The organism is Algoriphagus confluentis, from assembly GCF_036245625.1.
Classification (GTDB): Bacteria; Bacteroidota; Bacteroidia; order Cytophagales; family Cyclobacteriaceae; genus Algoriphagus; species Algoriphagus confluentis.
This window is the reverse complement of the sequence record NZ_BTPD01000001.1, coordinates 57,672-109,213: the sequence shown is the minus strand read 5'-3', so window position 1 is coordinate 109,213 and position 51,542 is coordinate 57,672. Positions and strand designations below refer to the sequence as shown.

Annotated in this window: 47 protein-coding genes (1 of these 47 only partly in view); 25 read left to right on the top strand and 22 right to left on the bottom strand. The window is 44.6% G+C overall.

The window, feature by feature from the left end:
* Positions 1-711 precede the first annotated feature (711 nt).
* Together smc and AAA943_RS00490 are read right to left on the bottom strand one after the other, a co-directional pair.
* Positions 712-4,251, bottom strand: a complete 3,540-nt coding sequence (gene smc, locus AAA943_RS00495) for a chromosome segregation protein SMC (protein ID WP_338222278.1) — start codon at positions 4,249-4,251, stop codon at positions 712-714.
* Between the two features lie 771 nt (positions 4,252-5,022).
* A complete protein-coding gene (locus tag AAA943_RS00490) occupies positions 5,023-7,755 on the bottom strand; it encodes a M16 family metallopeptidase (protein ID WP_338222277.1) in 2,733 nt (910 codons plus the stop codon).
* A 988-nt stretch (positions 7,756-8,743) separates the two neighbouring features.
* Between AAA943_RS00490 and AAA943_RS00485 the strand changes: the two genes are divergently transcribed.
* The 4 genes from AAA943_RS00485 to AAA943_RS00470 all read left to right on the top strand — a co-directional run bounded on the left by AAA943_RS00485 (position 8,744) and on the right by AAA943_RS00470 (position 11,263).
* A complete protein-coding gene (locus tag AAA943_RS00485; RefSeq protein ID WP_338222276.1) occupies positions 8,744-9,280 on the top strand; it encodes a hypothetical protein in 537 nt (178 codons plus the stop codon).
* A gap of 74 nt (positions 9,281-9,354) precedes the next feature.
* Positions 9,355-9,852, top strand: a complete 498-nt coding sequence (locus tag AAA943_RS00480) for a QcrA and Rieske domain-containing protein (protein ID WP_338222275.1) — start codon at positions 9,355-9,357, stop codon at positions 9,850-9,852.
* Complete coding sequence (locus tag AAA943_RS00475; protein WP_338222274.1) at positions 9,849-10,391, top strand: YceI family protein; 543 nt, start codon at positions 9,849-9,851, stop codon at positions 10,389-10,391. Before AAA943_RS00480 ends, AAA943_RS00475 begins: the two co-directional genes overlap by 4 nt.
* On the top strand, positions 10,388-11,263 hold the full coding sequence (locus AAA943_RS00470; protein ID WP_338222273.1) for a DUF5777 family beta-barrel protein: 876 nt from the start codon (positions 10,388-10,390) through the stop codon (positions 11,261-11,263). The genes AAA943_RS00475 and AAA943_RS00470 overlap by 4 nt, the downstream gene beginning before the upstream one ends.
* Here AAA943_RS00470 and AAA943_RS00465 read toward each other — a convergent pair whose 3' ends face one another.
* Complete coding sequence (locus tag AAA943_RS00465; RefSeq protein WP_338222272.1) at positions 11,264-12,841, bottom strand: ArnT family glycosyltransferase; 1,578 nt, start codon at positions 12,839-12,841, stop codon at positions 11,264-11,266.
* An 807-nt stretch (positions 12,842-13,648) separates the two neighbouring features.
* On the opposite strand from AAA943_RS00465, the gene AAA943_RS00460 reads away from it, so the two are divergent.
* Together AAA943_RS00460 and AAA943_RS00455 are read left to right on the top strand one after the other, a co-directional pair.
* The gene (locus AAA943_RS00460) at positions 13,649-14,206 is read left to right on the top strand and encodes an REP-associated tyrosine transposase (RefSeq protein ID WP_338222271.1); all 558 of its coding nucleotides are present in this window, start codon (positions 13,649-13,651) and stop codon (positions 14,204-14,206) included.
* 159 nt (positions 14,207-14,365) lie between these two features.
* Positions 14,366-15,280: a helix-turn-helix transcriptional regulator gene (locus tag AAA943_RS00455; protein WP_338222270.1), complete on the top strand. Its 915-nt coding sequence runs from the start codon at positions 14,366-14,368 to the stop codon at positions 15,278-15,280.
* 88 nt (positions 15,281-15,368) lie between these two features.
* Here the strand turns inward: AAA943_RS00455 and AAA943_RS00450 are convergent, their stop codons facing one another.
* The 4 genes from AAA943_RS00450 to AAA943_RS00435 form a co-directional block, all read right to left on the bottom strand.
* Entirely contained in the window at positions 15,369-16,883 is a 1,515-nt protein-coding gene (locus AAA943_RS00450) for a DUF4301 family protein (RefSeq protein WP_338222269.1), read from the bottom strand.
* A gap of 100 nt (positions 16,884-16,983) precedes the next feature.
* On the bottom strand, positions 16,984-17,739 hold the full coding sequence (locus AAA943_RS00445; RefSeq protein ID WP_338222268.1) for a LytR/AlgR family response regulator transcription factor: 756 nt from the start codon (positions 17,737-17,739) through the stop codon (positions 16,984-16,986).
* Complete coding sequence (locus tag AAA943_RS00440) at positions 17,736-19,568, bottom strand: sensor histidine kinase (protein WP_338222267.1); 1,833 nt, start codon at positions 19,566-19,568, stop codon at positions 17,736-17,738. Before AAA943_RS00440 ends, AAA943_RS00445 begins: the two co-directional genes overlap by 4 nt.
* On the bottom strand, positions 19,561-20,757 hold the full coding sequence (locus tag AAA943_RS00435) for a histidine kinase (RefSeq protein WP_338222266.1): 1,197 nt from the start codon (positions 20,755-20,757) through the stop codon (positions 19,561-19,563). Before AAA943_RS00435 ends, AAA943_RS00440 begins: the two co-directional genes overlap by 8 nt.
* A 339-nt stretch (positions 20,758-21,096) precedes the next feature.
* Between AAA943_RS00435 and AAA943_RS00430 the strand changes: the two genes are divergently transcribed.
* Positions 21,097-22,155, top strand: coding sequence for a hypothetical protein (locus tag AAA943_RS00430; RefSeq protein WP_338222265.1), 1,059 nt, complete (start codon positions 21,097-21,099; stop codon positions 22,153-22,155).
* Between the two features lie 11 nt (positions 22,156-22,166).
* Here the strand turns inward: AAA943_RS00430 and AAA943_RS00425 are convergent, their stop codons facing one another.
* The 3 genes from AAA943_RS00425 to AAA943_RS00415 are packed head-to-tail and all read right to left on the bottom strand — an operon-like array spanning position 22,167 to position 24,444.
* A complete protein-coding gene (locus AAA943_RS00425; protein ID WP_338222264.1) occupies positions 22,167-23,036 on the bottom strand; it encodes a 5-oxoprolinase subunit C family protein in 870 nt (289 codons plus the stop codon).
* A complete protein-coding gene (locus tag AAA943_RS00420) occupies positions 23,033-23,707 on the bottom strand; it encodes a 5-oxoprolinase subunit B family protein (protein ID WP_338222263.1) in 675 nt (224 codons plus the stop codon). Before AAA943_RS00420 ends, AAA943_RS00425 begins: the two co-directional genes overlap by 4 nt.
* A gap of 11 nt (positions 23,708-23,718) precedes the next feature.
* Complete coding sequence (locus AAA943_RS00415; RefSeq protein WP_338222262.1) at positions 23,719-24,444, bottom strand: LamB/YcsF family protein; 726 nt, start codon at positions 24,442-24,444, stop codon at positions 23,719-23,721.
* A 99-nt stretch (positions 24,445-24,543) separates the two neighbouring features.
* Between AAA943_RS00415 and AAA943_RS00410 the strand changes: the two genes are divergently transcribed.
* Entirely contained in the window at positions 24,544-24,672 is a 129-nt protein-coding gene (locus AAA943_RS00410; RefSeq protein ID WP_338222261.1) for a 30S ribosomal protein THX, read from the top strand.
* A gap of 34 nt (positions 24,673-24,706) precedes the next feature.
* On the opposite strand, the gene AAA943_RS00405 is transcribed toward AAA943_RS00410, so the two are convergent.
* Together AAA943_RS00405 and AAA943_RS00400 are read right to left on the bottom strand one after the other, a co-directional pair.
* Positions 24,707-25,006, bottom strand: coding sequence for a hypothetical protein (locus tag AAA943_RS00405; protein WP_338222260.1), 300 nt, complete (start codon positions 25,004-25,006; stop codon positions 24,707-24,709).
* 180 nt (positions 25,007-25,186) lie between these two features.
* Entirely contained in the window at positions 25,187-25,693 is a 507-nt protein-coding gene (locus AAA943_RS00400; protein ID WP_338222259.1) for a YdeI/OmpD-associated family protein, read from the bottom strand.
* Positions 25,694-25,806: 113 nt separating this feature from the next.
* Between AAA943_RS00400 and AAA943_RS00395 the strand changes: the two genes are divergently transcribed.
* Positions 25,807-26,958 carry a methionine aminotransferase gene (locus tag AAA943_RS00395; protein WP_338222258.1) on the top strand — a complete coding sequence of 384 codons (1,152 nt, stop codon included), beginning with the start codon at positions 25,807-25,809 and terminating at the stop codon, positions 26,956-26,958.
* A 5-nt stretch (positions 26,959-26,963) separates the two neighbouring features.
* Positions 26,964-27,821, top strand: coding sequence for a DUF1684 domain-containing protein (locus tag AAA943_RS00390; protein WP_338222257.1), 858 nt, complete (start codon positions 26,964-26,966; stop codon positions 27,819-27,821).
* 49 nt (positions 27,822-27,870) lie between these two features.
* On the opposite strand, the gene AAA943_RS00385 is transcribed toward AAA943_RS00390, so the two are convergent.
* The gene (locus AAA943_RS00385) at positions 27,871-28,899 is read right to left on the bottom strand and encodes a TIM barrel protein (protein WP_338222256.1); all 1,029 of its coding nucleotides are present in this window, start codon (positions 28,897-28,899) and stop codon (positions 27,871-27,873) included.
* A gap of 232 nt (positions 28,900-29,131) precedes the next feature.
* Here AAA943_RS00385 and AAA943_RS00380 point away from each other — a divergent pair, with 232 nt between their 5' ends.
* The 3 genes from AAA943_RS00380 to AAA943_RS00370 are packed head-to-tail and all read left to right on the top strand — an operon-like array spanning position 29,132 to position 31,799.
* A complete protein-coding gene (locus AAA943_RS00380; RefSeq protein WP_338222255.1) occupies positions 29,132-29,998 on the top strand; it encodes a TraB/GumN family protein in 867 nt (288 codons plus the stop codon).
* A 12-nt stretch (positions 29,999-30,010) separates the two neighbouring features.
* A complete protein-coding gene (locus AAA943_RS00375) occupies positions 30,011-31,057 on the top strand; it encodes a sensor histidine kinase (RefSeq protein ID WP_338222254.1) in 1,047 nt (348 codons plus the stop codon).
* Positions 31,058-31,079: 22 nt separating this feature from the next.
* Complete coding sequence (locus tag AAA943_RS00370) at positions 31,080-31,799, top strand: LytR/AlgR family response regulator transcription factor (protein WP_338222253.1); 720 nt, start codon at positions 31,080-31,082, stop codon at positions 31,797-31,799.
* A 7-nt stretch (positions 31,800-31,806) separates the two neighbouring features.
* On the opposite strand, the gene AAA943_RS00365 is transcribed toward AAA943_RS00370, so the two are convergent.
* The 4 genes from AAA943_RS00365 to AAA943_RS00350 all read right to left on the bottom strand — a co-directional run bounded on the left by AAA943_RS00365 (position 31,807) and on the right by AAA943_RS00350 (position 36,349).
* Positions 31,807-32,895, bottom strand: coding sequence for a formylglycine-generating enzyme family protein (locus tag AAA943_RS00365; protein ID WP_338222252.1), 1,089 nt, complete (start codon positions 32,893-32,895; stop codon positions 31,807-31,809).
* Positions 32,896-32,945: 50 nt separating this feature from the next.
* Entirely contained in the window at positions 32,946-33,962 is a 1,017-nt protein-coding gene (locus AAA943_RS00360; RefSeq protein ID WP_338222251.1) for a hypothetical protein, read from the bottom strand.
* Positions 33,963-34,358: 396 nt separating this feature from the next.
* Complete coding sequence (locus tag AAA943_RS00355; RefSeq protein WP_338222249.1) at positions 34,359-34,904, bottom strand: ferritin; 546 nt, start codon at positions 34,902-34,904, stop codon at positions 34,359-34,361.
* A 98-nt stretch (positions 34,905-35,002) separates the two neighbouring features.
* Positions 35,003-36,349 carry a M28 family metallopeptidase gene (locus AAA943_RS00350; protein WP_338222247.1) on the bottom strand — a complete coding sequence of 449 codons (1,347 nt, stop codon included), beginning with the start codon at positions 36,347-36,349 and terminating at the stop codon, positions 35,003-35,005.
* 66 nt (positions 36,350-36,415) lie between these two features.
* On the opposite strand from AAA943_RS00350, the gene AAA943_RS00345 reads away from it, so the two are divergent.
* The 4 genes from AAA943_RS00345 to AAA943_RS00330 all read left to right on the top strand — a co-directional run bounded on the left by AAA943_RS00345 (position 36,416) and on the right by AAA943_RS00330 (position 40,023).
* Positions 36,416-36,931 (top strand): DinB family protein, encoded by a 516-nt coding sequence (locus AAA943_RS00345; protein ID WP_338222245.1) that lies wholly within the window; start codon positions 36,416-36,418, stop codon positions 36,929-36,931.
* Positions 36,931-37,731 carry a PhzF family phenazine biosynthesis protein gene (locus AAA943_RS00340; protein ID WP_338222243.1) on the top strand — a complete coding sequence of 267 codons (801 nt, stop codon included), beginning with the start codon at positions 36,931-36,933 and terminating at the stop codon, positions 37,729-37,731. Before AAA943_RS00345 ends, AAA943_RS00340 begins: the two co-directional genes overlap by 1 nt.
* A 44-nt stretch (positions 37,732-37,775) precedes the next feature.
* Entirely contained in the window at positions 37,776-38,453 is a 678-nt protein-coding gene (locus AAA943_RS00335; RefSeq protein WP_338222242.1) for a potassium channel family protein, read from the top strand.
* An 85-nt stretch (positions 38,454-38,538) separates the two neighbouring features.
* Complete coding sequence (locus AAA943_RS00330; RefSeq protein WP_338222241.1) at positions 38,539-40,023, top strand: S10 family peptidase; 1,485 nt, start codon at positions 38,539-38,541, stop codon at positions 40,021-40,023.
* A gap of 73 nt (positions 40,024-40,096) precedes the next feature.
* Here the strand turns inward: AAA943_RS00330 and AAA943_RS00325 are convergent, their stop codons facing one another.
* On the bottom strand, positions 40,097-40,978 hold the full coding sequence (locus AAA943_RS00325) for a glutamate--tRNA ligase family protein (protein ID WP_338222240.1): 882 nt from the start codon (positions 40,976-40,978) through the stop codon (positions 40,097-40,099).
* Between the two features lie 179 nt (positions 40,979-41,157).
* Between AAA943_RS00325 and AAA943_RS00320 the strand changes: the two genes are divergently transcribed.
* Positions 41,158-41,796 (top strand): DUF6503 family protein, encoded by a 639-nt coding sequence (locus AAA943_RS00320; RefSeq protein ID WP_338222238.1) that lies wholly within the window; start codon positions 41,158-41,160, stop codon positions 41,794-41,796.
* 57 nt (positions 41,797-41,853) lie between these two features.
* Positions 41,854-42,585 (top strand): peptidase associated/transthyretin-like domain-containing protein, encoded by a 732-nt coding sequence (locus tag AAA943_RS00315; RefSeq protein WP_338222236.1) that lies wholly within the window; start codon positions 41,854-41,856, stop codon positions 42,583-42,585.
* Here AAA943_RS00315 and AAA943_RS00310 read toward each other — a convergent pair.
* On the bottom strand, positions 42,582-43,088 hold the full coding sequence (locus AAA943_RS00310; RefSeq protein ID WP_338222235.1) for a PaaI family thioesterase: 507 nt from the start codon (positions 43,086-43,088) through the stop codon (positions 42,582-42,584). The genes AAA943_RS00315 and AAA943_RS00310 overlap by 4 nt on opposite strands.
* A gap of 292 nt (positions 43,089-43,380) precedes the next feature.
* Here AAA943_RS00310 and AAA943_RS00305 point away from each other — a divergent pair, with 292 nt between their 5' ends.
* Positions 43,381-44,169 (top strand): M48 family metallopeptidase, encoded by a 789-nt coding sequence (locus AAA943_RS00305; protein WP_338222234.1) that lies wholly within the window; start codon positions 43,381-43,383, stop codon positions 44,167-44,169.
* Positions 44,170-44,461: 292 nt separating this feature from the next.
* On the opposite strand, the gene AAA943_RS00300 is transcribed toward AAA943_RS00305, so the two are convergent.
* Both AAA943_RS00300 and AAA943_RS00295 read right to left on the bottom strand, forming a co-directional pair.
* A complete protein-coding gene (locus AAA943_RS00300) occupies positions 44,462-45,268 on the bottom strand; it encodes an exonuclease domain-containing protein (protein WP_338222233.1) in 807 nt (268 codons plus the stop codon).
* Position 45,269: 1 nt separating this feature from the next.
* Positions 45,270-46,625, bottom strand: coding sequence for a UDP-N-acetylmuramate--L-alanine ligase (locus AAA943_RS00295; protein ID WP_338222232.1), 1,356 nt, complete (start codon positions 46,623-46,625; stop codon positions 45,270-45,272).
* A gap of 133 nt (positions 46,626-46,758) precedes the next feature.
* Between AAA943_RS00295 and AAA943_RS00290 the strand changes: the two genes are divergently transcribed.
* The 3 genes from AAA943_RS00290 to AAA943_RS00280 all read left to right on the top strand — a co-directional run bounded on the left by AAA943_RS00290 (position 46,759) and on the right by AAA943_RS00280 (position 50,115).
* A complete protein-coding gene (locus AAA943_RS00290; protein WP_338222231.1) occupies positions 46,759-47,466 on the top strand; it encodes a lycopene cyclase domain-containing protein in 708 nt (235 codons plus the stop codon).
* Between the two features lie 75 nt (positions 47,467-47,541).
* On the top strand, positions 47,542-49,113 hold the full coding sequence (dnaB, locus tag AAA943_RS00285; RefSeq protein WP_338222230.1) for a replicative DNA helicase: 1,572 nt from the start codon (positions 47,542-47,544) through the stop codon (positions 49,111-49,113).
* A gap of 3 nt (positions 49,114-49,116) precedes the next feature.
* Positions 49,117-50,115, top strand: coding sequence for a zinc-binding dehydrogenase (locus AAA943_RS00280; RefSeq protein ID WP_338222229.1), 999 nt, complete (start codon positions 49,117-49,119; stop codon positions 50,113-50,115).
* A 2-nt stretch (positions 50,116-50,117) separates the two neighbouring features.
* Here the strand turns inward: AAA943_RS00280 and AAA943_RS00275 are convergent, their stop codons facing one another.
* The gene (locus AAA943_RS00275; RefSeq protein ID WP_338222228.1) at positions 50,118-50,447 is read right to left on the bottom strand and encodes a tetratricopeptide repeat protein; all 330 of its coding nucleotides are present in this window, start codon (positions 50,445-50,447) and stop codon (positions 50,118-50,120) included.
* Between the two features lie 74 nt (positions 50,448-50,521).
* Between AAA943_RS00275 and AAA943_RS00270 the strand changes: the two genes are divergently transcribed.
* Both AAA943_RS00270 and AAA943_RS00265 read left to right on the top strand, forming a co-directional pair.
* Positions 50,522-51,259, top strand: a complete 738-nt coding sequence (locus AAA943_RS00270; protein WP_338218569.1) for an electron transfer flavoprotein subunit beta/FixA family protein — start codon at positions 50,522-50,524, stop codon at positions 51,257-51,259.
* 35 nt (positions 51,260-51,294) lie between these two features.
* Positions 51,295-51,542 carry the 5' portion of an electron transfer flavoprotein subunit alpha/FixB family protein gene (locus AAA943_RS00265; protein ID WP_338222227.1) on the top strand. It continues 721 nt past the right edge of the window, so 248 of the gene's 969 nt are visible here — the first part of the coding sequence; the start codon lies at positions 51,295-51,297; its stop codon lies beyond the right edge, outside the window.

Sequence of the window (51,542 nt, the reverse complement as noted above, 5' to 3'; positions counted from 1 at the left end):
GAAATGCTTCCTGCTTCAGCTGAAATAATTTGGGCTAAAGCCAGGTAATCTATCGCGCCCTTATTTTTTGAATGGGCTAAAGCCGCATTCCTATTCAAAATTTCTTGAATTACAAAGAAATTGGCCAAAGCCATCTTCCTATTCAATGGATGGCTTTTTGAAATGCTTCCTGCTTCAGCTGAAATGATTTGGGCTAAAGCCCGGGAATCTATTGCTTCCTTATTTTTTTGAATGGGCTAAAGCCGCATTCCTATTCAAAATTTCTTGAATTACAAAGAAATTGGCCAAAGCCATCTTCCTATTCAATGGATGGCTTTTTGAAATGCTTCCTGCTTCAGCTGAAATGATTTGGGCTAAAGCCCGGGAATCTATCGCTTCCTTATTTTTTGAATGGGCTAAAGCCGCATTCCTATTCAAAATTTCTTGAATTACAAAGAAATAGGCGAAAGCCATCTTCCTATTCAATGGATGGCTTTTTGAAATGCTTCCTGCTTCAGCTGAAATGATTTGGGCTAAAGCCCGGGAATCTATCGCTTCCTTATTTTTTGAATGGGCTAAAGCCGCATTCCTATTCAAAATTTCTTGAATTACAAAGAAATTGGCCAAAGCCATCTTCCTATCTATTGGATGGCTTTTTGAATTGCCTCCTGCTTTAGCTGGAGGCAATTTGATGCAAATAAGATCCATGGGCTTTAGCCCAATTTCCTTAAATCAAGCCAACTCCCTCAAATCCACCGGTACCACCCTCGACACACCCGCCTCGATCATCGTAATCCCATAGATTATATCCGTGCTGGCCATGGTGCGCTTGTTGTGCGTGACGATAATAAACTGGCTATCGGTGCTGAACTTCTGGATAATCTGATTGAACTTGTCGATGTTGGCATCGTCCAGTGGGGCGTCCACCTCGTCGAAGATACAGAAGGGGGCAGGCTTCAGCAGGTAGATGGAGAAGAGTAGGGAAGTAGCCGTCAGGGTTTTTTCCCCACCACTCAGCTGATTAATGGTCAGGGGACGCTTGCCCTTGGGCTTGGCCATAATCTCGATCGGAGATTCCAAAGGATTATCCGGATCGACTAGGGTCAGGTCGCAGTCGTCCTGCTCGGTAAAGAGGGAACGGAAGACTTTAACGAAGTTTTCCTTGATCTGAGCAAAGGCCGTCAGGAAGGTCTCCTTAGCCACCTGATCGATCTCGGAGATGGTACTCAGCAAGCCTTCCTTAGCCTGAATCAGATCGTTTTTCTGGGTGGTGATAAAGTCAAATCGGACTTTGATCTCATCATAGGCCTCCATAGCCATTGGGTTGATCGGACCGATCTTTTCCAGTCTTTCTTTTTGCTTTCGCACCAAGTCTCTCAGTTCCTCCTCGGCAAAGTCGGCAAATTCAGGGTCTATGGCCGGATTTTCCTCCATCAGCTCATCCAAATCCAAATCAAACTCCACACTGAGTCGCTCCTTCATCCCGCTCATCTTCAGCTTGATCTCGTTGATCGCATTTTGGAGTTCCTGAAGCAGGGTGTCGAAACCTTCCTTGGCCTTTTGCAGGCTGCGGATGCGGGTATCCGTCTCGTCGATCAGGCCACGGGCACCGTAGTAGTCCTTTTCGGCCTCATTGACTCCGAGTTCGATGCCTTCTTTTTCGGAGTAAAGTTCGATCAGTTCGTCGTCTTTGATCTCGTTGTTTTCCAGCAGGGTTTTGATCTCGGCATCCAGTTGGGATAGTTCGGCCTGAGACTTTTCGATGCGTTCTTTGGAGCTTTCGAAGGCATTTTGCTTGAACTCAATCTCTTGCTCCAGACTATTGACCCGATTGACCTGCTGGATGTAGGTGATGTTTTCCTGATTGAAGGTTTGGGACTTTTCGGCCAAGCGTTTGTTTTCCCCTTCCACTTCTTCAGTCAGCTGGGCCACTTGCTCTCCCAATCCGTCAAACTCTTCTTTTTCTTCCGCTAATTGGGGTTGAATGTCGGTCAGGCTTTCTTCCAGATTGGCAATCCGCTCCAAAATATCCTCCCGCTTGTTGGCATTGGAGCTCAGCAATTCTGCCAATTGCTCCTTTTTGGTGCGGATGGAGACATAGGCGGAATTGAGTTCGCTGATCCGGGCCTGACTTTCTTCTAGGGTCTTTTTGTAGCTGACTTCCTTGAGTTTGAGGAGATCGCTGAGCTTTTGATCCAGATTGGCCCGGGTGGTGGATACCTTTTTGCCCAGATCCTTGATTTCCTTGTCCAGCTTCTCCAGGTTTTTGGCCCGGCCTATTCGTTTTCCTTCGAAAAGGCCCACCGAGCCTCCGGAAAGGGAGAATTTTCGCTTGGTGTATTTTCCCGATTCGGAGAGGAAAATGCAATCCGGATCGGTAGGGAAGTCCTTGTAATCCCCCTGCACGAGGTAAACATTATCCAGAATAAAACTCATCAAGCGGCTGTACTTTACATCGTATTCGATGATTTCGGTAGCCGGGATGGCATTTGAGAAAAGCTTGGTTTGGCTCGCTTTGAACCGCTCAAAATGCTCCAAAACAAAGAAATTGGCCTTTCCTCTTGCCGCATCACTCAAAAGTTGAATGGCAGCAATTGCCTGCGCCTCGGTGTCCACCACGTAGTAGTTCATGTAGGACTCGAGGTAGTTTTCGATGGTCACCCGGTACTTCTCGTCGGTGGTAAGAAGGTCGGATAGGAGAGGGATGTCCTTTCCCCAGGTGGAATTCTTCTTTAGAAACTTAATCGCCTCGGGGAAGCCTTCCAGATTCTCGACGAGGGACTTGGTCAGGTTGTATTCGTTGGTCTTGGAGTCCAACTTTCTGGAATTGGTGGTCAACTCCTCCCTGATCAATTCTATCACCCGGTTGGTCTCCTCGATCTTCTGATCCTGGTCTTCCTGCTTGTTTTTGATGGAGCTGTACTCGCTTTGGGCCTGGTCCAGCTCTTCTTTCAGCCCGATCAGTTTATCCTCAAACTCCGCCAAATTGGCTTCCTGCGAGGAATCGTCTGAGGAAGTGCGCTCCAGTTCCTGCTTGAGTGTGCTGAGCTGGATTTGCTTGATTTCGACCTCTTTGCTCAGCTGGTAGACTTTTTCCTTTAGGCTTTCGTAGCGAAGGGATATTTCTTTTTGGGCTTGTTGCTTTTCGGAAGTGACGAGTTTTTGGGCATCGTACTCTTCCCGTAGCTGGGAGACGACGCCTTCTTTTTCATTTAGGATCTTCTCTGCCGCCTCTCTTTCCATTTGCAGGGAGCGGATGGAGAAACCCGCGCGGTCGTTTGACTTGCGGTCAGCGTCGATTTGCTCACGCAAAGTCTGGGAGCGGTCTTCCAGAAAGCGGAGGCGCTCGTTTTTGATTTTTTTCTCCGACTCAAAAGCCCGGATTTTATTCACATGCTCATTCAATGCTTTTTGCCGGGAGGAAAGGAGCTTTTCCTTGTGGATCAAGTCCGCCTTCAATTGGGATAAAAGGGATTCCTGATCGGCAATTTGAGCTTGAACCTGGAGTTTCCGGTCGGATTCATTCTGGATTTTGGTATTGGCATCTAGCAGACTTTGGGTCTGTTTTTCGATGGACTTTTTAGCCAGATTGATGCTGGCTTTGCGGTAGTCTTCCTTGATTTCGAAGTATTTGGCAGCCTGCTTGGCCTGCTTTTCCAGTGACTTCAGGTTTTTGTCAATCTCAAAGAGCAGGTCTTCCACCCGGGCCAAGTCAGCGTCGGTATCTTCAAGTTTGCGCAGGGTTTCCTTCTTTCGGGTTTTAAACTTATGGATCCCAGCTGCTTCCTCAAAAAGCTCCCTACGCGAGTTGTTTTTGTCATTGAGCAACTCGTCAATCATCTTCAATTCGATGATTGCATAGGAGTTGGAGTTGATCCCCGTGTCCATGAAGAGGTTGGTGATGTCCTTCAGGCGGCAGGTGACTCCGTTGATCTGATATTCGCTTTCCCCCGTGCGGTAGTAGCGACGGGTGATGGTGACGTGCGTGTATTCGGTAGGGAGGAGGTTTTTGGTGTTTTCAAAAGTCAGGGACACCTCGGCCATGTTTGTGGGTTTGCGGTTTTTGGTGCCGTTGAAGATGACGTTTTCCATCTTGTCCGATCGGAGCATGCGGGATTTTTGTTCTCCCAGCACCCAACGGATGGCATCGACTACATTGGACTTGCCGCAGCCATTGGGACCCACCACACCGGTGATTCCCTTGTCGAAATGGATGACCATTTTGTCCCCAAAACTCTTAAAGCCTTTGATTTCCAGTTTACTAAGCAGCATCGAAAAATCTCCTTACGAATAAGCTTTCAAAATAGGGCGAAAGGATGGAATTGGCAATAATTTATTGAGATACGCTGCGCGAAATACACCTCCCTGAGGTCGGTGAGATAGGCTTCGAGAGATATACCTCCCTACGGTCGGTGAGATAGGTTTCTCGAAATATACTACGCTTCGCTGCGTGAGATACACTCCGCTGCGCTACGTGAGATACACCTCCCTGTGGTCGGTGAGATAGGCTTTGCGAGATATACTACGCTTCGCTTCGCGAGATATACCTCCCTGCGGTCGGTGAGATAAGGTGTGAGTTTAGGAGCAAGGTTTGGAGTTCAATTTAAGGTCGTAAACCTGTACTGAGCTTTTCGAAGTATCGTAATTCGTAAATCGTAAATATTGAAATATGCTTCGCGAGATACACTTCGTGAGATACACTCCGCTGCGCTACGTGAGATAGGGGTTGAGTTTATCGGTAAGGTTTGGAGTTCGGTTAAAGGCAATTCCCCCCTTGGCAAGGGGGCTAGGGGGATTGGAATAAGATGGAAAATGGAAATGAATCCCCCTTACCCCCTTTAAGAAAGGGGGAGTTTGGGTACGTTGAAATGAAGGGATTTCGTGTCAGATTGTAATTTGTTGAATTCAAGGTTTGGAGTTCAATTTAAGGTCGTAAATCGTAATTCGTAAATCGTAAATATTGAAATATGCTTCGCGAGATATACTGCATAAAAAAGCCTCCCGGACTGATCCGGAAGGCTTCGGATAGGATAAGGGGGGCAATTACTCCTTGGTGAATTCCCCAGCTTTCACAATGGACATTTTATTCAAATCCAGATGCCTTTTCATTGCTTCCTGAATTTGCTGAGGAGTCAGGGCATTGACCTGGTCTTCCAGTAGCTGTTCTCGCTCCATCGTTCTGTTCAGGAATAGATTGCCATTCAGAACACTGGAAAGGTAATTGTCTGAGGCCCTGTTTACCGTACGGCTTTGCAACCACCCTGTTTTGGCTGCTTCGACTTCTTCCTCGGTAAAGCCTTCATCCAGGACTTTTTGGATTTCCTCCTTGAAAGCAATTTCCAATTTTTCCAGGTTCTCAGGAGCATAGATTGCGTAGCCCTGGAAAGTACCAATCGGATCAATGCTTCCTGCACTGTATCCCGAACCCACTCCATAGCTTAATCCGTCTTTTTGACGGATTCGGGTAGCCAATCGGGAATTGAGAAAACCTCCTCCAAGCATAAAATTGCCCAAGACCAATGCCGGATGATCGGGATGCTGGTCATTCATTTCAAACTGCTGCATAGCTACAAAGAAAGCATTGGGCTTGTCGGGCGTTTCTATGGCTTCATTGATGGCAGGTCGGTTAGCGATTCGTCCCTGAAGACGTGCGTAATCTACTTTGCTATTCCAGCCCTCAAAGATGTCCTCAAGCAAGGGAAGTATAGTCTCTACTTCTACATCTCCCACAATGGCGCCCGTACCATGATTAGCGCCCAAGTAGTTGGCATAGAAGTCTTTGACCTGATCGATGGTCACTGCTTTTTTTGCAGCGATGTCTTCCTCAAAGGTTTTTGCATATCGAGGATCTTCCTTTTCGTAAGGATTCATATGCCGGGTAAGCCGATTGAAAGCTCTGGATGTAGGATCACTCATGCTGGACTCGATATCCGTCACACTTTCCAGAATCATTTTGTCCAATTCTTCCTTAGGGAATGCAGGTGAAAGAAGGATTTCCTTGAGCAATTTCATTACCCCGGGTAGGTTTTCTTTGGTTGTCTGGCCAAAGATGGATAGGGTACTCGCGCTTCCAAAGATATTCACTTGGGCTTTGAGGCGGTCAAACTCATCCTTGATTTGTTCTCTGGATTTGGTCGCTGTGCCTTTATCCAGCATTTGGGCTGTGAAAGCGCCGATTTCTCCTTTGTTTTTCAGGTTTTCCTCACTTCCAAAACGGAGTGTGAAATTAAAGTTGACGGAGCTGCCTCGGGTTTCCTTAGGTAGAAAGGCCAGTTTCATTCCGTTTTCCAGTTCTATGGAGGTGGTGCGGCTATCAATATTGGCTGGACTGGGGTCAAAAGCTTCTCCCATGGCCAATCCTTCTCCTCCCTTGTAATCCTTGACCAGTGCCATTACATCCACATCCTCTGGGATGGAAGTTCGATCAGGGTTTTCGGTAGGGACAAAAAGTCCAATGGTACGGTTGTCCTGCTTGAGGTAGTTGCTGGCTACGCGCTGCACGTCCTCCAAGGTTGCCTCTTTTATTCGGTCTCTCTGGATAAACATCAATCTCCAATCGCCTGCACCGATGTATTCACTGAGTTGAAGACCGATTTGCTCGGAAGAGTTAAATCCCAAATCAAATTGTTTTATCCATCGGTTTCTGGCCCGTTCTACTTCATCGCTGGTAATGGGAGTAGTCTTGATGGTTTCCACGGTTTGAATCATGGCATTCAAAGCCTCGTCCATGGATTTTTCCTTAGGGACTTCCGCGAAGGTCATCATGATACCCGGTTCTTTCCACAGAAAAGTCTGCCCAAAAATAAAACTGGCTAGCTGTGTGTCCACGAGGGATTTGTATATCCTGCCTGAGGGGTTGTCGTTCATGATGGTGGAAAGCAAGACCAAGGGCGCTGCATCCGGATGGGATACCGAAGAGATTTTGTGAGCTAAGCCCACCAATTGCGTGTCTCCGACTCTTCGGATTGTGATTCTTCTTTCCCCGTCCTGATCCGGGTCACGGGTATAAAATTGGGGTAAAACACGCTCAGGCTTTGGGATAGGTCCAATAAATTCATTGACCAGTTGAATGGTCTTTTCTTCATCAATTTTTCCTGCCACCACCAAGACCGCATTGTCCGGCTGGTAATAGGTCCGGTAAAAGTTCTGCAGGCGCTCGATCGGAACATTTTCCAAGTCTGATTTCGCACCGATGGTAGACTTGCCGTAGTTGTGCCAAAGGTAAGCTGCGGAAAGCGTACGCTGAATGACCATACTGTAAGGGGAGTTTTCTCCGGATTCAAACTCGTTTCTCACCACGGTCATTTCGCTTTCCAAATCCTTTGCTGAAATGAAGGAATTGACCATCCGGTCTGCCTCCAAATCCAAAGCCCAGCGAAGATTGTCATCCGTGGCTTTGAAGGTCTCGAAATAGTTGGTTCGGTCTGTCCAAGTAGTCCCGTTTGGTCTTGCCCCACGCTCGGTCAGTTCCTGAGGAATATTTGGGTGTCTTGGAGTCCCTTTGAAAACCAAGTGCTCCAAAAGGTGCGCCATCCCTGTTTCCCCATAATTCTCGTGCTTGGAACCTACGAGATAGGTAATGTTGACCGTGATGGTCTCCTTAGTTTGGTCAGGAAAAAGGAGAACACGAAGGCCATTGGCCAGCTGATATTCGGTGATTCCCTCCACTGTGGTCACTTTGACAGGGTCGGGAATCTTCTCTTGGGCTTCAAGCCTGAGTGCTGCGCTCAGGAGCAAAAAGCAAATAATCAGGAATTTAGAAGGGTTTTTTTGCATAGAATTTCTCTTTTATTGAAACAATTAAACCTTTTATGGAATGAATTTAAGATAATATAGGAATAGATAGATAAAAAATAGATTTCATAACAAAATTTAATATTTAAAAGGAAGAGAAGGGAAATATACTACGCTTCGATTTGTGAGATACACCTCCCTGCGGTCGGTGAGATAGGCTTCGTGAGATACACCTCCCTGCGGTCGGTGAGATAGGCTTCGCGAGATATACTCCGCTGTGCTGCGTGAGATACACCTCCCTGCGGTCGGTGAAATAGGCTTCGCGAGATATACTCCGCTGTGCTGCGTGAGATACACCTCCCTGCGGTCGGTGAAATAGGCTTCGCGAGATATACTCCGCTTCGCTGCGTGAGATACACCTCCCTGCGGTCGGTGAGATAGGCTTTGCGAGATACACCTCCCTGCGGTCGGTGAGATAAGCTTCGCGAGATATACTACGCTGCGCTTCGTGAAATAAACCTCCCTGAGGTCGGTGAGATAGGCTTCGTGAGATATACTCCGCTTCGCTGCGTGAGATACACCTCCCTGCGGTCGGTGAGGTAGGCTTTGCGAGATATACTACGCTGCGCTTCGTGAAATAAACCTCCCTGAGGTCGGTGAGATAGGCTTCGTGAGATACACCTCCCTGAGGTCGGTGAGATAGGCTTTGCGAGATATACTCCGCTGCGCTACGTGAAATATACCTCCCTGCGGTCGGTGAGATAAGGTTTGAGTTTAGGAGTAAGGTTTGGAGTTCAATTTAAGGTCGTAAACCTGTACTGAGCTTGTCGAAGTATCGTAATTCGTAAATCTTAATTCTAGAAATATGCTTCGCGAGATACACCTCCCTGCGGTCGGTAAGATAGGGGTTGGTATAAATAGAGAGATTGAAGTTCAATTCAGGGTCGTAAATCGTAATTCGTAAATCGTACTTAGTTTCTTATTTCAACTGAATTTCATTATTAATCCAATTTTCGATTAAATTGTCCTCATGGATTTCGGACAAATTATCTACATCGTCGCTGTCATTGCCTACTTCATCTACCAAGCTTCCCGAAAAAAGAAGTCTCAGGATCCTGTAGATTCCGGTGATAATCAGCCTGAAAAGCCTCAGAAAGGGGTGACTTTCGAGGATCTGCTCCGTGAAATCCGTGAAGCCCAAAATCCCCAGCCTAAGCAGCAGGAGCCACCCAAGCCCCGACCTATCCCTACTCCATCCTTTGAAACTCCCCGTGAGCAGCCCAGCAAACCAAGTTTTTTTCCTGAAAGAAAATCCTACAAACCTGAAGTGGTAGAAGAAGTCGACGACGAAGCGAGATACTACGAAGGAGCTTATAGAAACAAGTACCAAGGTGTAGAAACCAAAGCAGCACCCAAAGTCCTTTCTATCGAGGAAATGGCAAGAGATATCCGACTGAAAGCACAAAACAAAAAAAGAATCAACCCCTACGCAGAAAAGCTAAGGAATCCCCAAAGTGTCCGTGACGCGGTAATTTTGTGCGAAATCTTAAATAGAAAGCACTTTTAGGCTTTTTTTCCAAACAATTCAATCTGGTTTCAATTGTTATTTCGTACATCACGAAGCAACAAAATCATTTACCCATGAAACCAGAATTAGCACCACAAGTAGCTGGAAGTCTGACAGACTCCCGAAGAAAATTCCTCGAAAAGACAGGGTTGAGCATGACTTTATCCCTCTTTGGAATGTCCTTTTTCACTGCCTGTTCCTCTACGGATGACGCAGACCCCACCACTCCTCCGGTAGGTGGTGGAGGAGGAAATGGCATCTCAGTCTCTGGAAATACGACAACGATTGACCTCAATATCCAACAGGGATTGCAGACAGCAGGAAATTGGCTGTTGATCACCAATACCCGAACCCTCGTAGCCAATGTCAATGGCTCATTTGTGGCGCTGACGTCTGTTTGTACCCACTCAGGATGTTTTGACAGCTGGACATTCGGAAACAATCGCTTCACCTGCCGCTGTCATGGATCCGTTTTTGATCCTTCGGGTCAGGTACTTCAGGGTCCAGCCAACGCACCCTTGCAGCAGTTTACTACCCAGGTGTCCGGCACCAGTTTAATCATCACCCGATGAGAAGTTTAGGCTTTCTTGTCCTGTTCTTTTTGCCTCTTTTTGGATTTTCTCAAGAATACTTGACCAAAACCGGCTCGGTAGTGTTTTTAAGCACAGCTCCTTTAAATGAATTTGAAGGGAAATCAAAAGTGCTTAATGGATTGGTGGATCTGGAAAAAAATCTACTTGATTTTTATCTGGATCTGAATACGTTGGAAACCGGTATTGGTCTCAGAGATAAACACATGAGAGAAAACTATCTCGAAACTGATAAATATCCATTTGCAGAATTTACCGGAAAAATGGAGCCTGTACCTGCTATGGAACCGGGCAAATCCTACCCAGTGAGAGCCAAAGGAAAGTTTAAAATCCACGGTGTAGAACGCGATCTACTCGTTCCCGGTACGCTGACTCTGAGAGATGATGGGAAAATAGACCTCAAAGCAGAGTTTGTGATCTCCTTAAATGATTACCAGATTGAAATTCCCAAACTGGTTTTTTATGAGCTGGCTGCAGAACAGAAATTGACGATCAATGCCACCTTAAGTCCTAAAAAATGAAAAAATTAGCAATAGTATTTGTTTTCCTTTTCGGTACCGTCTCCCCAGTCTTTTCCCAACTGGAAAGGCAGCTTGCCAACGAAAATCAGCCGGTGGATCTGGTTTTCCATGCACCCAGACATATCAATCTGCTTACAGTAGAGCCTCTAGAAAAGAAATCCATGCACTTTGCCATCATGCACACCTTTGGCACCCTGGATGGAGGTGTGGAAAACCTCTTCGGTCTGGACAATGGAGCCAATATTCAGTTCAGCTTTGAATTTGGGCTAAGCGAAAAGCTGTCCTTGGGTATTTTGAGAGCCAGCAGGGATAAAGTATATCAGGCATTTGGGCGATATCACATTTTCGAACAGACCCAAAATGGGAAAAAGCCGTTTTCTTTGAGTTTGGCTGGTGGGGCAGGTGTGATCACCAATACTTACAATTTTCTTCCGGAACCCGAGCAACCTAGCTTTGGAGATAGGATGAATTACTTTGGGCAAGTGATGCTGGCAAGAAAATTTTCTGGGAAAATCAGTTTTCAGTTGAGTCCCATGTTTTCCTACTTCACCAATCCACTTCCGATTTATCAGATCGAAGGAGACCAAAACTTCTACTTTGCTTTGGGGATGAGCGGCAAATGGAAGGTGACTGAAAGATCTTCCCTTACCTTGCAATATATCCCAAATCTAAATTCGGACTTACGGAGCAATTTCGGGATCGGATGGGATGTGGAAGCCGGAGGTCACGTGTTTCAGATGTATTTTGTCACCTCACAAGCCCTCACCGAGCCTTACCTTTTGGCTGGAGGAAATGGGGTACCCGGTGAAGAGTTCCGTTTGGGATTCAATGTCAACCGAATCTTTGCCTTGGGTCAAAAGAAAAGAAGGTAATCAATGGGAGGGCGACTTAAATGTCCGAATCCAAACTTTACCGTTTTTTATCTCTTCTTCCAGTGAAAAATTTTGTTGCAACCAAGTTTCCAGCAGCTCCACATCTTCCTGTTCTTTGGGATAGGCGTGATGGAAGTATTCGTAAATAAAAACCCGAATTTCTTTAGGTTCAATTGCCTGCAATGAGTCCAGCTTTTCCAATGGGAAGAGCTGGTTTTTTGTATTTGCCTCCTTCGGAAAAAGAACTTCCTCGCTGAATTTGACAAAATTATTTACTACAATAATCGATTGATTATCAGGTATATTTAACTCATTGGATAAAGCTTCGATAAAATCAGAATAGCCTTTGGTTCTTTCTTGGTAATGAATGGAAGCTAAAGCAGGAACAATCAGAAGAGCGCCAAGAAAGATGGTTTGGATCTTTTGCTTTTTGATCAAAAAAATCCCCAGAAAAGCGGTCTGAAATAGAACCATTTTTAGGTCTTGCTGGGCAAAGCTGATGCAGACTCCAAGTGCAATAAGGGACGCTAAAGTCAGTTTAATTTTTGGGCTTTTTTCCCAACTGCCCCATCCCAAAGCAATCAGAAAAGCAAGTATGGGGACGAGGATGATTAAATGCCGGGGATTGAGGTAAATGGGGTTGTAAATCTCCAAGGTAGAAGACATGAACCAAAACCCCAGAATAAGGCAAAAAGCGGTAAAGGCAAACTCAATTCCCGGACTATGTTTCGCCTTCCAAGCTTTCCAGATTCCCGGCAGGGCCAATACGATCCAAAGCCAATAGGAGCGTTCTACCCAAGTGAGGATAGGCAAGTAGGTCAATCGCCTAATCATGGCCCAAGTCCCTTTGTCCGCATAGGTGAATTCGGAGATGTAGTGGCCTGCGTTGATCGAGCTAACCCGGAAAAAGGGATCGCCGAATTTGATCCAGAAGTAGGCCAAATAGGTCAGACCAAAGAAAAGTCCCCAAACCAGCACACCGAGGTAAAAAGAGGAATTGATCTTTTGGTTTTTTCTGTCCCATAGAAAAAGGAGGATGGGAAACGGGGCTAGAAAAACGATGGTTTCCTTGGTGATAAATCCCATAAGTAAGCCAAAAACCAATCCCAAGGAGGCTGCAAAAGGTTTTTCTTTTCTGAAGGAGGCAGAAAAAGGAACTAAACAAGTCCAGAAAACCAATAGTGAATCAGGGTAAACCTTGGTCAAAAAGTGGAGCAAATAGACCTGAGTGCTTGCCCAAAAGACCAGAATCCAGGGATTGATGCCTTTTGGGAGGATTTTCATCAAAAGGTAAAGGCTTCCCACATAGCTAAAAAGTGAAATCAGGGAAATCCGATGTGGTTCAAATCCCAACAGCGATCCAATCAATCCTGAAGGCACATAAGCACCCCAGCGGCTGGAAAAGTGGTAGGCATTGACCTGCATAGTTCCTTCCCAGAAGCTTTTTCCGGCAAGGAGGTAGTAGACATCATCGGAGAAGGTGATCCCATCAAAGCCAAGTAACCAATACAAAAACAGAAAAACTGACCCAGAAAGAAATGCTGAACGCTTGGGATGATTCTGAATAAATTGGGTCATGGGGTAAAAATAAGGGTGAAAGTCTGAAAATCTATTGATTAGGAATTACAATTGGATAGTATAGAGTTTGGGGTTGTTTCAAGGAATATAGGGTTGGAGTTCAAAGCAGGGTTACTCCCCCTTGAAAAGGGGGCTGGGGGGATTTGAAATTGGTAAAAATCCCCCTAACCCCCTTTAAGAAAGGGGGAGTTGGCTTCGTGAAAAGGCTGATTTTTCGTTTTTTTAATTTGACGAAATCAGGTAATTCTAATCTCCTGAAATAGAATACCGGATGGAAAAAAGAGATAAATGGTTGGAGTTCAAAACAGGGTGACTCCCCCTTGAAAAGGGGGCAGGGGGGATTAAAAAAGAATTATTTTAGTTCTATGTACTTTTTACCTTATAACAGAAACTTAAAAGAATTTTCTAGAGAATTAAGAAATCATTCTACGCTCTCTGAAATTCTTCTTTGGCAAAAGTTGAGAGCTAGTCAATTTAGAGGCTTCTTTGGTCCAAGTCAGGAGACTTGAACCAGTAAGGTCCAGACAGGCCCGCGGATAGTTCAAGTCTTCAGACTTGGACTTTTTTTCTTGCAGTCTTCAGACTGCTTTTTACAGTTTTGTAAAGATAAACTACTAGGTCCAAGTCGGGAGACTTGAACCAGTCAGTAGACTTGAACCAAATACCGCGAATAGTTCAAGTCTTCAGACCTGTCTGAGGACAAAGGCAGGCTTGGACTTTATCTTCTGGCAGTCTGAAGACTGCATTTAATGATTATTATTTCTTCAAAAGCACTATCTTAAATCTACTTTTTAAATCTTTTTTATCATGAGTAGAAAATATAAAATCAGGGATCAGGATAAGTTTTACTTTGTCACCTTCACCATTGTTGAATGGATAGACCTATTTACCAGGCAAGAATACAGAGATATATTTATTGATTCGCTCAAATATTGCCAAGAAAATAAGGGGTTGGACATAGCTGCTTTTTGTATTATGTCAAGCCATATTCATTTGATTTTAGGCAGAAATAGAGATCAGAAATTGGAAGAAATAATTCGAGATTTGAAAAAGTTTACTTCTATTAAATTTTTAAAAGCAATTGAAACACTTGCTGAAGAAAGCCGAAAAAATTGGCTTTTATATCATTTTCGAATGGCCGGAAAAACCAATCCAAATAATTTAAACTACCAAATTTGGCAACAGCATAATCATCCGATCGAGCTAAATACTCAGGATAGAATAAGAAGGTGCTTAAATTACATCCATCAAAATCCGGTCGTTGCTGGGTTGGTACTTAGTCCTGAGGAATATTTATATAGCAGCGCCAAAAATTATGCAGGACATCCTGACAGACTTATTGATGTGATTTTAATTGATTCATAAAATACGTGGTCCAAGTCAGGAGACTTGAACCAGAGGTGTTTTGTTTGGAGGGTCCAAGTCAGGAAACTTGAACCATTGCTATAATTATTGACAATAACTGTCAAATACTTAAGAGTTTTCCTGCTCTTTCCCTACTTTTAGTCATCAATTGTCAAGACTATGGCCAAATCCTCTCCAATCGAACAGCAGAAAATCCTCCGGGTATTCAAATTGATCAACTTGCTTCAGGGAAATATAGGAAAGACCGTCCATCGGCTTGCTGAGCTTTTAGAAACTGACGAACGCACGGTCTATCGATATTTCAAACTCTTGGAAGCCTTGGGATTTGTCGTGGTTAAGGAATTCAGCAAGTATAAAATCCAAGAAAGGCCAGAGTACCTTCCTGAATCTTCGACTTACAGCACTTTTTCTCAGGAGGAAAGCCAATGGTTGCAAACGCTAATCGAAAGTCAGGGAAAAGGCAACTTGCTTAAAGATTCCATTCTCCAAAAGCTTCAACTTAAGTCTGAGGTTAAAACAGGCACTGATCTTCTCTTTAAAGCCAATCTTGGCCGATTTGTGGATCTGATTGGACAGGGAATGGCTGCCAAAAAGCAAATTTGGCTCAAGGAATATTACAGTCTCAGCAGTGATACTGTATCTGATCGCTTGGTAGAACCGGTGGGTTTTTCCCAGGATTATGAAAATATTCATGCCTTGGAAGTGGAGAGCAAGTCCATGAAGGTTTTTAAAATCGAGCGAATCGGGGATGTGGTTCTGTCCTCCAATCCTTGGTCTTTTGAGAAAAAGCATGAATTGCCCGAACAGCCACTTTTTGGCTTTTCAGGAAAAAGAGAATTCTATGTCAAGCTCAAGCTGAGCAAAAAAGCATTCCAACTTATGCAGGAAGAGCATCCCAATGCCCGACCTTTTATGGGAGTGAAAAACCGGAATCAGTACTTTTTCGAAGGAAATATCCCACAATTGCCCGGATTGGGAAGGTTTATCCTTGGCTTACCCGGCGAAATCAAAGTGGAGGAAGGGGAGGAAATGAAGGCTTATTTGAAGGAACAGCTGGAAAAAGGGCTGTTTTGAATTTTCAATGATCAATATCCAATGATCAATTTCCAATGAATGTCAAACATCCTTGAAAATTGATCATCGAGTTTGGTAATTGAATTTCTTAACCCTGATGCTCGTCCCGGAGCAAATCATTGACTGTCTTTACAGGATTGAAGGTAATCAGTGGTACTTCCACGAAGAGCGTGTTCCAGCCTGCCATGGCCCCGTTCCAAAGTCCTGGCAATTCAAGTGCTTTTAATTCCCGTCCGCTTTTGGATTTTTCGGTGATAAAACCCGTTTGCATATCTCTAAACTTCAGCAAGTCAAATTCCCGTCCATGGTAATCTCGGGTACCGCAGACCAAATCCACCGGATTAAAGTGAGTGGAAGCCATCATATGCGCTTTTGACTGCGGGTCATTGAGGTCGATTTGTGCGGTTTCTAGGATTTGGAGACTGTAGGAACCGTCTTTTTCCTCAATCCAGAAAGGTCCTCCTCCTGGTTCTCCGGTATTTTTCACCATACCGCAGACACGGATTGGGCGATTCAGCTTGTCTTTCAAATATTCCGCAAGTTCATGGCTATTTTCTGAGGATACGGAAGGAGGGACTTGTCCCCCTAGATCCTCATTGTAGACCTTTATTGCCATCGCCAAAGACTCATGATTTACCTCTTTTTCCAATGCTCTCAAAGCATCAAAGATTCTTTCTTGCACCTCCAAAAGTAACCCTGCAATCGCCACTTTAAAGGTTTTGGTGGGTTCTTTCAATCGATCAGGAACCACGTTGTCGATGTTTTTGATGAAAATCAGGTCAGCCTTGATGTCATTGAGATTTTCCAGAAGAGCCCCGTGGCCAGCGGGTCGGAAAAGGAGACTGCCATCGTCCTCCAAAAAGGCCGTGTTGTCTCTATTCACCGCAATGGTATCGGTGGTTTTTTTCTGTTGGGAGTAGCTCACTTCAAACTCCAAACCTGAGCTGGCCTTGATGGAAGGCAGGACTTTGGCTATTTCCGCCTTGAATTTGGTTTCGTGATCTGGAGAAACCGTGAAGTGAATTTTGACTTTTTTTCCTCTTCCTACAGCATACTGAACCCCCTCGATGAGATGCTCATGGGCAGGAGTACGGTTTTCGGAAGGATAGCGGTGAAAACGCAAGAGGCCTTTGGGCAAACTCCCATAGTCGAGCCCTTCATGAAGCAGAAGTGCTGCCACGATAGCCCGGTACATCCCTGCATCTAGGCATTCCTGAAGGGTATTTCCTTTGGTTTTGAGTGCTTCATCCAGATCTTCGGCAAAGGCAAATTTCCGGATGTTTTCTATGAATTTCTTGGTAAAGGAGCTCTTCTCAAGATCTCCGTCTCCTTCCAAAAAGGAAAAAAGGTCTTTAAACATCCTCGAAGCCGCCCCGGATGCGGGGACAAACTTGACGATTTCCTTTTTAGCTGCCTGAGCAGGATAGGTTTCTGTGTAGTGCTTTAATTCCTGATCACTGAGTACTTTGATCCCATGGCCAGGAGTAGCAGGAGCATGGATTTTTAGAAAAGGGAAGCCATTTTTGAAGTTGTCAATCTGCTGGGCGACTGTTTCAGGGTCCATTCCCTGGTCAAGGATCTTTTGGGTTAAGGTGATATCCATGGTTGTATGGGTTTGAAAAGTTTCCGCTTAAGATAGTAGACTTGGAGTCCAAGCTCAAGAAATCTCCCGCTTTTTGTATCAAAAATTCAGCGCCCACCCATCAGTATCCCATTCGCTTCAAAAATTCATCTTTTTTGGAAGGAGAAAGGCTCACCTGCCGTTCATTGCTCATCAGAATGTATCCGCCCTCGGATCGCACATACTTTTTGACTTTGTCCAGATTGATCAAAAAACTATTGTGGACTCTCATGAAGCCATGGCTTTGGAGAATATTTTCGTACTCCTTTAGATTTTTGCTGACCAGAAGCTTTCGTCCATCTTCCAGGAAAAAACTGGTGTAGGCCCCATTGGCTTCGCAAAAGAGAATCTCACGGGTTGGGATGAATTCTACCCCTTCAGCAGTGGAAAGGGAGATTTTATGATTTTCAGAAGCTGGGGTTTGGAGATTGCTGAGTAGGTTTTCCAGGAGTTTTTGGCGGTTTTCCTGTGCCCTGAGTTGGATTGCTTTCTGTACTGCGGCTTGCAGTTCTTCCATGTCAATAGGCTTGAGCAGGTAGTCGATGGAGCTGAATTTGATGGCTTTGATTGCATAGTGTTCAAATGCAGTGGTAAAAATCAAGTGAAAATCCAGATGATTGACCCGCTCTAGGACGTCAAAGCCTGTTCCTGTCTGAAGTTCGATATCCAAAAAGACCAATTCGGGCCGAAGGGAAGAAATCTTGGCTACGGCATCTTCCACCTGACTGGCTTCTTCGATGAGCTGGACTTCCGGACAATAGCTTCTCAGAAACCCTTTTAGAGTCTCCCTGCTGTGAAATTCATCTTCTACGATGATGGCTTTAAGCGGATAGTTCATGGCTTGGGAAATTTAATGGTGATACGAGTGCCTACTGGCAGGTCATCGATCTGAATCTGCGTTTCTTTTTTCTCCCGGTTGATCAGCCGAAGCCTTTCTTCGGTCAAAGCCATCCCTCTGGAAGGTCGATAATCGGCTTTTTTGAGCGCTGCAGCAGCTTTTCTCCCTATTCCGTTGTCTTCTATTTCACAGCGGATGTGGTTTGGTTCTTCGACAAAACGCACGGTCAGTTTTCGCTCTCCCTCCAGCTTGGCCATCAGTCCATGTTTGATGGCATTTTCCACAAATGGCTGAACGATCAGCATGGGTACTTCGAAAAAGCTGAGATCAAAATGGGCTGGAGTCTCAATCTTGTAGCTGAAAGCATGATCAAAACGCAGGGATTCGAGGTCGAGGTAGACTTTTAGCAGCTCGATTTCCTTGTCCAAGGTCACATGGACATCGATGGAGTTTTCCAGGACCTGACGGACAAACTTACTGAATTTGCTCAGGTAGGACAGGGCAGCTTCTTTCTGTCCGCTGCTGATCAGATGCTGAATAGAGCTTAGACTATTGAAAATGAAGTGGGGGTTGATTTGGGCACGAAGCGCTCCCAACTTGGTCTGAAAAGCCTCGTTCTCCACTTTCCTTTTCTCCTGACTGATCACTTTGATTTTGTAAGAGAGCCCAAGGGCAAAAATGATGCTTTCTATGGATGAGCCCCCGACCATGTAGTCCAAGTCCAATAAAAACATGGTCATCAAGGCACCTGTGGTGAATATCAAGGTGGCAGAAATCACGAAGTACTTCAGCCGGTTGGGATAGTAGAAAAACAGATAGCCCACCCCAAAGAAGGCGAAGGCAGCCATGAAGTAGCGCTGAAAATCCATCAAATAGGCTTGAAGCAGGCTGTAGGGCTTTAAGAAAATCAATCCTGAATTGACCAGAACAAGAAGGATAAGCAATCCTGCAATTCCCAAGACAATCCGGTCAAATCCAGGCATCAGTCTGGGAAATTCCAAAAAGTGTCGGATAAATAGCAGGTAGGAGAGGTTGATCAGGAGCTGGGACACGGTAGTCAACCAAAAATAAAAGTAGAGGGTGTTGTACCCGAAACTGGTGGCCAAATAGGGACTGATTTGAGAATAGTAGATGAGTTGAAATAGCAAGAATGCACCATAGTAGATGTATTGCTTTTCCCGCATATTAAAAAAAAGGATGAGATTAAAAATCATTAGGACCGCGGCAATACCAAGAAAGAAAAAAGCTAAAACCTGGCTTTTGAAGGAGGATTCGCTGATAAACTTGGAAAAAACCCCATGTGATCTGGAGTCCGAAAACCGGATGGTTCTGACATCCAAATCAGGAGAAGCCCGATGGAATTCGGCCCGAATCAGAAGAAAATGCCCATCAAAAAAATCCCGGGAATCGACCTTTACATATTCCAGAGAATGTAGGGTGGCCCTTCTGAGATCATTGGGAATCAATCGGGTGATATTGAGTGAGTCCACCTTGCCATCCGACTGAAAAAAAAGTTGGGACACATCCAGATTGCCCGGGTAAATGTATATGCTGTCAGAGGCAGCTAGCAGATCGAGATAATCTGAAAAATCCAGTTTAAACCAATAGCTTTTGCCTTTCTGGGCAATTCCTACATCCGGTAAATTGAGGAACAAGCCCTCCCTGTTTTTCTGAAGAATTTCCTCGATGGTATTGGGAGTGTTTTCTTGCCAAATTTTCGGTTTCAGGGGAAGTTGAAAATGAAACCCATCCTCCATTTGCCGACTATGGGCCAACTGGTGAAAGCTGATCAAAGACCAACAGAAAAAGTAAAACCAATGCTTATTCATTGAGGATAGGAAGAATCAAATTGACGTATTTGCAGGGGCTTTCATTTTGTAGGCAAGGCTTTTCTCCGGATTCAAAATCGATATGGAAAGGTTTGATTTCGTTCATAAGCTGGACAAACTCTTCCCAAGTCCTGGCGGGTAGTTTGCCCGTTGGTCTTTTTTGTCTGGAATTTGCCGGTCCAGCTTGATTGATCAGGACATTCATACTTACCTCTTCTTGATTTTTGCCAAAGGAAATCTGAACAGAAATCGCCCCATTTGCAGATTGAATCTGCTCCTCCAGCAGATTTTCGATCAGATTCTGAATGACCATGGAGGGGATTCTAATTCGCTCCTGCGAAAAGGCCTCATCGGTGATGATTTCAAATTGCAATATTTCCCCATACCGGAGTTTTTGAAGCTGCAGATACCAAGTGATCATTTGAATCTCCTCAGCAAGTGCTGCTTTTTCCAGATGCAATTGGGAAAGGAAATACCGGAGCAGTTTTGCGAAAATGCTCAAAAAGCGAAGAGAGCTTTCTTTATCATCCCTGAAAATCTGATTTTGAATGGAGTTCAGGGAATTGAAAACAAAATGGGGGCTAAGCTGAGCTGAGAGCGCTTCCAGCTGGAATTGATAGTTTCTCTTTTGGAGTTCGAGCAGTTTTTCCTGCTTTTCCTTTAATCGTTTTTCGGCGCGAATTCTGGCTATCTGACCGGAATAGATCGAAGCTACTGCGTTGAGAATACGCACATGCAGCTCAGTGAAGAAATCGGCCTGTGAATTTTCGCTGTCAATCACTCCGATGACTTTTCCTTCCAAGAGAATAGGAACGGCAACCTCTGAAAGCCGAAACTGATCATCGGGAATGTAATCCGGAAATTGTCTGGTGTCCGGAATAAGAAGAGGAAGACCCGTTTTTACCACTTTGCCGGTGACTCCTTTTCCTACCGGGACACGGATAGCTTGAATGATTTCCCTGTTTTTTCCGGATTTGGGTCCCAAGGTTGCCTTCTGCTCCAAAAATTCTCCGGATTCATCCAAAAGATAGACCACGGCATCTTCAAAGTTGAGTTTTGAGATGCAATTGCCCACCAAATCCCATAACAAATCCTCTTCCGAATCGATCTCGGTCATGGATTGGGAGAAATGAAGGAGAATTTCTTCCAGTTCTTTGGGTGTGATGATATGCACTTCTGTGGGATTCAAGGGTAGAATAAGTTAGGCAATGAAGACGGAATTCGGTAATCCCGTTACGGACTAATTCATACAAAGTACTCCAATTCGCAAAATCAGTCCAAAGTCACTTGACCAGATTTGGGAGTGAATTCACGGATCGGCACTTTGAATTGATAGATCGGCCAGAATACCTTGTTTTTTGCCAAAAAGCTGGAAAATCTACCCTAATCAACTGAAATCCTTCATTAGTCAATTCTGGTATTTGTTCGATCAATCGACTCTAAATCACCCGAATTCTTCAATCTAAGTTTGAATCGTTTGAGGGGAAGTACCCTTCATCACAAGAAACCAATCAAACTTAACAACAACATGAAAAAGTATCTTTTAACCATCGGAATCGGAGCTATGCTGCTCCAGGTATCGTGCGATTCACTGCAGCAGGATGAGGTTCTTTTGGAGGAAAATCAAGCACTTCTGGAATCCGGGGAATTGACTACAGGAGAAGAAAACCTGAGAAAAAAAGGGAATGTGGAGACGACTTGGAAGGTAGAAAAAGCGGAGAAATTTTACAGAATGACTGAAAATACCTATTACCTGCTTCCTTCCAATCTGCCTTTGGAAAAAGTAAATCGGATCTATGAGAGCAATAGATCAGAGGATCAATTTGTGGAAGAAATGATTCGGGAATCGCTGAAAGTTTTTGATTCAAACATTTCCCGGTATGGTAGATTTTTGAGCCCTTTATCCAGAAGAAACCATCAGGCCCTAGCCGGCGGTGAGCATGAGGTCGAATACGACATCGTTGCAGCTAAATTTTTGGATGAGGATGAGGCCTTGGCTTCTATGGCCGGTTACCTGAAGATTGACGACATTCAAGGAGAATCCCCCGACAACAAGGGGTTTCCGATTTTCAAGTTTGTTGGCAACAACTCCACACAAACGGGAGAAGACTGCAAAGGGAAGGGGTCTTGGTGTGACAGCATTCCCCGCATACAGCCATCTCAACTCGAAGAAATGGTAGCCATTTTACCCGTTTTGAAAAGAGCTCAAGGCCTAACCCGTCCCACCACAGCAGCCCTTCAAAATTTGGAATTGAGTGCAGGTTTGGATCCCGTCTCTATTGGTCTCTTGCTTCCGGCGGTACAAAAGATTGCAGATAATCCAACTCCTAGGGCAGATGCGGATCACAGTAGATGGATTCCAATTTTGAGTACAGCGAGACGATATGGATTTGATATGAACGAGTCTTTGGGCACTTTTCTCGCTTTTGGGGCTGGAGGATCTATTTTTGGCTTGACCAATGAAAAATACGACGCTTCTGGAGATATGGACTGGGCTGCAGTTCAGTTGAATCGGAGAAGGTTTGAATTTGAAATGTGGTTGTTTTGGAGCAAATGGGCCCAAAATAAAAAGACAGGCTCTGGGTAACTCTGGAAGTTTCAGCAGACTAGTTTGGAAAACCGGACCACCTGGCCCGGTTTTTTTTGTGCCAAAATGCTCAAAGCCAAATCACTCAGCTGAAAAATACGGGGATACCCTCCGGTCACCTGAGCATCTTGTCCCAGGATAATGATTTTTCCTCCGGAGGTCAATTGGACTGTTCCGGGAAATACTGGATTGGTTGGCAGTTCAGGAAGCTTGTTTTCCACAGTTTCTAGGAGTTGGGCTCCCATGCGGTTGGTCAGTGGGGAAATATGAAAAGATGCGGTCAGAAGGTGGCTTTTAGTCTCTTGATCCAAGAGCCTCCAATCCGGTCCCAAATACACTTCCAGCTCCTCTTTTTCAAACCATCGATGATCCCATTTGGCTTTGGAGTGCAATACTCCCAAAGTGGAGGCCTCGTCCCAAAAGCTCACTTTTCCCTCTTTACTGAAATAGGGCAGGGGAGTAATTTCCTTGAAAAAGCTTCTGGAGCCAAGCTCAAGCTGGGATTTAAATCCATACTTGATCCCCAAATACACCCTGGCTCCAGTAATGAATTGCCCGATTTCCAATTGATCTTTGGCCATTATGGGGATTAAACTTGGATTACCCACTTCTTTTCCGTTTTGTAAGACTTGTGCCTGAGCTCCTGCAATGGAAACCATAGTGGGAGCACTGAATCGGATTCCCAAGCCCGGCTGACTGATCTCCAAAACTGCAGCATCGTTGGGATTATTCAGTTGTAAATTGACCCATTGGGAGGATTTGGAATCCATACATCCCGAAGTAGGGATGCCGTATTTTCCATAATCCATCCGCCCTAAGTCCTGAATGCTTGTTCCCGGGCCTGTTTTAAAAATATGGGCTGTTGCTAAGGTTTTACTCATTTCAAATAGGGACTGGGAGGCTGTTTAAGCAGTTTATTCATCTCTTCTCCATCAATAGGGACAAATTCCAAGCTTTCTCCTGCCTTAGCCCAAACAGGAGGATCCTTTTCTATATTAAAGAAAATTACCGGTGATCGGCCTATGGTATGCCATCCTCCCGGACTTTCTCTTGGATAAATTCCGGTCTGCGCTCCCCCAATGGCTACTGAACCCGGGTCAACGGTACGGTCGGGGAAAGGTTTTCTTGGTGTATGAAGGAGTTCAGGCAGGCCATTGAGATACATGAATCCAGGTAAAAACCCAAAAAAGTGAATTCTGTATCGGTTTTCCGCGTGAAGTTTGATCAGAGAGTTGAGAGATAATCGTTTGGCTACGGCTAGGCTGCCCAAGTCTTTCCCGTATTCAGGCTCATAGCACACGGGGATTTGCCAGATTCGATCGGAAAGCTGAACCCGGGGAAACTTAATCGTTTTGTAGTGATTTTTGAATCGGGTTTGGAATCCTTGCTCTTTCCAAAGAATGGCAATGGACGTAAAACCCTGCCTGACCGTATCTGTATGCTCCTTTTCGTGCTCTTCAAGCCAATCGATCACACCCAATTGCTGGGATAGAAGCTCATCAGAAGGGGAGTGTTCCCATTGAAGCTCTCCCAACCAAGGGGTAATTTCCATATAGACCGGTTTTATTGCCAATGTTTTGCTCTCAATAGGGGTAGAAAATTCAGAATTTCGGGATTGTCTCCGTGAAAACAAAGGGTTTCGGCCTTTATTGGCAGTTCTTTTCCGCTTGAACTGATTACTATCCCTTTTTCCAGCAAACCAACTAATTGGTAATCAATCTCCTGGTACGTCTTGAGAAGAGAACCGTCGATTGATCTGCTTTGCAAGCGGTAATCGTCCTCATACCTTCTATCGCCAAATACTTCCAGTTTGATGGGCTGTTTTTTCAGGATTGCCACTCGGGCTAGTTCTGAATGGGGAGGAACCAAAAGCCAAGTGGTAGGAAATTCCTTTCTGATCATCGAAACCAGCACCTTGGCAAGATGCGGACTTTTGGCAGCGTCATTGTAAAGTGCACCATGAAACTTGATATGCTCCATTTGAACTTTGTTTTGCTTTGCTATCTTGATGAAAAGCTGCATTTGATTCCGCAGGGAACCTATCAACTCATCATCTTTAATTGAAAGACTGATTCGGCCGAAATTTTCCCGATCGGGATAGGAGGGGTGGGCGCCTGCCTTGACGCCGAATTGCTTGCAAAAGCTGAGGGAAGAAAGGATACTCTCCTCATCTCCTGTATGACCTCCGCAGGCAATACTCGCCCGGTCTATCCAGGGAAATATATCCCCTTCCCAAGCCACACCTTCTCCTAAATCACAATTGATTTCCAGTTTTCTTCCTTGGTTCATAGTAGGGCAAAAGGGGATTCAGAGAATATCCCACAGATTTTTTGACTCGTTTTTTTGCTTTTGTAAATTAGGGAATTGTTCACTTAAATCTGAAAAACTATGGGAAAAGGAGACATTAAATCCAAAAAGGGAAAAATCAGCCGAGGGACTTTCGGAGCCAGCAGACCTAAGAAAAAGCAGAATAAGGAATCAAGAAAGGAGAAGCTCGAATTGAAAGACACCGAATAAACCAAAAAGAGGACCCAAGAGGTCCTCTTTGCAGTTAGGGTCTGGTTAATTTTTCCACCACTACACCACGAGTAGGATCTACCACTACCCGAATGGGGCCTAGCGTTGCATCCTCGGTCGTTCGAAATACGACCAAGTAGTATCCATCCACCCATGCAGTCACCTCTGCCGCTCTAAAATCCTGATCCACGAGGGTTGATTTTTCAGCGACGGTGAGAGAATTGTATGCAATTTCCCTGAAGACGTCCAGTGGGTCTTCATCTCCGCTGGAATCGCAGGAAATCAAACAGCCTAACAGAAGGAAGGGAAGAATAAAATAAATAAGCTTATTCATGATTGGGTCTATTGTTTTTTAAAGCATGTGATAGGGGAAGAACAGGGATTGGGAAATAAAAACCGCGGCCTGTTCTGTTTCCAGGTTTACTTTCTGTTTTCTTTTTGGAACGAACAAAATCAAAAATGGGCTACAGAACTGGGAAATATTTTGTGGCTTTCCATTTTTCGAGTGAAGCAATCATAGATTATTGTAGTGCTTGATCCATTCATTCAGCTTCTTGAAATCCAGTTTGCCTTGAGCAGTCCTTAGATGATGGAGAATAGCCAGTGATTTTCGCATTCGGGATTCCGGATTTTTCACTTGGGTAACCAAATAGATCAAACTTCTTTGCTTTCCGGGAGTAAGTTGGCGAAAGAATTTTTCACCCTCCTCATCCTGTGCAAGAAGTACTTCGAATTCCTCCGGTACTTCATGCCCAAACTCACTGTGGTCCCGCTCGATTTTTACTCGTACTTGCTGCCCTTCTTGCAGCCGCAAATTTTCTCTGATCCGTTGATTCACCAAAATATACCAGCACTTTTTGGCTTTCATCAAGGCCATATGGTGGGGCCCTGATTCATTAAGCCAAATTAACACTCTTCGGTGATTGTCATCCCTCATCACAGCAGCAATCTCCTCCGGTACCGGAATATGGAAGTGCCAGTGGTTGAAATCGAATTTACCCAAGGGGGAAAGAAACTCCATAAGCTCTTGGTTTTTGACTCAGAAATATAAGCAAATTGAAGTTTTGGGATGGATTCTTTTCTAATTTGGAAAGCAAATCCTTTTTGCTCAGAGAAGAATCAGTAGAGAAAAAAATGCACTCCAAACTTCCCCACATCGGAACTACGATATTTACCGTGATGTCAAAATTGGCGGAGGATGAAGGAGCCATTAATCTATCCCAAGGCTTTCCCGGGTTTGGCGCCGATTCTGAGCTGCTGGAACTCGTAGGAAAATACACCCTAAAGGGCTATAATCAATATCCTCCCATGGCCGGGATCCTCGGACTTAGGCTGAAACTGGCCGAGAAGACCCAGCTCACCCAGGGGTATTTTCCTGATCCCGAACGGGAAGTTACCATCGTTTCTGGAGCTACAGAGGCCCTTTTCGCGGCAGCATCTGCTGTGGTGAGAAAAGGAGATGAGGTGATTGTCCTTGAGCCAGCTTACGACAGCTACGAGCCTGCCATTACCCTAAATGGAGGAAAGCCCATCTATGTGCCTCTGAATGAGCAGGACTTTTCTCCAGATTGGGAAAGAATAAAAAAGGCCATAACGGATAAAACAAGGGCTATTTTTGTCAATTCTCCTCATAATCCGAGCGGATATGTGTGGACCAAATCGGACCTGGATGAATTGGCACAAGTAATCAGAGGTCGGGAGATATTTGTGATCAGTGATGAGGTGTACGAGCACATTACTTTTGACGGAAAAAAACACCATTCAATTGGATATCATCCCGAGCTTCGGGAAAAAACCTTTGTCTGTGGTTCCTTTGGAAAGACCTTTCATGTGACGGGCTGGAAAATCGGATATTGTATCGCACCGCCTGAAATGACTACCGAGTTCCGTAAGATCCATCAATACCTCACTTTCACCACGGTCACACCTATGCAATATGCCTTGGCGGAGTATTTGGAAAAGCCAGATCGCTACCTTTCCATTCCTGATTTTTACCAAAAGAAGCGAGACTTATTCAACTCTGGGCTTTCTCAGACTGACTTTCAATTTCGTTCTTCCGCAGGAAGTTTTTTTCAGCTGGTGAACTATGGGCACCTGTCCAAGATGCCAGATCGTGAACTGGCTACACGCATGACCAAAGAGCTCAAAGTGGCCTGTATTCCGGTTTCGGTTTTTTATTCTGATAAGAAGGACAATCAAGTCCTTCGCTTTTGCTTCGCAAAAGAAGAATCAGAGCTTTTGGAAGCCCTAGACAGACTGAAGGATTTGAATCGTATTCTTGCCTAATTCCTATGAAAAAACTGCTGTTCACGTTCCTTTTTGTACTGTTTTCTTCCTTGGTTATTGCCCAGAATCCTGCTCATGAAGCTTGGAAAAAGCAAAGAGAATCGGAGCTTTTGGCAGAGGACGGTTGGCTGAATCTTGCCGGATTGATCTGGATCGATGAAAACAAATCGTATTTGAATGCCTGGAGTAAAGATAGTCTGATGGTTTCCGAAGAACCTACAGCGGGAAATATCGGGACTTTTCAATGGCTGGGGGATTCCGTATGGTTTTTATTCAATTCAAAAATTTCTCCAAAGCCAAAATCCCAAAAGACCTTGGTCTATCCCTTGGACTATGGGAAAGGGGGTGGGGCTTATTTTGATCATTGGAAGTGGACCGTCATCGAGCGGGGAGGTAATTTTGCACTTCGGCTGAGAGACTTAACCCATCCTGCATTGAGAGCTTTTGAACCTATTTCTGTTTTTGACTACGATTCAGCTTTCAGGGTAAATGCTTTCTTTCGTCCGAGTTTCAATCAGACCATGGAAATTCCCAATGTGTTGGGACAGGTAATTGAATGGAAAGTGATGGGGATTTTGGAGTTTGAGCTGGAAGGAAAGCCTCGGCAATTGACTGTATTGGATGAATTGGGGAAGTTTTTTGTCATTTTTTCAGATATCACTAATGAGCAGATTACCTATCCGACGGGAAGATACCTTTATGTGGACTACCCGGACCGAAGCGGGAATACTATAATTGATTTCAATTTTGCCTACAATCCACCATGCGCTTTCACCCCTTACGCCACTTGTCCCATTCCACCTAAAGTCAACCGCTTGGAATTGGCAATTCAAGCCGGAGAAAAGCTACCCAAGGAGCATTAAAAAAGCTGCCTTGGAGATTAGGCAGCTTGAAAATGTTGCGTTTATGCTTTCAGCCTAAAGCTTTTCTACAATACTCCAGACACTTTTGAACTTCTTTGACTGCATCTGAGCCTTCCGGCACTTGATATTCCAGCTCTATCGTGGCGGGAAACTTGTATTTATTTTTTTTCATCAGCTGTAAAAGGTCACCAATTGGCGTGTCGCCCGTACCCCAGGCCAGGTTTCCTTTTCCATTGGCGGGAGTTTGTCGGTCCTTGGTATGCATACTCAGGATACGTTTGCTTTGCTTTTCGATCAGTTGGATTAGGTCGGTGTGTCCAGCGGCTATATAGTGGCCTGCATCCAGATTCAGGCCGTTTTTCGGACTTTGGGCAATGGCGGTATCCCAAAATGTAAACGTTTCCTGCTCATGACCATGGTATCCAACAGCCATCCCATGCTGCTCACCGAGTTTGCCGAGCCTCAGTGTCTGTGCATCGTCTGATGGATGTTCCAGAGTCACGTGGGAGGCTCCAAGAGCTTTTGCAGCCTTCATTCCGTAGGCTACTTCCATATCTGAATTGTTCGTTCCAAAAGCATTGGGCTTAAAGGCATAAATGCTTACCCCTGCGTCTTTGTACATTTTTCGGATTTGCTCAAACTTCTCCATGGGCGCATTGGCTCTCCATTGAGCTACGGTTTGATTGTAAGATTCTGCTTCGGCCTGCATCTCTTTCAGCTCCTTGGCTTCGTCTTCGGTGAGCGTTTCTCCCCGTCTTTGCTTTCCTCCCAATTGAAACATCCGGCTTCTGTTGATCGGGGAGGCAGGCTTGCCGGCAAAGGACTCTGCCGGGTCTCCCATCAGTTCGATGGATGAAATCCCCGAATCCACCACATATTGCAAGGTGGCCTCAGCACTTTGGTCGGGTAAGGATCGGAAGGAATAGGTGATGCAGCCGATTTGTACGCCATTGATGACTGAGTTAGGCTTGTTGAGGGATCGGATGAGAGCAGGAGCACCCTGAAGCCAAGTAGGCGCAGTAACTAAGGCAGCAGCGCCCAAAGCTGTTTTTTGGAGAAATTCCCGACGTTTATTCATGGTTAATGGGTTTGAAGGTTAAGTCTTGGAAGTTAGCTTTTTTTGGGGAAAAAGGACCTAAAATGGGTTTAAGGCTGTCTTTCCGGTTATTTTTGGCATTTACATCTTTTGAGTAGCAAAAGGGATGAAAATTCTTCTTCATTTATCCCGTCTAACCTGCACTGATGGATTGGAAAGCTGGGATATTTTTTAGATTCACTCATCTTTCGACTATCAATCAATTTAATCGACCATGAACACCGGAATGAAACTCAGGTTTTTATTTGTATTCCTGCTTCTTTTAGGCCTGAAGTCGCACCTTGCGGCACAAGACAGCTCTCTACTTTGGAAAGTCAGCGGGAATGGCCTCACTCAGGATTCCTACCTTTTTGGCACCATTCATATCATCTGCGCAGAACAGTTTGTGATGGACGAACGGATTCAGAAAGCCTTTGACCAAAGTGAGCAAATCATTCTGGAATTGGACATGGATGATCCTCAGCTTCAGGCTCAGATGCAGCAGCTATCCATCAATTCAGGGATGAAAAATATCAGTCAAGACATGAATGAGGAAGAAGCTGGAGTGATCGATGCTTTTCTCATGGAAAAATACGGAGCGGGGCTCCAGCAATTGGGAATATTAAAACCTTTTGTACTCAGTTCCATGGTCTTGCTGAAAAGTCTTCCCTGCGAGCAGATTGAAAGCTACGAGAATTTCTTTACCACACGTGCTCAGGAATCCTCCAAACCTTTGATCGGACTGGAGACAGTGGCATTTCAGATGGGTATATTTGATCAGATTCCCCAAAAACTTCAGCTGGATGAGTTGGTGAAGATGATTAAAGAAGAAAATGCGGAGGAGGAATTCCAAAAGCTGATCAATGCCTATTTGAGTGAAGATGTCGAGGCTTTGTTTAAGGCGATGAATGAGGACGGATTCATGGCGGATTACAGGGACTTGATTTTGGATAGCAGAAATAGGGCTTGGATTCCGATTTTGGAAAGGGAAATGGCCAATCAATCCGCCTTTGTAGCAGTAGGAGGAGGGCATCTCGGAGGTGAAAATGGAGTGATTGCGCTGCTTCGAAAGCAAGGGTATACTGTCACACCGATCAGATAGACTATCGGATTCATGCCTTGGATCAAAAACATAGCAAAAAACAGGCTGTACTGGCTTCTTCAAGTCTCTGGATGGAGTATGATCATTTTCATCGAAACGGTCAATTATACCTTCTTCATTTTGGGAGAGTTCAATTGGGAATACGTCCAGCAGTTTGTGATTCTGTCATGTTCCGGTTTGCTGGTATCCCATTTCTACAAGAAGGTTTTTATCAAACCCAGGGTATTTGACAGGAGACTTTCCACGATTTGGTTCAAGGCGGTGCTGGATGTCATTTTGATCACTTTCTTGTTGGTTTTGGTGGTCTACATCCCATTTTTGGTAGCAGATCCTTCCTTGCTTCAGCAAAAGGACATATGGATAGGAATCATGGGCCAGTTCATGAATCTGAGCCGGTACGTGATCGTGTGGATCATCATTTATTACCTCTACCATATTCTCAAAAAGAATGCAGAAATCGCCGAGCAAAAGCTGACCTACCAAAATGTGGCCAAGTCTGCCGAGTTGGAACTGCTGAAGACCCAGTTGAACCCTCATTTTCTTTTCAATGCACTCAATAGCATCAAGGCTTTGGTTTTGATCGATCAGGAAAAAGCACGAGATGCCATCATCAAATTATCGGAGCTGCTCCGATTTACTCTCAATTACGAAAAAGCCCCGTTAATCCCTCTCAATGAAGAGATCAACGAGGTGATCAAATACCTGGAGCTGGAAAAAATCCGGTTTGGAAAAAGGCTAGACGTCCAGGTGAGAATGCAGGAAGAGACCCTGGAGATGAAGGTGCCTCCAGCTATGGTTTTGACTCTGGCTGAAAATGCCATCAAACATGGGATCACCCTGCTTCCAGATGGTGGGCGGGTAAGTATCGAGTCCAAATTGATTGATAAAAAACTTGTTCTGGAAGTAATTAATGACGGCACCCTTCACCTGAATGGAAACATGGGGATTGGACTCAAAAGCTTGGAAAAACGCTTAGAAGCTTTGTTTCACGATCAGGGAGATTTTGAGATTCTTCCGTTTGGAGAAAATAAGGTAAAAGCAAAAATCAGTATTGGTTAATGACGAATAAACAAGAATCCAAATGAAAAAAACAGCCTATTTGGTAGATGATGAACTTTTGGCTCTGGAAGAACTTAAGATACTTTTAAGACCCTATGACCAATTGGAGCTGGTAGGCGCCTCGGACCATGTGGATCAGGCCATCCGGGAGTGTAACGAGCTTCGTCCGGATTTGATCTTTTTAGATATCAATATGCCCGGCAAAAACGGGTTTGAGTTTTTGGAAGCTCTGGATGAAGTGAAGGAGGTGATCTTTGTTACGGCTTATGATCAATTTGCGATTAAGGCATTTGAAGTAAATGCTTTGGACTACTTGCTTAAACCTCTAAATCCCAGTAGATTAAATGATGCTATTCATCGGTTTTTGCAAAAAAGCAAAAAAGAAGAATCTGAGGTAAAAGACAGGCTGAGTGCGGATAAAAAGATTTTTATCAAAGACGGGGAGTCCTGCCATTTTGTGCCTGTTTCCAAGATTTTTCTGATGGAAAGTGTGGGGAACTATGTTCGGGTGTTTTATGATAATCAGAAACCCCTGCTGCACAAATCCCTGACCTATTTGGAGCAAAAGCTTCCAGAAGATCTGTTTTTCCGAGCCAACAGGCAATACATGTTCAATCTGGACTACGTGACGCAGATCGAGCCTTATTTCAACAGTACTTTACTCATTGTTCTGAAATCCGGGCATAAAATTGATTTGAGTCAGCGGCAAAGTGTGAAATTCCGCGAAATTACGGGCGTGTAGCGCTGGCTTAGTTCATTCCAAGGGTTTTTCCCGGAGCATCTTTGACCAAGCGGAATCCCACATTGGATGTACCCGAGTCGTAGGCTTGTCCTGTACGGGCAGAGGGACGGTAATTCACACAGTAGTTGGCTGCGCAAAGAAAAGAACCTCCTTTGATCACTCGTTCCTGAGCAAAAGGATTGTCAGGGTTGTAGCAGGGATTCATACCTTCGTCAAGTTTTGGGGCTTCTCCGGCAATTCTTGCAAGTTTCAGTGCATCGTACCAGTCGGAGGTGAGTTCCCAAACGTTGCCGATCATGTCATAGAGACCAAAGGAATTGGGAGCAAATGATTTCACCGGACTCGTACCCATAAATCCATCGCTGCCTAGATTTTCGTTAGGGAAATTTCCCTGGAAAGTATTGGCAAGGTATTGACCGGATGGAGTAAGTTCATCTCCCCAGGCAAATCGTTTTCCGTTAACTCCGCCCCGGGCTGCAAATTCCCACTCAAATTCGGTTGGTAATCTTTTGCCTGCCCACTGGGCATAGGCTTCGGCGTCTTCGAATGCAATATGCACCACGGGATGCTTTTCCAGTCCTTCGATCGAACTTCCCGGACCATAGGGATGTCTCCAATTGGCACCCGTCACCCATACCCACCAACGTGAGATGTCATTCAGAGGCACAGGATAAGGAGGAGGAGAAAATACCATGGAGCCAGGCTGAAGTTGCTCATCCGGAATTTTGGGTGTACCGGGAGGGAGTTGCTTTTTCAATTCTTCCCAGTCAATTGGCCTTTCGGCGACAGTCAGATATCCCGTTTCTTCGGTAAACTTCGCATATTCTTCATTGGTGACCTCATGGATATCCATCCAAAAACCCTCTACACGCACATTGACGGCCGGTTTTTCGGCAGGATAGGCATCGGCCTCATTGGTGCCCATAGTAAATTCCCCTCCCGGAATCCAAGCCATTCCGGATTCTTTTTGGGGAGGTTCTGCCTGGGAAAGTGGGACAGAGGAGGAAGAAGATCCCGAAGAATCCTGGGTTTCGGATTGGGAGCATGAAAAAACCAGCAAAGAAGAAACTATTGGAATTAGGAAGCGTCGATTCATCGGAAAAGGTACTTGGCAATAAAAACCGTTGACTATAATATTTGGCTAAGTTAGACTTCTGATTGAACCAAAGCGGCTTTTGCCTGTACTTTTTTGCGAAGTTTATTGAAAAATTGCTTTCTTTCCTTTTCCCCGATACCACTGATCAAGGTGGATTTTTTCATCAGATTCTCCAAGTTTTTAAACATCCCCTCATTGAATCGCTGATCGGTTGACCCTACAAAATACAGGACACTGTGGTTGAGGTAGGTGATCTTGTTTTCGCCGATTTCGGCCATGAATGTATTGTCTCCCAATACTATTTCATTCAGATACAAGCGGTATTCAGCACTTTCCTCCGAAGGGGAATGGCCGAGCATGGATTTTCTTCCTGTCTCTGCCATTTTTTCCAGATGGTCGATTACCTCGAGTAGGCATTGGTAGAGTTGGACCGTGGTTTCAGGATGGTCTATCAGCCCCATATCATGATAGACCTCTATTTGCCTTAGGGTGGTATTTAGACCTTCTTCATTCCAGATTTCGGAGGTTGGGACTTTGTTGTAAACCCGCAGGATTTTCTGCGTCAGATCTTGGTAAGGGGCGAAAAAGTTTTTCGAGGCCGAAAACTTTTCATTCTTCAAGCTCTCATTGTAGAGAATTGATTTTTTCCAGAAGAAAAACTTGAATCCTGCCAGCAGTGGATGGTAGTAATGATGAAATGGGGGCATGTCCTTTACCAAAAAATAAACATGCTTATTGCTGAAGCTATTGACTAAGTTGAGTTGGGCCAAGACATCTTCCATCCATTTACCAAATGCATTTTCATCATAGGAATTGAGCGAACCATGAAATAGAATAGCATTGGAGGTGGTACTGAAAAAGCGGTCCACGGAGATATTGAATCGGTGACAAATGATTTTCAGTTCCTCAAAATCGAGCAGTTTCTCGCCTCGGATTCTGCGATAGGCACTATCCATGCTTACTTGAAGCAACTCTGCGATTTCATCTACAAGAGATGCGTAAGGAAGAATAGATGATTTGAGTTCCTGAAAAAACCTCGCCTGCAGGGTAGTAATTGGGTTCGTCATAGCTTGGGTCTATTCAATTAAGATTTATAGGAATTTATAAAAAACACTGTAATATCGTTTTTTAAAGAATTAAAATTTGACAAATTATATTTCACTAATATATTATTTTGAATTTAAAAAAATATATTATTTCATTTAAATTAGAATATGTTGTCTTTTTTCTACAAAAAATGATCGACAAATTGAAATGGCCTATTTCAAATTGGATGATTAAAAATTTTTGAAATGACAGTGGATAGCATCACATGTATTCAATTTTGAGCATTTCCAAAGTGAATAAAAAGCATAAAACACTTCTTGAAGTCCAGTTTTAAAGAGTTTACTTCACCCGAAAAACAAGAACAAAAAAAATCGGCCCAATTAGAGGCCGATTTTCTGATTTGGGAGGTGGATTGTTCAAGTACCAGATGCTTCTCCGGCGGCATGCAACTTGCCCAATTCCTGATCGATAGTCCAGAGTCCAATGCCTTCCTCACCGATAATGTCAAAGAGCTCTAATGCCCGTCTTGACATGGTTTCTTCTTCGCGTTGCTCGGTCACATACCATTGCATAAAGCTGAAGGTCGCAAAGTCTTTTACTCCAAATGCATGATCCACGATGTTGTTAATGGATTTGGTGACCTTGATCTCATGTTCCAAAATCAATTCAAAGACCTCTCTTAAGGAATTGAAATGGTGACGAACTCCCGTGATTTCAGGTTGGATCGCATGACCACCAGCTTCATTCACATATTGGAAGATTTTCATCATGTGCATTCTTTCCTCATCGGCATGGGTGTAGAGGTATTTGGCTGCATTTTCATAACCCATCATGTGGCACCAAGAAGCCATGGAAAGGTAATAGGCAGAGGACTTGCCTTCCATTTCGATCTGCTTATTGAGCAAGGCTTCTGTATCAGGGAGCAAAGAACGCTGAAGCGTTACTATTTCTTTCTGTTTCATTTTGGTTGTATTTTATACTTAAACTTAACTATTTACTGGGGTTAATGGGTTTCCATTTGCCCAATATTATTCCAAATTTAGAACTGGTTTAAGTAAACTTATCGTGTCAGTGGTGAAGGAAACACCGGAAGGCTTTCTTCTCCATCTTCAGCTACCGACTGTACAGCAAAGAAATAATTATCCTTGCTATAGGGTAGAGTCAGGTTGGTTTCCGTGGTGAAAAACTTCTTTTCCCACATCGAAGAGGAAGTTTCCCTCATCAGGACGTAATAGCCTTTGACTTTTCCGGTTTGAGGAGCTTTCCAGAGTAAAATAGAATGATTGCTCAGGCCTCTGACGTCAATCTGTACTTCCTGAGGCAAGTAGGGCGAGTTGGCCAAGGAGGCCGCAGAGGCTAGGTTTACGGCTGAGACTTTTCTCAAATATTCAAAATCCATGAATTCAGGCAGGTCTCCATATTGAATACCGTCTTCCACCCGGACATTTTCGTGCTGATGGATGAAATTTTCATTCATTTCAGATATTCTTACCGCGGTATATCCATTTCTCATAAATGGAGTTTGGTCTCCACCTCTCAGAAACCGATCGCTTCTGTAAATCAGTTTGACTTCCATTTGGTCCACGTAGCGTTCTCCTACTTCTTTGATGTATCGGGCCAATTGTCTGGACTTGCTGTCATTGTCCGCGTTGGTGTAGCGTCGGATGGAAGCGGCTCTTTCGTCCTCTGCAAGGGGAATGGTTTCAGAAAACACCCGCATTTGGGTGTTGTTCTTGATCAAAGTGCCGGAAGACTCACTGTTACCCACAATGTCATTGTTCAATACTGCTTCGATATTCCATCCTTGCTCTTTGGCTTTGTCTGCCAAGTAGGTAGCTCCTTTTAGCCCTTGCTCTTCTCCGGTAAAAGCAACAAAAAAAATGGTGGCTGAAAATTCCTTTTTGGCCATGATTCTGGCCAATTCCATCACAAGAGCCACACCACTTCCGTCATCGTTGGCGCCGGGAGCAGCCCCATCGGCATCCATCACGTCTCTGTTTCTTGAGTCAAGATGAGCAGATACAATAAAAACCCGATTATCGTTTGGATTGGTGCCTTTTAGCGTGGCGACTACATTGGCCACGGTGGCGTCTTCTTTTATTCTTCGTCCATCACCGGGAGTGACAAAATCCTCGATTTCAGCACTCATTCTTCCTCCTGAGGACTTTGCCCACTCCTGAAACTTGGTCAAGACATAGCGTTGAGCGGCAGGCATGCCTTGCTCAGTGTCGGTGTTGAGGGTATGTCTGGAAGTGAAGGAAGTCAATCCATCGATATATTTTTTGAGAGAATCTGCAGAAACTTCTTCCACCATCTTGGCGATTTGGGGGTTTCTGATGATGGCTTGTTGGGAAAACAGATTTTGGGAAAGGAATCCCAAAAGGAGGGTGAATAAAATTTTGTGCATCGTAAGGTTGTTTTTAGCTTAGGCCTAAATTTATCCCAAAGCAGCAGATTCGCTAAACAGTTTTACATGAATACCTTCTCACTACCAAACAAAGGAGATTATCCGGTTTTTTTTGAAACCTATATTTCCAAACTCTCCCAAGAAAACTATTCTGATCTGATTCAAAAGCAGCTGATAGAACTCAAGGCTTATTTTTCAAGCAAATCGGAGGGCTGGGAAAATCAGGGGTATGATCAGGGAAAATGGTCGCCGAAAGAGGTCTTGGGTCATATCATCGATACAGAGCGGATCATGCTATTTAGGGCCTTGTGCATTGCAAGGGGTGAAAAGCAAATGCTTCCGGGATTTGATCAGGATCACTATGTAGTTGAAGGAAGATTTTCCCCAGTTTCTTTTTCCGCTTTGATTCAGGACTTTGAAATGCAAAGACAGGCTTTGCTGAGTTTCATTCCGACGCTGTCGGAGGAGGTGTTGGATTGGGTAGGCTCGGCTAATGGGAATGCGATTACTCCAAGAGCCCTTCTATGGATCATCCCCGGTCACTTGGAACATCATTTGCGAATCTTTAAAGAGAGATACTGATGGGGAATACACTGAAAATAGCGGTAATTGATGCATTCACGGATAGACCTTTTTCCGGAAATCCTGCTGCGGTTTGTCTTTTGGAAGAATTTCTTTCCAAAGAAACCATGCAATCCATCGCCATGGAAATGAATCTGAGTGAAACAGCTTTTGTTGAAAAAACGGCAGAACCGGGATATTTCAACCTTCGCTGGTTTACCCCAACTTTGGAGATCGATCTTTGCGGACATGCCACTTTGGCCTCTTCGCATTGGATGCTCCTATCCGGTTGGGCAAAAGATGGAGAGCAAATTCATTTTTCTACCAAAAGCGGTGAGCTGAGAGTCAAAAGCGAGGGAGGATTTTTGGAGATGGATTTTCCATTGATTCCCACGTTTACTGATTCTCATCCGGAATTTACCGATCAGCTTTTTGGAAAGAGGATTTTGCATGCCGCTCAGCTGCGCAAAAACTGGATTTTTGAATTGGAGGATGCCCAAGCCGTCCGGGATTTGGTTCCGGATTTTGGAAAAATAGCTGCGCATAGTGAGGAGGGATTTATCATCACGGCCGTGGGCGATCAAGACTATGATATCATAAGCCGGTTTTTTGGTCCCAATGTGGGTGTGCCGGAAGATCCGGTCACGGGTTTTGCTCATTGTGCCTTGATGGATTACTGGAATCAAAAAACAGGAAAAACCCAACTTTGGGCATTTCAGGCAAGCAAAAGAGGAGGTGAGCTGTTTTTAGAAAAACACGATGACCGGGTTTTGATCCGGGGAAATGCCGTCAAAGTCTGGGAAGGAGAACTTACTTTTTGAGCATGGAGGAGTCAACAAAGCGAAGGGTGGGAGTCCGCAAAATCATGGAGAACCTCAGTGAATATTGGCTGAATGACTTCAGTTTTGTCACGCTCTTGTTTGTTTTGGTGTTCACAATTTTTATTCTTCCTGTCCTGATTGAGTATGGTCATGTCAGTCAGCTGTTCGTCAATCTGGTGTTTGTTTTTCTGTTTTTCACAGGAATATGGTCTTCCAATAACCGGTTTTTGATTTTTTTGACCACAAGCCTGTTTTTTCTTCAGCTAGGTTTGAGAATCCTCAGATTCAGCAACCTGCCTATGGAGTTTTATCTCTGGGAACGAGTGGTGGGATTGATCAATATGGGCGTTTTCATTTTTGTCAATCTCCGACTTCTTTTCCGAAACAATGAAGTCAATCTGTATCGGGTGATAGGGGCAGTGAATGTGTATCTTCTTCTCGCGATTTTAGGTGCGTTTGGATTTGAAGTGATTCACTTGGTGATTGGGTCGTCCATTACCGGAATAACGGAAATTTCAGGGCAAAGCAAGCTTTTGGGGTTGGATGAGGACTTTTCGACCTATGTGTATTTCAGTTTGGTATCCTTGACCACGGTGGGTTTTGGTGACTATACTCCGGTCAACGTTATGTCAAAAATGCTGGCCGTGTTTCTATCTACAGTCGGAATTTTGTATCCTGCCGTAGTCATCGCCAAACTGGTCGGGTACAGCACCAACAACTAGAGCTTTCCATCTCCACTCCTGTAATTTTCCTGCTCAGAATCGAGGTAATCGTGTTAATTTCCAATGCATTTAACCTGATCAATCTATGAGAAAAATTTACTTGAGTTTGTTTTTCCTTGTTTGCGCCAGTCTGGCTTTTTCACAGACAGAACGCAAAATCGAGGTGGAATCCAAAGTTGAAACGACTGCAGAAGTCACCATCAAAGGCAAGAGAGTCCCCTACAAAGCTACTGCTGGCACCCAGCCGGTTTGGGATGCCAATGGGGACCCGATTGCCTCACTTTTCTACACATACTACGAACGTACTGATATCTCCGACAAAGCCAAAAGGCCATTGGTCATCAGTTTCAATGGAGGTCCCGGTTCTGCTTCTATTTGGATGCATCTGGCTTACACGGGCCCGGTATTGCTGAATATCGACGACGAGGGCTACCCGGTTCAGCCTTATGGGACCAGATCCAATCCTCACTCGATCCTGGATGTGGCGGATATCGTCTACGTGGATCCAGTCAATACCGGTTATAGTCGAATTGTAAAAGAAGACACCCCAAGAAGTACTTTTTTCGGAATCAATGCCGATATCCAATACTTGGCTGACTGGGTTAATACCTTCGTAACCCGTCAAAACCGCTGGGCTTCTCCCAAATACCTGATCGGAGAAAGCTACGGGACCACCCGGGTAGCTGGCTTGGTTTCACGGCTTCAGAATTCCCACTGGATGTATTTCAATGGGGTGATCCTTGTGTCACCCACCGATATGGGGATTGATAGAGGAGGCCCGGTAAAAATGGCCAATTACTGGCCGTATTACGCTGCCACTGCATGGTACCATAAGGCACTGCCTGCCGAGCTTCAGGCCAAAGACCTGGATGAAATCCTAGCTATCGTAGAGCCCATGGCTGTAAATGAGATTCTCCCAGCCATGACTAAAGGAGGCATGCTCTCTGAATCTGATCGAGAGGCTATTGCTACCAAAATGGCCTATTTTTCCGGATTGAAAAAAGAAGCCATTCTTCAGTACAATTTGATGGTACCAACCAGCTTTTTCTGGAAAGAACTGCTTCGTGAACGGGATGGAATGACCGTGGGCCGACTGGACAGCCGCTACAAAGGATTTGACCGAATGGAGGGAGGAGAACGATATGATTTCGATCCGGCGCTTACAAGCTGGAATCATGCTTTTGCTCCTGCCTTTAATCACTATGCCAAAAACGTCCTCAAATTCAACTCTGACCTGACTTACAATCTCTTTGGTCCGGTCAATCCATGGGATAGAAGCAACGAAACTACCGGCTATGACTTGGGCACGGCAATGAGACAGAATCCTTACTTGCACTTGATGGTTCAATCCGGATATTTTGACGGAGGCACAGACTACTTCAATGCCAAATACAGCACTTGGCATATCGACCCCAACGGCAAAATGAAGGATAGAATTGACTTCAAAGGCTACCGGTCAGGTCACATGATGTATCTGAGGGCCGAAGACTTGGAAAGATCCAATGAAGATATCCGACAGTTTATCCTCAAATCTTCTGTGGCTCCGGGAATGCCAGCTAAGTACGAGTAAGTAGGAACACTCTGATTTAAGAACTCCGAAACTGAAGTCAAGCGATCAGCTTGGTTTAGGTTTCGGAGTTTTTTTATAGGGTTAAAAAAGAAGCCTTGAACTCCTCAAATGTGCTGATTGGGTCTTTTTTGCCGGCCCATAGACCCAATAAACCAAAAATGTCCTTCAGGCTTTTACCTTCATTTCTGAGGTAATGAATAGACGTGGAATCAGCAGACTTGCTCAGTTTCTTCTGGTCGGGTCCCTTTAGCAGCTCATGATGGAGAAAAAGAGTCTTGGAAAATGAAGTATCTCCCAACAGTCTGGCAAGATCCATTTGAGCAAAGGTCGAAGGCAAAAGATCAATACCTCGTACTATCCCGTCTACCTCAAAATGAAGGTCATCCACCAAACTGCTGAGATGATAGGAAGGGACTCCGTCTTTTTTTCGGATCATGTAAAATGCGCTTTCCTCAGGGATCAAGCCGTTAATTTTTCGGTCCGGGTATTCATTGATTTCGATGAAATCCGAATCCAAGGTATCCACTCTCCAGGATGTTTCTTTTCTGTCCAAGGGAATCCTGCGATCCAGGCATTGTCCCAAATAATAGCCCTGAGGGCTCATTTGCTGAATTTTTTTTCGGGAGCAATCGCAGGCAAATACTTTTCCGGAGTTCCTGATTTTTTCCAGAGCTGTTTCATAAAGGTCCATTCTATGGATTTGAGACCATTCTGATTCAAACTCCCCGAGGTTTTTTGGCCCGCGGTTAATTTGTATTTCCAAAAAGTCCAAGGTATCAAAAATGTCTTGAACATACTCGGTTCGGTATCTTTCCCGATCCAAATCATCGATTCGAAGGAGAATTTCGGCCTGGTATTTTTCGGCAAATGCTTTTGTCATCAGGAAGGAAAAAACATTGCCGAGGTGCAAATATCCGCTGGGTGTAGGGGCTATCCGGGTGAGTTGGAGTTTCATGTGTTTGTAATTAGTTTTTTAAATGCCACATGCCCGCCTGTCGTCGGACAGGCAATCTTCGCTTGGGTTTTAATCATCCCTATGAGTGTTTATTAGGGTCATGCTCGATGTCATCCGCCGAAATTAAGTAGATTGTCAAGAAAAAAGGGATGCGATTCTTGACATACTTGGTTTTTTGCATGCTGGTATTTTCCTGCTCTTCTCCTGAAAGGAGGCCGACTACTGGCAAGGAGTGGATTCAACAGTCCATTACCTACCATGATCCTCTCGGAAGGTGGGCCAATTTGAGAGCTTCATTTCAGGTGCAAGACAGTTTGCCTCCGGGGAGAGACTCTCGGACTTATGTTTTTTCCTTGGACAATGGAAAATCTCATTTTTCCTATCGATTTAGGGATTTGGAATTTGAGGTATTGGCTGACTCAGTGAGAATCATCAAAGGTGAGGTGGAAAAAGAAAGAGCACTCCGACTTCGAAATTATTACTCCTATCTCTGGGGCTTGCCCATGAAACTGATGGATCCGGGAACAGCGATTGAGGATTCGGTGAGGGAAGAGACTCTATCAGGAAAAACCTACCAAGTGGTCCGTGTACCTTATGAAAAAGACATTTGGTACTTCTACCTCAATCCTGAAAACTACCGGATGGAGGCTTACAAGTTCTATCAGGATGAAGCAGCAGGCAAGGGAGAAATCATCTATCTGGAAGGTGAATATGATTTTAAGGGGATGAAAATACCTATGAATCGAACCTGGTACCGAACCGAAACCCCTGAATTTTTAGGAACAGATATGCTCAAGTCGATCCAAGGAATTGATTAAGTTTCTTTAACCGGGAATATTTTCGGAAAAAGTCTCCTCGGATTAGCTTTGTTTAGAATGAAGCGGCTTTCCTTATTATGTATTGCTTGGTTGATTTCCGGCTGGGTTCAGGGACAGGTGACCTATTCCGGAAATGTGATTGATGCCATCGACAAAAAATACATGAAAGGGGTAGAGGTCAGAGTAGGTGATAATGAGCCTGTTCTCACCAATGAGCGGGGACACTTCAGTATCCGGGCCAGTGCAGGGGACACATTGAGAATAAATTTTCCGGGCTTCGTTGCCAAACGAGTGGTTTTGGGTTTGGAAAGAATGCTTTTGATAGAGATTCAAGATCAGGCAAGGCTTCTTCCGACCTTTGAGGTTCGGTCCGAGCTTTTTCGCTATCGCTTCAAAGACGGGCGTTTGGTTTTGGTGAAAGATGAACATGAGGGAGAAAAGCCGCTGAGCAGACAAGCTACCACCGCTTCGGACAAATCTTCACTTTATCCCAATTTTTCAATTTATGGGCCTATCAGCTACTTCACCCGCAGAAATAGACAACTGAGGAAATACGAAGAACAGCTGGATATTGAGCGCAGAAGGGCAGGATATTTGGCTGTCATCGATTCGGATTCCATTCGGAGCAGCCTGATGGAAAAATACCAATTGGATCGGAAATCATGGGATGAAATGATCATCCGTTTCAATGAGTTTCACCGGGCACATCAGTTTTTGGATTGGTCCAGTCAACGGGTATTGGCGCAGCTTTCGGAATTTATCCGGTTGGAAGGCTACTTAGAAGATTAATTTTTGCGCTTAAAGGACCAAGTCACATAAAACTTGGCAACGATTTCATCTGAAGTATTTTTTCCAGTGGAGATCATGGTCAATTGGGCCGTATCACCAGGATTCAGGCTTTCGATGAGCTCAAACAGTTCAGCACCCTGCTCGCAGGAAAAGGAGATTTTGGTATTCGCTTTTTTGAAATATTCGGCACGAAAGTCCACCACGAGCATGCTGAAACTGCCTCTGCCCGCCAAGGCCAACTGACAAAGGGCTCCGGTACTCAACTCGGCTGCACCGGCCAGTGCAGCGAAATAGATGGACTTGAAAGGATTCTGCGTACTCCATCGGAAGGGAATCGAAACCCGACATTGCTCCCGATCTAAAGAGAGCATCTTAAATCCCCAAAAAACAGCCGAAGGAAGCTTAGCAAGCATAGCCATCCGAAATACTGCCGGGTTGAGCATTTTTTTTCTGTAATCTTCGGCAGCTGGTGTTAGAGCACTGGTATTTATTTGGGTTTCCATCTTTATTCTTTTTTGAAAAATAGGAAATTAGAGGGAAATGTGGTCTTTCAGACCTGTTTTTGTACTGATGTTGAACGACATTTGGTATTTTTAATTCCTATCCTAATTCACAAAGGAGTCTACACCATTTTTTTTGAAAAAATTGTAGCCTAAAATTTTGAGAAAATCTTTCAGGAAATCATTTCTTTAGGAAAATAGATCGGTGCTCTTTTGCCATTTTGAGTCAGAAAAAAAGTTTTCCATTATGGTTTGGTACCCGATTTGAACTGAAAATAAAAAAGCAAATGAATCTATGAAAAAGACAATAGCAATTCTGACCCTTGGCTTGATGGTTTATGCCTGTGCAAAAGTTCCACTAACCGGCCGAATGCAGCTTGCAGCTGTATCGAATGAAGAAATCATGCCCTTGGTGAATGAAGAATATGCCAAAATCAAAAGGGAATCCAAGGTGGTGACTCAAACCTCCCAGGGTCAGCAAGTGGTCAATGTGGGCAAACGCATTTCGAAGGCCGTGGAGGATTTCTTACTTCAGGAGGGGTATCAGGATTTGGTGGCTACTTTTGCTTGGGAATTCAACTTATTGGAAAGTGAGCAGGTGAATGCTTGGTGTATGCCCGGAGGAAAAGTGGCCTTTTACACCGGTATCATGCCGATTTGCCAAGATGAGACTGGAATTGCTGTGGTCATGGGACATGAAGTCGCTCATGCCGTAGCTTCTCACTCCAGAGAGCGAATGTCCAATGGGATGCTTGCCAACTTGGGAATATCCGCCATTTCCGTGGCTATGGGACAAAATCCAACTTTGACAGAGCAGATCTTTTTGCAGTCGATTGGGGTAACCTCTCAATTGGGAATGCTGAAATTTTCCAGAAAACACGAGTTAGAGGCAGATGAACTGGGATTGATTTTTATGGCTATGGCTGGGTATGACCCAAGACAGGCCCCTGTATTTTGGGAAAGAATGGCCAAAGTAGGGGGAGAGGCACCTCCGGAATTCCTTTCCACTCACCCGGGCCCTGACCGAAGAATTGAGCGGCTGAATGCCAATATGGCGAAGGCGCTGGAGTACTACAATAAGTAGTGGGTCAGTGGTCAATAGGCAGTAGGCAGTAGGCAGTTCTCAGATCTTGAAGCTCAAAGTCAGAAGTCTTAAGTCAGAAAGCTGAAATTAAGAATTTTAATCTGTGGGAATCTGTGATATCTCTGAGACTGTTTTTATTTCAGAAGGTTGAAATCTTTAGTCAAAATGCTGAAATCTGAAGTTTGGATTTAACTTTTAACCCTTAACCTACTGTGATTCGAACTGAAAACTGGCTAGTTTTTCTTGTTTGCTGCCCACTCCTAACTGCCTACTGCCCGCTGCCTACTGAAACTCACATTCCTCCAAAACCCCTTAGCTTGATCTGAGTCAGCTTGCGTTTGGTATCCAAGGGGAAGTCACCTTTCATCATCCAGTCGTAGTAGGAGGGTTCTTCTTTAAGAGCTTGTTCTACTGTTTTGCCCTTGTGCTTACCAAAATTGAAGATTTCCTGACCTTGGGAATTGAAGACAAATCGACCTGCTAAGTCCACCATCTTTTCATTGACCATTTCGTGGATTTTCTTCATGTCATTCTGAAAAATCCCCACCCGGTTCCCCTGTAGGTCTTCAATTTCTTCTCCTTGGTAGCGCTCAATTTGGGCCTGAAAAACATCCAAGGTGGCCAAAGTATCCGCTTCTGCACTGTGGGCATTTTCCAAGGTTCGGTTGCAGTAGAATTTATAAGCCGCGGTGAGATTTCTTTTTTCCATCAGGAAAAAGATCTTTTGGGCATCGAGGAGATTCCTGTTTTCCAGATCAAAATCAATCCCTGACCTTAAGAACTCCTCCACCAACAGAGGAATATCGTATTTCAGCACATTGAATCCACCCAAATCGGCCTTTCCAATGAACTGATGGATATCTTTCGCTATGTCTTTAAAGAAGGGTTCGTTTTTCACGTCCTTATCATAAATTCCATGAATCAGGGAAGCTTCCAAAGGAATCGGAATGCCGGGATTTACTTTTCGGGTGTAGATTTCCCTTCCTTCATCCGGAAAAAGCTTGACGATGGAGATTTCTACAATCCGGTCAGTTCCTACATTGGTTCCGGTGGCTTCTAGGTCAAAAAATGCAATGGGGTTTCTCAGGTTCAGTTTCATTTTACTTGAATTTGGCTTTCAAAGGAGCTAGGTCCAGGTTGTCATAATTTCCCGAACTCATCAAAAGCAGATTGGTATTTTGGTAATTCAGACCCAAAAGGTAGTCTTTTAATGCCTGACTTTCGGTAAAAACTTGAAGATCGGCTCTCATAAATCCCTCCCGAAGTGTTTTTTCATCCATCAGTTCCAGCTTTTTCAAAGCGACTGCATGCGGATTCAAATAGACGATCGCGACATCTGCCTCTGCCATAGAGTGGGCATAATTGGGCAAAAAGGCCTTGTTGAGGGATGAAAAAGTGTGGAGTTCCTGCACCGCTATCAATCTTCTGTCTGGAAATTGATTTTTGACCGCATTTACTGTGGCTTTCAATTTGGAAGGGGCGTGGGCGAAATCCCTAAAGAGAATTCCCGAATCATTCTTGGCCAGAATTTCCTGCCTTTTTGCAGCACCTTTGAATGTCCGAATCGACGCATAAAACTGCGCTGCTGGGACGCCTAAATCTTCACAGATGTAAAGTGCACCCTGTAAGTTTTGAAGATTATGCTCCCCAAAAATCTCCAATTCAACCAGCCCCTGTTTTGTTTTCAGGTGGGTTTTTCCATTGGAAATTTGAGCAGGATGGGCTTGGTAGGGGATTTTTTGACCTTGAGTTAATGCCTTCTCAGCCGCTTCCTTGACCAAAAGATCCGAAGCGCAGTAGATCAATTTCCCTGACTTCGGAGTCTGTTCCATCAGTCTGGAGAATTGGGCTTTGTATTCTTCAAAATCAGGAAAAACATTGAAATGATCCCAGGCAATTCCGCTGACTAAAACCACTTCATGGTGATAGTGGAAAAATTTGGGAGTACGGTCAATTGGAGAAGTGAGGTATTCATCCCCTTCGATCACGATCACAGGAGCATCCGAAAGCCTTACCATCAGATCAAACCCTTCGATCTGAGCGCCGACTAAGTAATCAAAATCCACTCCCTGATCTTTCAAGACGTGGAGAATCATGGAGGTTATGGTCGTCTTTCCATGAGATCCTGCGATGACCACCCGCTTTTTGCTTTGGCTTTGATTGAAGATGAATTCCGGAAAGGAATAGATAGGAATCCCCAATTCCTGCGCACGAATGAGCTCCGGATTGTCTATTCGGGCATGCATCCCCAAAATGACCCCATCCAATCCCGAATGGATCTTTTCCGGAAACCAACCCAACTCAGCGGGTAGTATACCTGCCAACCTAAGCCTAGTTCGGGAAGGCTCATAGATTTCATCATCGCTGCCGGTGATGGAGTCGCCTTTTTGAACTAAAGCCAGGGCCAGATTGTGCATTACCGCACCTCCAATGGCGATGAAATGGTAGTGTTTCATAGTTGGGGAAAATGAGTTCAGATTTGGAATCCAAACTTAAAAAACTCCCGACCCGATTAAAACCTAATTTTTCAAGGAATGGATTTTTTGTGAGCTTGGGTTTTGTCTATTTTCGCCCCTATTCTTTCCTGACATGCTCGACGATAAATTTGCCTATCTAACCCTCTCTTTGCTCTACCTTTTGGCATGGTTGGTTATTTTCGTCAAAAGTCCCTGGAAAAAAGGGATGATCAAGGTGGGAATAGTGGGGGGCATTATGGGTATCCTGGCGGAGGTTTGGTATTTTCATGACTATTGGCGACCTCCGATGATTTGGAAGACGGGCTGGCCGGGGATCGAGGATTTTATTATCGGGTTTGCTATGTTTGGAGTGGGAGGCTATATCCATTCTGCATTTACCCAAAGGGAGATAGATTTTGAGCGGCAGACCGGTGCTAAGAATCGGGATTTATTTATCCTTTGGGTGATTGGTTGCGCCAGTTTGACCTTTTTTAGTCTGGTTTTAAAGATCCATTCGGGCTATGTTACTTTTCTGACTTTTATGGGATTGACTATCTATATTTGGATTCAGCGACCGGATTTGATCGGGCTTTCTTTGGTATCAGGTTTTGCGACCTTGGCGATTGTGATTGTGATCTATTACATCACCTTTGGGGTCCTGTTTCCTCACTTTTGGGATACTTATGGGATGCTGAATGACGAACCTATATTAGGCTTCAAAATTCTGGAAATCCCCGTTTCCGAGATGCTTTGGCACTTTGCCTGGGCCGTACTTTGTTCGATGTTTAGAGGATATAGAAACGGAGTGTATTATAAAAATTCCATCACCACCAAGGCTTGATTTTTGCTTTCACCTGTTGATAAGTTTTGGAAAAGTTGTTCAAAACTCCTGCACATTTGCTGATACATTTGTTTTATGACCGAGAATACCAACCAACCTAGAATTTCCCGTAAGAAGCCTGCTTACGAAAACCCAACCAATTTTTTGGGTAAAGTGCCCCCTCAGGCAGTAGACTTAGAAGAAGCTGTTTTGGGAGCTCTCATGCTTGAAAAAGATGCTCTGACCAATGTCATTGACATCTTGAAAGTGGAGAGTTTCTACAAGGAATCCCACAAGGTCATTTTTCAGGCAATTCTGGATTTGTTTACCGAAAGTCAACCCATAGACATGCTGACTGTCACTTCCCAACTCCGTAAAAACGGGGCTCTAGAGGTAGCAGGAGGAGCCTTTTACATCGCAGAACTTACCTCACGGGTGGCTTCAGCTTCCAATATTGAATACCATGCACGGATCATCACCGAGCAGGCCATCAAAAGGGATTTGATCCGGATTTCCTCGGAAGTGCAAAAGGATGCCTTCGAGGATACCACTGATGTTTTCGAACTGCTGGACAAGATGGAGCAGTCACTTTTTGAGATTTCCGAAAAAAATATCCGGAAGAATTACTCCGATATGCGCTCCATCATGCGTGACGCGATAGCGGAATTGGAGGAGCGGAAAAATCAAAAAGACGGCCTCACGGGAGTTCCCTCGGGATTTACGGCCTTGGACCGGGTTACCTCAGGCTGGCAAAAGTCCGATTTGGTCATCATTGCAGCCCGACCTGCCATGGGTAAAACGGCCTTCGTTCTTTCGGTGCTTCGAAATGCAGCCGTGGACCATACTCGTCCGGTAGCTATCTTTTCTCTGGAAATGTCCGCCGTTCAGTTGGTCAACCGTTTGATTTCCTCAGAAGCCGAACTGGATTCGGAGAAGATCAAAAAAGGCTCTCTAGCCGATCATGAATGGGCACAATTAGTTCACAAGACGGCAAAGCTTTCCAAAGCCCCCCTATTTGTGGATGATACCCCAGCTCTGTCCATTCTTGAGTTGCGTGCCAAAGCCAGAAAGCTCAAAGCCCAACATGACATTCAGATGATTGTGATTGATTATTTGCAGCTGATGTCAGGGGATTCGAAAAGCGGTGGACCGGGTGGAAACAGAGAGCAGGAAATCGCAAGTATCTCCAGGGCATTGAAAAAAATAGCCAAAGAATTGAGTATTCCTGTTATCGCACTTTCCCAGCTTTCCCGTGCGGTAGAGACTCGGGGAGGAGATAAGCGTCCTCAGCTATCCGACCTTCGGGAATCCGGTGCCATAGAGCAAGATGCCGATATGGTGATGTTCCTCTACCGTCCGGAATATTACGGAATCACCCAAGATGAAGACAACAATTCAACAGCTGGTGTTGGTGAGGTCATCATTGCCAAGCATAGAAACGGTTCCTTGGATACCGTTAAGCTTCGATTTATCGGACGCTATACCAAATTCACCGATTTGGATTTTGGGGCTTCATTTCAGCCCAATCAACCTGTAGAAGTATCCTACCAAAAATTCACTTCAGGTGCGTCTGGAGTTCAGAATTTCGATACAGGCAATACCTTAAAGCTACCCAGCAAAGCAAATGACGATTTACTTCATGGAGATGGAGGCTCTATAGATTTTTAACTCATGAAGGCTGTAGTTCTTAATCAGGATACTCAGGAAAAAATCCAAGTCCTTGATCTCCCCAAACCTTCGGTAACCGAAGGAGAAGCTCTAGTACGGATCCATGGAGCCGCACTCAATCATCGGGACGAATGGAGTCGAAAGGGTCTTTATCCCAATCTCAAAAATGGAATCATTTTGGGTTCCGATGGTGCAGGGGTAGTGGAAGCAGTCGGGTCTGACCGGGATTCAAAATGGCTCAATCAGGCTGTAATCATCAATCCGGCACTTTTCTGGGGAGAAGATCAAAAAGCCCAAGGCAGAAAGTTTGAGATCTTAGGGATGCCGCGAAACGGGACTTTTGCGGAATATGTCGTAGTGCCTGTAGATCGATTGGTTCCCAAACCAAGCCATCTTTCTTGGGAAGAGGCTGCAGCACTCCCTTTAGCAGGACTTACGGCTTATCGAGCATTGGTTTACCAAGGCCAAGTAAAAGAAGGAGAGCAAGTCCTGATCACAGGAATCGGTGGGGGAGTAGCTCAGTTTGCTGCTCAATTTGCCCACGCGCTGGGAGCCCGGGTTTTTGTATCAAGCAGCCAATCCGAAAAGCTTCAAAAGGCTAAGGAATTGGGTTATCGGGGAGGATTTAATTATCGGGAAAAGGATTGGGTTTCACAGGCTCTTGAGCTCACCGGAGGCTTTGATCTGATCATTGATGGAGCTGCGGGTGAGGGGATAAATGATCTGATTCAGGCTTGCAAACCGGGGGCAAGAATCGTGTTTTATGGAGCCACAGCTGGAAATCCGAGTAAATTGGAAGCCAGACGAATTTTCTGGAACCAACTGAAAATCATGGGATCTACCATGGGTTCGGACGAGGATTTTAGATCCATGATTGACTTGGTAGAGTCGCATCAGCTTCACCCTACAGTGGATCAGGTTTTTCCACTGAGTCAAGCCTTGGATGCTTTTGATCGCATGAAAGCCGGAAAGCAGCTCGGGAAGATTATCCTAAAGCCCTGAATCTAATCTTCAGTTTCGAAAAGAAAGTTTTGATAGGCATTGTTCAGCTCTTGCTGAGCCTTCAGGTTGTTTTGGGATTTTGCAAGGCTTATTCCTTTTTCAAAAAAGTCTTTCGCAGAGTTTAAATCTCCATTTTCCCAAAAAAAATGCGCTCCAGGAAAATACATGGGAAGGTAATCTTCGTAGTTAGTGAGAAGAAACATCAATAGGTCTTGAGTCTCCTTGGGATCAATTTGCTGAAGCTCCAAGGCCAAAGCATAATAGTTGAAAGGGTTTTCTGGTTCTTCAAGAATAAAATTTCTCAGCGCTTCAATCCGGGCCAAATTGCTCATGAATTGTTTTTTTAATTAGCCTTTGCCTGTTATTTTCACGCAAAATAAATCTAAAATAATCTAACTCTAAACCAATGAAGATTCTTGTTTGTATCACCCACGTACCGGATACGACTTCCAAGATTCAGTTTACTGCCGACAATACCAAGTTTGATACCACAGGAGTGCAATTCATCATCGGCCCTTACGATGACTACGCACTGGCAAGAGCTGTGGAACTTCGGGATCAAACAGGAGGCAAGCTCACCGTCCTCAATGTCGGGGAAGCTGAATCCGATCCTACATTAAGAAAAGCCCTAGCCATCGGTGCAGATGATGCTATTCGGGTAAATTCTTTCCCAAAAGACTCTTATTTCGTAGCGCAGCAAATCGCTCATTATGCCAAAGAAGGTGGCTATGACCTGATTTTGATGGGAAGAGAGTCTATTGATTTCAATGGTGGAATGGTCCATGGAATGGTGGGAGAGCTATTGAATATGCCTTCTTTTTCTCCGGTGATGAAGTTGGATGTCGAAGGAAATACCGTAAAAATGGCCCGTGAGATCGAAGGAGGAAAGGAGTATTTGGAAGCTCCGCTTCCACTTATTGCAGGCTGTCAGGAACCTATCGCAGAGTGGAAAATTCCAAACATGCGAGGAATCATGTCTGCCCGAACCAAGCCTTTGAATGTAGTGGAACCGGTATCTCAGGATACGCAGGCTGAAGCCAAAAAGTACGAATTGCCGCCGGCAAAAGGTTCTGTCAAATTGGTAGATAAAGACCAGGTTGGAGAATTGGTGAAATTGCTGAAAAACGAGGCAAAAGTACTTTAATTTAATTTATTCAAATTATTCTAAATCAAGATATTATGTCAATTGTAGTATATATCGAGCACGCAGAGGGGAAAGTAAAGAAAACCAGTTTGGAGGCAGTGTCATTTGCGAATGCTTTGGCATCCCAAACCGGAGAAGGGGATGTGGTAGCCGTAGCTTTGGGAACTATTGCATCTGAGGAACTGACTGCTGTAGGAAAAGCAGGAGCGGCTAAAGTACTTCATGCAGGAGACGACCGACTCACCGCTGGAGTGATTCAAGCCCATGCTTCTGCTGTGGCACA

Bases quoted from the DNA above. Each gene is read 5' to 3' on its own strand.
- AAA943_RS00375 (WP_338222254.1), top strand. From the start codon at position 30,011: ATGCCTTGGATCAAAAACATAGCAAAAAACAGGCTGTACTGGCTTCTT.
- AAA943_RS00485 (WP_338222276.1), top strand. From the start codon at position 8,744: ATGGATTTCGGACAAATTATCTACATCGTCGCTGTCATTGCCTACTTC.
- AAA943_RS00370 (WP_338222253.1), top strand. From the start codon at position 31,080: ATGAAAAAAACAGCCTATTTGGTAGATGATGAACTTTTGGCTCTGGAA.
- AAA943_RS00395 (WP_338222258.1), top strand. From the start codon at position 25,807: ATGCACTCCAAACTTCCCCACATCGGAACTACGATATTTACCGTGATG.
- AAA943_RS00270 (WP_338218569.1), top strand. From the start codon at position 50,522: ATGAAGATTCTTGTTTGTATCACCCACGTACCGGATACGACTTCCAAG.
- AAA943_RS00445 (WP_338222268.1), bottom strand. From the start codon at position 17,739: ATGAACTATCCGCTTAAAGCCATCATCGTAGAAGATGAATTTCACAGC.
- AAA943_RS00405 (WP_338222260.1), bottom strand. From the start codon at position 25,006: ATGAATAAGCTTATTTATTTTATTCTTCCCTTCCTTCTGTTAGGCTGT.
- AAA943_RS00320 (WP_338222238.1), top strand. From the start codon at position 41,158: ATGCTGGTATTTTCCTGCTCTTCTCCTGAAAGGAGGCCGACTACTGGC.
- dnaB (WP_338222230.1), top strand. From the start codon at position 47,542: ATGACCGAGAATACCAACCAACCTAGAATTTCCCGTAAGAAGCCTGCT.
- AAA943_RS00430 (WP_338222265.1), top strand. From the start codon at position 21,097: ATGAAAAAGTATCTTTTAACCATCGGAATCGGAGCTATGCTGCTCCAG.
- AAA943_RS00305 (WP_338222234.1), top strand. From the start codon at position 43,381: ATGAAAAAGACAATAGCAATTCTGACCCTTGGCTTGATGGTTTATGCC.
- AAA943_RS00465 (WP_338222272.1), bottom strand. From the start codon at position 12,841: ATGACCCAATTTATTCAGAATCATCCCAAGCGTTCAGCATTTCTTTCT.
- AAA943_RS00460 (WP_338222271.1), top strand. From the start codon at position 13,649: ATGAGTAGAAAATATAAAATCAGGGATCAGGATAAGTTTTACTTTGTC.
- AAA943_RS00425 (WP_338222264.1), bottom strand. From the start codon at position 23,036: ATGAGTAAAACCTTAGCAACAGCCCATATTTTTAAAACAGGCCCGGGA.
- AAA943_RS00400 (WP_338222259.1), bottom strand. From the start codon at position 25,693: ATGGAGTTTCTTTCCCCCTTGGGTAAATTCGATTTCAACCACTGGCAC.
- AAA943_RS00295 (WP_338222232.1), bottom strand. From the start codon at position 46,625: ATGAAACACTACCATTTCATCGCCATTGGAGGTGCGGTAATGCACAAT.
- AAA943_RS00365 (WP_338222252.1), bottom strand. From the start codon at position 32,895: ATGAATCGACGCTTCCTAATTCCAATAGTTTCTTCTTTGCTGGTTTTT.
- AAA943_RS00360 (WP_338222251.1), bottom strand. From the start codon at position 33,962: ATGACGAACCCAATTACTACCCTGCAGGCGAGGTTTTTTCAGGAACTC.
- AAA943_RS00420 (WP_338222263.1), bottom strand. From the start codon at position 23,707: ATGGAAATTACCCCTTGGTTGGGAGAGCTTCAATGGGAACACTCCCCT.
- AAA943_RS00335 (WP_338222242.1), top strand. From the start codon at position 37,776: ATGGAGAACCTCAGTGAATATTGGCTGAATGACTTCAGTTTTGTCACG.
- AAA943_RS00490 (WP_338222277.1), bottom strand. From the start codon at position 7,755: ATGCAAAAAAACCCTTCTAAATTCCTGATTATTTGCTTTTTGCTCCTG.
- AAA943_RS00330 (WP_338222241.1), top strand. From the start codon at position 38,539: ATGAGAAAAATTTACTTGAGTTTGTTTTTCCTTGTTTGCGCCAGTCTG.
- AAA943_RS00455 (WP_338222270.1), top strand. From the start codon at position 14,366: ATGGCCAAATCCTCTCCAATCGAACAGCAGAAAATCCTCCGGGTATTC.
- AAA943_RS00380 (WP_338222255.1), top strand. From the start codon at position 29,132: ATGAACACCGGAATGAAACTCAGGTTTTTATTTGTATTCCTGCTTCTT.
- AAA943_RS00345 (WP_338222245.1), top strand. From the start codon at position 36,416: ATGAATACCTTCTCACTACCAAACAAAGGAGATTATCCGGTTTTTTTT.
- AAA943_RS00275 (WP_338222228.1), bottom strand. From the start codon at position 50,447: ATGAGCAATTTGGCCCGGATTGAAGCGCTGAGAAATTTTATTCTTGAA.
- AAA943_RS00355 (WP_338222249.1), bottom strand. From the start codon at position 34,904: ATGAAACAGAAAGAAATAGTAACGCTTCAGCGTTCTTTGCTCCCTGAT.
- AAA943_RS00340 (WP_338222243.1), top strand. From the start codon at position 36,931: ATGGGGAATACACTGAAAATAGCGGTAATTGATGCATTCACGGATAGA.
- AAA943_RS00390 (WP_338222257.1), top strand. From the start codon at position 26,964: ATGAAAAAACTGCTGTTCACGTTCCTTTTTGTACTGTTTTCTTCCTTG.
- AAA943_RS00415 (WP_338222262.1), bottom strand. From the start codon at position 24,444: ATGAACCAAGGAAGAAAACTGGAAATCAATTGTGATTTAGGAGAAGGT.
- AAA943_RS00385 (WP_338222256.1), bottom strand. From the start codon at position 28,899: ATGAATAAACGTCGGGAATTTCTCCAAAAAACAGCTTTGGGCGCTGCT.
- AAA943_RS00480 (WP_338222275.1), top strand. From the start codon at position 9,355: ATGAAACCAGAATTAGCACCACAAGTAGCTGGAAGTCTGACAGACTCC.
- AAA943_RS00315 (WP_338222236.1), top strand. From the start codon at position 41,854: ATGAAGCGGCTTTCCTTATTATGTATTGCTTGGTTGATTTCCGGCTGG.
- AAA943_RS00350 (WP_338222247.1), bottom strand. From the start codon at position 36,349: ATGCACAAAATTTTATTCACCCTCCTTTTGGGATTCCTTTCCCAAAAT.
- AAA943_RS00440 (WP_338222267.1), bottom strand. From the start codon at position 19,568: ATGAATAAGCATTGGTTTTACTTTTTCTGTTGGTCTTTGATCAGCTTT.
- AAA943_RS00280 (WP_338222229.1), top strand. From the start codon at position 49,117: ATGAAGGCTGTAGTTCTTAATCAGGATACTCAGGAAAAAATCCAAGTC.
- AAA943_RS00290 (WP_338222231.1), top strand. From the start codon at position 46,759: ATGCTCGACGATAAATTTGCCTATCTAACCCTCTCTTTGCTCTACCTT.
- AAA943_RS00475 (WP_338222274.1), top strand. From the start codon at position 9,849: ATGAGAAGTTTAGGCTTTCTTGTCCTGTTCTTTTTGCCTCTTTTTGGA.
- AAA943_RS00300 (WP_338222233.1), bottom strand. From the start codon at position 45,268: ATGAAACTGAACCTGAGAAACCCCATTGCATTTTTTGACCTAGAAGCC.
- AAA943_RS00310 (WP_338222235.1), bottom strand. From the start codon at position 43,088: ATGGAAACCCAAATAAATACCAGTGCTCTAACACCAGCTGCCGAAGAT.
- AAA943_RS00325 (WP_338222240.1), bottom strand. From the start codon at position 40,978: ATGAAACTCCAACTCACCCGGATAGCCCCTACACCCAGCGGATATTTG.
- AAA943_RS00410 (WP_338222261.1), top strand. From the start codon at position 24,544: ATGGGAAAAGGAGACATTAAATCCAAAAAGGGAAAAATCAGCCGAGGG.
- AAA943_RS00470 (WP_338222273.1), top strand. From the start codon at position 10,388: ATGAAAAAATTAGCAATAGTATTTGTTTTCCTTTTCGGTACCGTCTCC.
- AAA943_RS00450 (WP_338222269.1), bottom strand. From the start codon at position 16,883: ATGGATATCACCTTAACCCAAAAGATCCTTGACCAGGGAATGGACCCT.
- smc (WP_338222278.1), bottom strand. From the start codon at position 4,251: ATGCTGCTTAGTAAACTGGAAATCAAAGGCTTTAAGAGTTTTGGGGAC.